Genomic DNA, 43,413 nt, shown 5'->3' with positions numbered 1-43,413 from the left:
GTTGACGTGCGGTTTATTACGCTCAAACTTTTCCTTTGCCATTCCTTAGGCGCCCTTTTGAAATGAGGGGTCAGCTTTGACCCGGTTTCCTCTGCGCGGGCGGATTATTTGGTTTGGGCGGAAAAATCAACCCGTTCCTGCTTGACAGGGGCGGAAATCGCCGCGTCAGCCTTCAGCGGCATCCTGCGCCGCGCTGCCTGCAGCATCCCCGGCCGGCCGCGGTGCAAACCAGCCTTCCGCCTTGTGCTGGGCTGCCATCCATTCTTCGACCTTATCGGCAATGTTGATGGCCAGCCCCTGAATCTGCTCTTCCTTGGTGCGGGCGTGGCCGGATCCCAGCAAAGCGCTTTCGCCGGTTGTGCTTTCGAAGATCTCCATCTGGTGCTTCTTGGCGAGGAATTGCTCTTCCGCAACGTCGTAGACAAAGACGTTCACCACGACCGCGCTCTTCGGAGAAAACAGCACCGGCACGCCGGGCGGGGCCAGCATGAATCCTTCGAGCGTTACCGCCACGTCATATTCCTGCGCGCCCTGATAGCGGCGCAGGCGGGTGTCGACTGCATTCTGGATCGGTGCCGTCCACTCGCTGTGATCCGCCTCACGCGACAGCGGCCATTGCAGCGCCTTTTCCGTGTAAACATGGGTGACCCGCACCTGGAAAGCGCCCAGATCCTCCGGGGCCTCGTTCAGGCTGGTTTCGCCGCAGGCGGCGAGCATGGCCAGCCCGGACAGCAGAGAAAGAATACGGATCATCAACGGTCCCTCGCGGAAATTCAGACCCGCTCAGATAGCCGGGCAAGGTGCAGCCGGTAAAGGCCCGCAAACAGCAACCCCCGCGCAGGTGGCGCGGGGGGCACAGGAAGGCAGCAGAAACCTGCCGCCCTACTTGAATTTATAGTTGCGCGGGAAGCCGTGCGGCGGGCGTTTGCCAACCCCGGCACGCTTGCCGAGCCATTGGGTGAGGTCAGACTCATGCCGCGTCTTGCCGCCGCCCATCTCCCATTTCAGGCCATCATCCCAGTTGAAGGTGGTGATGTCGCTGAGGCCGCCGTCCAGTTCCAGCGAGCCCTGCTTGCCGCGGGCCATGTTGTATTTCTGCAGCCGCACGCCCTTGCCGCGGGTGAGCTCGGGCATCTCTTCGACCGAGAAGACCAGGAACTTGCCGTTTTCCGACACAATGGCCACGTGGTCGCCTTCTACCGGAATACAGATCTTGGCGCGGTCTTCGTCCTTGACGTTCAAGACCTGCTTGCCGGAGCGGGTCTGGGCGACAATTTCCTTCTCGGCGCAGATGAAGCCGTTGCCTGCGTCGGATGCCACAAGCAGCTTGCCTTCGGGGTTGTGGATGATCAGATCAATGATCTCCGCCTCGTTGGGGAGGTCGACCATCAGGCGGACGGGTTCCCCCATGCCGCGGCCGCCGGGGAGATTCGCCGCCGACAGCGTGTAAAAGCGGCCGTTGGAGCCAAACACCAGCAGCCGGTCTGTGGTTTCGGCATGGAAGATGAAACGCGGGCCGTCGCCGTCCTTGAACTTCAGTTCACGGTTCAGATCGATATGGCCGGTCATGGCGCGGATCCAGCCCATCTGCGAACAGACAACCGTGATCGGCTCCTTGTCGATCATCGCTTCAAGCGGCACCTCTTCCACTTCCCCGGCCTCGGCAAAGCGGGTGCGGCGGGCGCCGCCTTCGTAGGTTTTGCCAAACTGCTTCTTGGTCTCTTTCAGCTGCTCGGTGATGCGGTTCCACTGCAGCTCTTCCGAACCCAGCAGCTCGACCAAGCCGGCGCGTTCCTCGCGCAGGGCGTCGCGCTCGCGGGTCAGCTCGATTTCCTCGAGCTTGCGCAAGCTGCGCAGACGCATGTTGAGGATGGCTTCGGCCTGAACTTCTGTCAGCTCGCCGACGCCTTGGGCTGGGGTGATATACTCGGCCTCGGTGAAGGCGCGCGGGTGGTCCTTGCTCCAGTCCTCGCGGATCAGCGCGGCCTTGGGGTCCTCGTCATAGCGGATGATGTCAATCACCCGGTCGAGGTTCAGGAAGGCGATGATAAAGCCTTCGAGCACTTCCAGACGGTGGTCGATCTTTTCCATCCGGTGGCGCGAGCGGCGCTGCAGCACGTCGCGGCGGTGGTCGAGGAAGGCGCGCAGAACCTCTTTCATCGAGCAGACCTTGGGCGTCACACCGTCGATCAGCACGTTCATGTTGAGGCTGAATCGGATTTCCAGGTCCGAGTTGCGGAACATCATGTTCATCAGAACCTCGGGGTCCACGTTCTTGGACTTGGGTTCCAGGATGATACGGATGTCGTCGGCCGATTCGTCGCGCACATCGGCGAGGATCGGCACCTTCTTGGTCTGGATCAGCTCGGCGATCTTTTCGATCAGCTTGGACTTCTGAACCTGATAGGGGATCTCGGTGACGACGATCTGCCATTGGCCGCGGCCGAGGTCCTCGACCTCATGGGTGCAGCGCAGGCGGAAGGAGCCGCGGCCGGTGCTGTAGGCCTTGGCGATGTTTTCCTTGGGTTCGACGATGATGCCGCCGGTGGGGAAATCGGGGCCCGGCACGTAGTTCAGCAGCGTGTCGTCGCGGGCATCGGGCGTGCGGATCAGATGGATACAAGCGTCGATCAGCTCGGCAATGTTGTGGGGCGGGATGTTGGTGGCCATGCCCACCGCAATGCCGGCCGCGCCGTTTGCCAGGATATTCGGGAAGGTCGCGGGCAGAACCGAGGGTTCCTGCAGGCGGCCGTCGTAGTTGTCGCGGAAATCGACCGCGTCCTCGTTCAGCCCTTCCAGCATCGCCTCGGCGATGAAGGTCATCCGTGCTTCGGTGTATCGCGAGGCCGCCGGGTTGTCGCCGTCGATGTTGCCGAAGTTACCCTGGCCGTCGACCAGCGGGTAGCGGACGTTGAAATCCTGCGCGAGACGCGCCATCGCGTCATAAATCGCCGCGTCGCCGTGGGGGTGGAAGTCGCCCATGGTGTCGCCGGAGATTTTGGCCGACTTCAGGAAGCCGCCCGAAGAGCTGAGCCGCAGCCGGTTCATCGCATAGAGGATGCGCCGGTGCACCGGCTTGAGCCCGTCACGCGCGTCGGGCAGCGCCCGGTGCATGATGGTGCTGAGCGCATAGGTCAGATAGCGCTCGCCAATGGCGCGGCGCAGCGGTTCGCGGATTTCGCCACCTTCAGGGGCGGACGGCATGTCGGGGTCTTCTACCAGGTCGGTCATGCATCGGTGATACTGCCGCCGCCGGAATTGGTAAAGCGGGGCTGCGCGAAATTCGCACGTCTCCGCCGGCTCCGCACCTAGGGGGAGAAGGCGTCGGACTCTCCCCTGTTTCCTGGCCGTTAACCCGCGCTAGATATACAGGGACCGGGCAGCTGCGCCGGTCATATTGCATTTGAGATCTATGTATTTGCGTACTGCTGCCTTTTGTTCTTGGTCTGGGGGGACCTGTTATGTCGCGTTTTGTTTTGGTGTCTTTCGCTTTTCTCGGGTGGGGGTTTTACGAGCTGAGCGGCGGGGCGGATTTTGAACCGCCCAAGCGACCCGAGCCGGTGGCGGCGGCGGAAACCGCAGCACCTCAGCCTGCGAGAATCACTGCGGCCTCGCTGACGGCGCAGCCGGTGCTGACCCGCCGGTCGCAAGTTCAGGCGTCTTCCCGCCCGGCAGCCGACCCTGCTCTGCGCCAGCGGGTGGCAGCCGAACAATTGGCCAGCGCTGCGGGCGTTCTGGCTTCATCCCAGACAGCCTTCTCCCATGCGCCCGCGCCGGGCGGGCTGCAACTGGCTTCGCTGGATGGCGGGCTGGCAGCAATAACCGCGGCCCCTGCGGCCCAGCCGCTGGCAGCGCAGCCAGAGCCGGAGCCTTTTCTGGACCTTCGCAGCATCCGCGCATCGCGGGTGAACATGCGGCAGGGGCCGGGCACCAATTACCCGGTGATCACCCGGCTTCTGGGCGGCGATGAGGTCATCGTGCTTGAGGACAGCGGCACCGGCTGGCTGCATCTGCGGGCGCCGGACAAGGGGCAGGTTGGCTGGATTGCCGCTTCCCTGGTGAGCAAGAAACGCCCATAACTGCACCGGAAGTTTCCGGCCAAAAGGGCGATCACGTGAAAAAGACTATCCTGATTACAGGCTGCTCCTCCGGGATCGGCCTGGATGCAGCGCGCGGCATGCGGGAACGCGGCTGGCGGGTGTTTGCCTCCTGCCGGCAACAACGCGATTGCGACCGGATGCGTGCCGAAGGCTTCGAGAGCCCAAGGATCGACTACACCGACCCGGCCAGCATCAGTGCGGGCCTTGCCGAAGTGCTTGAGGCCACCGGCGGCACCCTGGATGCGCTGTTCAACAACGGCGCCCACGGACTGCCCGGCGCGGTGGAGGACCTGCCGACCGAGGCTCTGCGCACGATTTTCGAAGCCAATTTCTTTGGCTGGCACGAGCTGACCCGGCAGGTGATTCCGGTGATGCGCAAGCAGGGGCACGGGCGGATCGTGCAGAACTCCTCGATCCTGGGGTTTGTCTCCTTCCCCTGGCGCGGCGCCTATGTGGCGACGAAATACGCGCTGGAAGGCCTCACCGACACGCTGCGGGTCGAGCTGCAGGGCACCGGCATCCACATGGTGCTGATCGAGCCCGGGCCGGTAACCTCGAAAATCCGCGAGAAATCGATTCCGCATTTCGAGCGCTTCATCGACTGGAAAGCCTCGCCCCTGCGCGATCTCTACGAAAAGCGCCTGCTGAAGCGGCTTTACGAAAGCAGCGGCCCGGACACGTTCGAACTGCCTGCTTCGGCTGTCACGGCCAAACTGGCGCACGCCTGCGAATCGCGCCGCCCGCGTCCGCGTTATTACGTCACCACGCCGACCCATATCGCGGGCTTTCTGCGCCGGATCCTCAGCACTAGGGCAATAGACCGCATCCTGGTGAAGCTCGGCTAGCCGATTCCCGGTCGCCAACCGCCCCGGCGCAGGGTAGAGGGAAGCAACACAACAGACGCGCGTGAGGGACGGGATGAGCGATCCGCTGTATTATCTGGGCTTGGCCGCCATGGCCGCCGTGGTTGTTGCGCTGGTCGTCGGCATCGGCGGCTTTGGCAAGGGCGGCGAATTCAATCGCAAAAATGCCAACAAGATGATGCGCCTGCGCATCCTGTTTCAATTCATTGCGGTGGTTCTGCTGCTGGCCTACATCTACTTCCAAAGCCAGGGAGGGTAATCGGCGATGGTCGTTCTGAACAAGATTTACACGCGCACCGGCGACAAGGGCGAGACCGCCTTGGGCAATGGCGACCGCGTGGCCAAGCATTCTGCCCGGGTGAACACCTATGGCACCTCGGATGAGCTGAATTCCTTTGTCGGCGTCGCCCGGCTGGAGGCAGAAGGCGAGATGGACGCGGCCCTCAGCCGTATCCAGAATGACCTGTTCGATCTGGGCGCGGATCTGTGCCGCCCTGAGATGGAAAAGGACGCAGAGGCCGAGTACCCGCCGCTGCGCATCGCGGTGGCGCAGGTTGAACGCCTGGAAGCCGAGATCGACGTGATGAACAAGGATCTGGAGGCGCTGCGCAGCTTTATCCTGCCGGGCGGCTCGAAACTGGCCGCGCATCTGCACGTCTGCCGCACCGTTGCGCGGCGTGCGGAACGGATGGCGACCGAGCTCAGCACTGCTGAGGACGTGAACCAGGCTGCGGTGAAATACCTGAACCGCCTGTCGGATTGGTTCTTTGTTGCCGCCCGCGTGGCCAACAACGGCGGCAAGGATGACGTGCTTTGGGTGCCCGGCGCCAACCGCTGACACCTAAGCCGCTTTGCCAGGCGCCTGATTCGCCCAGCCAGCCCTGAAATCCCCTGAAAACGCCTGCCCCGGTGCGCCTATGCCGCCGGGGTTTGCGGCATTCCCCGGAACATTTTTCCATCAGGAAACATTCTTGCAAAATTGATGCCTCAAATGCGCAAACGCGACGTCGGCGTGCGCTAACGTGACGATTTTGCCCTGTTGCAGCCCCGCACCAGCCGGTATCAACGGCGCGAGAGCATGGAGGGGAGTCGCCGGTGGCGGCTTGCCGTTTGTTAAGGAGAGAACGCAAAATGAAGGTACTTGTGCCTGTCAAGCGCGTGATTGACTACAACGTGAAGGTCCGCGTCAAAGCGGACGGCAGCGGTGTCGATCTCGCCAACGTGAAAATGTCGATGAACCCCTTCGACGAAATCGCTGTCGAAGAAGCCATCCGCCTGAAAGAAGCCGGCAAGGCTGACGAGGTGGTTGCGGTTTCGATCGGCGTGAAGCAGGCCCAGGAAACTCTGCGCACCGCCCTGGCGATGGGCGCGGACCGCGCGATCCTGGTGGTTGCTGCCGACGACGTGCACACCGACATCGAGCCGCTGGCGGTTGCCAAGATCCTGGCCAAAGTGGTCGAGGAAGAGCAGCCCGGCGTCGTGCTCTGCGGCAAGCAGGCGATCGACAACGACATGAACGCCACCGGCCAAATGCTGTCGGCGCTGCTGGGCTGGTCCCAGGGCACCTTTGCCTCCGAGCTGGACATCGAAGGCGAAACCGCGAAAGTCACCCGTGAGGTTGACGGCGGCCTGCAGACCATCTCCGTGAAGATGCCCGCCATCATCACCGTGGACCTGCGCCTGAACGAGCCGCGCTATGCGTCGCTGCCGAACATCATGAAGGCGAAGAAAAAGCCGCTGGACGAGAAAACCGCCGCCGACTACGGCGTCGACGTCACGCCGCGCCTGGAAATCGTCAAGACCGAAGAGCCGCCGGCACGCGCCGCAGGCATCGTGGTTGGCTCGGTTGACGAACTGGTCGAGAAACTCAAAGAAGCGGGGGCTGTGTAATGGCTGTTCTTCTCCTTGCTGAAGTGACCGACGGCGCGCTGGCGCTGGACGCAACCGCAAAAGCCGTGGCCGCAGCCTCCAAGCTGGGCGACGTGACCGTTCTGGCCGCTGGCGCCTCTGCTGCTGACGCCGGTGCCGAAGCCGCGAAAATCGCAGGCGTTGCCAAGGTTCTGGTTGCCGAGGACGCATCCCTGGGCCACCGCCTGGCGGAGCCGACCGCAGCGCTGATCGCTGGCCTGGCTTCCGACTACGAGCACATCGTTGCTCCGGCCACCACCGACGCCAAAAACGTTCTGCCGCGCGTTGCTGCGCTGCTGGACGTGATGGTGATCTCGGACGTTTCCGGCGTTGTCGACGGCTCGACCTTCGAGCGCCCGATCTATGCCGGCAACGCGATCCAGACCGTGAAGTCGAACGACGCCAAGAAAGTCGTCTCGATCCGCACCGCGTCCTTCGACGCAGCCGGCGAAGGCGGTTCCGCATCCGTGGAAACCATCTCTGCCGCTGACAACCCGGGCCTGTCCGAGTGGGTTGAAGACAAGGTTGCCGCCTCCGACCGCCCCGAGCTGACCTCGGCCGGCATCGTTGTGTCCGGCGGCCGCGGCGTTGGCTCCGAGGAAGACTTCAAACTGATCGAGACTCTGGCAGACAAGCTGGGTGCCGCTGTTGGCGCATCCCGCGCGGCCGTCGACTCGGGCTACGCCCCGAACGACTGGCAGGTTGGCCAGACCGGCAAAGTTGTTGCACCGGACCTGTATGTTGCCATCGGCATCTCGGGCGCGATCCAGCACCTGGCGGGCATGAAGGACTCCAAGGTCATCGTGGCAATCAACAAAGACGAAGAAGCACCGATCTTCCAGGTTGCAGACTTCGGCCTGGTTGCCGACCTGTTCGAAGCTGTTCCGGAACTGACCGGCAAAGTGGGCTAAGCCCCTCTTCCAGCTGACCAAAGAGAAGGCCCGCCGTATGGCGGGCCTTTTTCTGTTCCAGCGTGCCGGGGTTCTATTCCCGGATCAGCGGAGCCAGCCGGCCTGCCAGCGCTTCGGCGATCTTCAGGTGTTCCTTGGGGCCGATCATGTGGCGGGCGGCGGGCAGCTCCATCTGGCCGAAGATCATGCCTGCAATATCCCGCGCGGCGGCCGCCGATTCGGTGCGGAGTTCCAGAATGCCCTGAACCTTGGGCCGCAGGGCATCCGCCATCGCCCGGTCGATCAGAACCGGCTCTTCGGTAAAGCCGGCACCCGCGTCCAGCTCATAACGCAGCCACAGCAGCAGCACCCGGCCGTCGAGATGCTCAATCAGCAGGCTCATCCGCTCGACCCAGCTGCGCTGCAATTGCTCGCGCACTTGTTCGAACCGCTGGCCGGAAATGTCGCGCAGGGTGCACAGCAAATGCTTGTTGAAATGGAATTCGGTGAAGTCGACTTCGGGGTAAAGCGTTTTCAGCGCCGGATGCGCCTGCAGGAACCGGTCATTGCGGCGCGGATGCACCCGGTAATAGGGGTTTGAGATATTCTGCGCCCCCAGCATCTGCAGCACCGAGACTTCCGCCTCGCGGGCGATTCCGATCAGGGTCTCGTCCTGCACAAAGCTGTCCAGCCCGGCATTGACGCTGCCCAGATTGACGCAGTCCATGCCCAGCTGGGTTTGCAGGGAGTCGACAAAGGGAAATTCAACGAATCGCCCGTAGACTTCGGTTCCACCGAGAAAGGCAACATAGGGCCCGTCCAAGATCCGTTCCGGACCCCGCACCAGCAGCCTGGATTCGCCATATCTGCATGGTTCCCCCGAAAGCGCCCCCGCGCTTTTGAGTTCATAGCTCATTTCACCACCAATTTTTCACCCGAGACTCACTCTGACGGGGAACCATTGCAATTTCCCTAAAGTGACAATTTGCCTCAAATCCCCGCCGCCCGCCCTTGTGCCCTCCCTTCCGCGGCCAGTAAGGTTGCCGCAGATATTTCAGGAGCCTGAGGCATGGAAATTCAGAAGGTTGGAGTGATCGGCGCCGGGCAGATGGGTAACGGCATTGCCCATGTGCTGGCACTGGCCGGGTATGAGGTTGTGCTGAATGACGTCAGCCAGCAGGCGCTCGACGGCGCGCTGAGCGTCATTCACAAGAACATGGCCCGCCAGGTAAGCAAGGGCAAGGTCGCCGAAGAGGACATGACGGCTGCGCTGGCGCGGATCGTGCCCTCGCTGAAGCTGGCGGATGTGGGCGCAACCGATCTGGTGATCGAAGCGGCAACCGAACGGGAAACTGTGAAGCAGGCGATCTTTGAGGACCTGCAGCCGCATCTGCAGCCGCATACGATTCTGACCTCCAACACCTCGTCGATCTCGATCACCCGGCTGGCCAGCCGCACCGACCGGCCGGAGCGTTTCATGGGGTTCCATTTCATGAACCCCGTACCGGTGATGCAGCTGGTCGAACTGATCCGCGGCATTGCCACCGACGAGCCGACCTTTACTGCCTGCCAGGAGGTTGTGGCTCGGCTCGGCAAGACCTCGGCGAGCGCCGAGGATTTCCCGGCCTTTATCGTCAACCGGATCCTGATGCCGATGATCAACGAAGCGGTCTATACGCTGTATGAGGGCGTGGGGTCGGTGAAATCGATCGACGAGTCGATGAAGCTGGGCGCCAATCACCCGATGGGACCGCTGGAACTGGCGGATTTCATCGGCCTGGACACCTGCCTGGCGATCATGAACGTGCTGCATGACGGGCTGGCGGACACCAAGTACCGCCCCTGCCCGCTGCTGACCAAATACGTCGAGGCCGGCTGGCTGGGCCGCAAGACCCAGCGCGGGTTCTATGACTACCGCGGCGAAGCCCCGGTGCCGACACGGTAACCAGGCATAACGGAGAGGGGGCCAGCCCCCTCTTGGCCTGCGGCCAATTCACCCCCGGGATATTTCCAGCAAGAGGAAGGGCGGGGTCAGTCTTTTTTGCCGAGGCTGAGCGTGTGGTCGCGCAGCCAGGCCATGAAGCCGCGCGGGTCGCTTTGCAGCTGCTCCATCTGCGCATCGGTCAGCGGCTTGCCGACCACCGGCGCCTGCGGTTTGTTGCAGGAGCGGACAATCTCGTGCAGCAAGAGGCCCTGGCGCAGGATCGGCGAGATCTGGCAGGCGATCTGGTACCAGCGGGAGTTATGGCCCGGGAAGTAAATCGGCACCACGCGGGCGCCGGAGCGGCGGATCAGCTGAGCGGTGAAGACGTTCCATTCGCGCTCGACCGCGGGGCCGAACCAGCTGTCTGACGACATCACCACGCCCGAGGGGAACAGCGCCACGGCGCCGCCTTCCTTGAGGAAAGCCATGGTCTTGGCCCGCATATCGACCATCTTGCGCTGTGCTTCAGGGTCATGCGGGAAGGGCACCGGGATCATGAAAGACGTGGCCGCTTCGTCCAGGCCGGTCAGCACTGAGCGGGTCAGAATGCGGTAGTCGAGGCGGCGGCGGCCGATCAGGTCGGCAAAGATCATCCCGTCGACCATCCCATGCGGGTGGTTGGCAACAATCACAACGGGGCCGTCTTCGGGAATATTGTTGATCTGCTCTTCCGGCGTCTGCAGTTCAATGCCCATAACGTTGAGGGCACCGCGCCAGAATTTCTGGCCGCGGTACTCGGCATTGCGCCTTTCGAACCGGCTGACCATGCGCAGGATGGTCAGTTTGCCGGTGAACCATTCGATGGTCTTGATCGCCAGCGAGGTCCAGCGGTCATCAAAGGAATTGGCATAGGTCAGCGTGCGGCGGTCATAGACCTCGCCTGTCTGGTCAGCGGCCTCCGGCGCGGTGCCGGTGTTCCTGTCGTGTGCGGTATCCGCCAATGTGCCTTTTCCCGTTCCGCTGCCGGCAAGGAGCTAGTAACCCTCGCCGAACTTGTCGGCCACCAGGGCCTCAAGCGCATGCGCCAGCGCATCTGCATCGGGCCCCGAAGTTTCGACGTCAATAGTCGTTCCTTTCGAGGCTGCCAACATCAAAAGGCCCATTATGCTGTCGCCAGAGGCGGACAAACCGTCCTTCAGGACCTCTGCCGTGGCGTCAAACCCTTCGACCACCTCGACCAGCTTGGCCGAAGCGCGGGCATGCAGCCCCTTTTCATTGATGATTTTCAGCGTCTTCAGAGCCATTTAGTATGCCTGCTCCCCGTCAGGGTTTACGTTTTGCGCGTTGATGTACTTACGCCCGGCTTCCATCGCCTGCCGCACCGCATCGGCCACTGGCAAGTGGCGGGATTTCGCCAGTTTGATCAGCATTGGCAGATTGGCCCCGTAAAGGATGCGACGGTCCGCCGGAGCACAGGCCTTGAGACTGAGATTGGACGGAGAGCCGCCGAACAGGTCGGTCACCACCACCACCCCGCCACCGCTGTCGACCGTATTGGCGGCAGAGCAGATTTCATCCTGTTTGCCGTTCCGGTCATCCTCGGGGCCGATGGCAATGGCCATGAGATTGGGCTGCGGACCCACAACGTGTTCCACAGCGGCAAGATACTCTCTTGCCAGCCCGCCATGCGCTACGATCACAATCCCGATCAACCCGGCCTCTCAATTCTTCTGCTGGCCTTGCAGCTCGCGATGTCTAATTGACACTTGCTGGCCGCTTTCTGCAAGGGCCTTGGCCAGGGTTTCCGCCATTGTCACCGATCTATGCTGGCCGCCGGTGCAGCCGAAAGCGATAGAAAAATGCGATTTGCCCTCTTCCCGGTAGGCTGGCAGCAGCAGCCGGGTCAGATCCAGGATCCGGGAGAAGAAAGGTTCAAAGCGGGCATCCGCCCGTACATAGTCCTGCACCGCAGCGTCCTGGCCATTCAGCTGGCGCAGCTCCGGCTGCCAGTAGGGGTTGGCCAGAAACCGGCAGTCGAACACCATATCGATGCCATGCGGCATGCCCCGCTTGTAGGAAAAGCTTTGCACCGACAGCGCCAGCGTCCGCCCCTCAGGCGCAAACCAGCGCTCGATCTCTGCCTTCAGCTGGTGAACATTCATTGCCGACGTATCGAGCAGGATATCCGCACGGTCGCGGATTGGCGCCATCAGGTCCAATTCCCGGCGCACGCCTTCGCCCGGTGATTCTGCCGGGGCCAGCGGGTGGCGGCGGCGGGTTTCCGAATAACGCCGCAGCAGCACATCCGGCTGGGAATCAAGATACAGCACCGTGAGCTTCACTTCGCGGCGGCCCGACAGCATGTCGATCACATCCAGCAGTGCCCGAGGCGAGAAATCACGGTTGCGGCTGTCCAGACCCAAAGCCATCGGCCGCGGCGCTGCGGCCGCGTCGATCAGACCAGGCAGCAGCCGCAGCGGCAGGTTGTCGATGGCCTCAAACCCGAGATCCTCTAGCACGTTGATCGCGGTGGTCCGCCCCGCTCCGGACGGGCCGGTGACCAGCACGGCCGGAACCGCCTTCTGTTCCGCATCAGGCATCAGGATCCAAGGCTCCGCATCTGAGGTATTGCATCAGGGCCGGGGCGAAATGAGCACCGTCCACGCGTTTCAGCCGCGGCACGTCCAGCCCCAGCAGCCGGACGGTCTGCCGTTCCGGCAGGCGTTCAGTCTCAGCTTCATCCAGATCGACCAGCGCCGCCACCGGCACCGGACTGCGGATCTGCGCGTGCAGCAACCCCATGTACCGCGCCTCAACCAGCCCCCGGATCGGCTCTGGCGCGCTGGCTACGGCCTCACCGTCCAAAAGCTGCAACAGCACCCGGTCGTCGGCCACCAGCTGGGCACCATAGGCCATCAGCTGCAGCGCCAGCGCCGATTTGCCCTGGCCAGAGGTGCCGGTGATCAAAAGCCCCTGCCCCTCCAGCGCGACGCAGGAGGCATGCAGGATGAGGCTTTGGGGCTCAGGCATGGGTGGTACACCGGGTTCAGACGGGCAAGCCTACCACAAATCGTGCGCCAAGCGGCTCGGAAGTTACATCAGCCTCGGTCGGGCGGATGTTTTCGGCCCAGATTACACCGCCATGCGCCTCGACGATCTGTTTCGAGATCGCCAGGCCGAGACCGGAGTTATTGCCGAAATGCTCCACCGGGCGCTGGGAATAGAATCGCTTGAAGATCTTCGACAGCGCCTGATCCGGGATGCCGGGGCCGGTATCCTCGACCACCACCAGCACCCGGTTGGCACGGCGCCGCGCCCAGACGCGGATGGCATCGCCTTCCTCGCAAAAGGAGATCGCATTGGTGATCAGGTTGACAAAGACCTGAGCCAAGCGGGCCTCCAGCCCCTGCAACGGGATCGGCTGCGCAGGCAGGTCGGTGATGTAGTCGACCCCCTTGGCGCGGGCATCTTCGCCCAGATACTGGTTCAGATTGCCCAGCATGGTCAGCAGGTCGAACTCTTCTTCCTCCTCCTTGACCAGCTCGGCATCAAGCCGGGAGGCATTGGAGATATCGCTCACCAGACGGTCGAGGCGGCGGACGTCATGCTCGATCACATCCATCAGCTTCTCGCGCTGATCGTCGCGCTTGACCATACGCAGGGTGCCGACCGCGGATTGCAGGCTGGCCAGCGGGTTTTTGATCTCATGCGCCACGTCGGCTGCGAACTGCTCGTTGCTGTCGATGCGGGTGTACAGCGCCTTGACCATGCCGCGCAAAGCCCGGCTCAGGCGACCAATCTCATCAGGGCGGGCGGAGAGGTCGGGGATACGGATCCGGCCGGGATTGGATTTGCGGCTGCCGCGCTCCCGGCCAAGCTCTGCCGCCTCCGCCAGATCGGCCAGCGGGTTGGCAATGGTTGACGCCAGCACCAGGCTCAAACCAACCGACACCAGCAAGGCCACGATGAACATTTGCAGCACCCGCTCCTGCTCGCCGCGCACCAGCGCGTCCACTTCGCCGGTGGGCGAGGTCAGAGCAATAACGCCAACCGCTTTGCCGTTGTGCATGATCGGGGTTGCCGCCGAGATCACCCGGCTGCCGCTGGTATCCACCACGGTTTCCACCCCGGTGCCGCCATTCATCGCCCGGTCGACAAGACCTGCCAGGCGCTCTTCCAGAGCCGGGGCCGAGGCGTCGGGCCCGGCGGCAGCCGAGCCGCCGCCATCGGCAATGCCCCACAGGGCAGACAGCGCATCGCTGATAAGGGTCGGGCTGCGGCCGCTGTCGTTCAGGACATTCAAAGCATCGCTGCGGTCGGCGCCTTTGACGCTGGAAATCAGGTTGCCGGTGGTATCAAACACAAAAGCTTCGACGCCGCTGCGCAAGCTGAGCCTGGACAGGGTGACATCGGCCTGGATGCCATCGCCTGCCGCAAAACTGACGGCGCCCGCGGCCGGCATCTCCGCTTCGAAGACATTGGCCGCCAGCATCGCTTCGGACACCAGGGTGCCGGCCCGCTGCTGCACCAGGCTTTGGCGCGAGGAGTTCAGATACAGAATGCCAGCGACCAGAATGATCAGCGCAATCAGGTTGAAAGTGATGATCTTGCGGGTCAGCGGCGAGCCTTTGAGCGACAGAAGACCCCGGCGCGCCCGCTTGACCTGCATTTCCCGCGTGACGGATTGCTCGGGGGTGACCCAGTCCTCCCCCAGAACAACATCGCCGTCCTGCTGGCGTTGCGTAATGCTGGTATCGCGCATGCGCGCCTTCTCCTTCGGCCGGGGGCAAACCGCCCCGCTCAAACGTGCCGCTTATTCTTCATTATAACGGTAACCGATTCCATAAAGAGTTTCGATTGCCGCAAAATCCGAATCCGCGCTGCGCATTTTCTTGCGCAGGCGCTTGATATGGCTGTCGATGGTGCGGTCGTCGACATAGACCTGATCATCATAGGCCACGTCCATCAGCTGGTCGCGGCTTTTGACAAAGCCGGGACGCTGCGCCAGCGCCTGCAGCAGCAGGAATTCGGTCACCGTCAGCGACACGTCCTTGCCCTTCCAGCTGACCGCGTGGCGCAGCGGGTCCATCCGCAGGTTGCCGCGCTCCATCACCTTGGTCTCGGGGCTGCTGCCGCCGGACGCATCGCTGCTGATCGCTTCCTGCCGGCGTAGCAGCGCCCGGATGCGTTCAACCAGAAGGCGCTGCGAGAACGGCTTTTTCACATAGTCGTCGGCGCCCATGCGCAGGCCCAGAACCTCGTCGATCTCATCATCCTTGGAGGTGAGGAAGATCACCGGCATCTGGGTTTTCTGGCGCAGCCGCTGCAACAGATCCATGCCGTCCATCCGCGGCATCTTGATATCCAGCACCGCCATGTCCGGCAGTTTCTTGTTGAACGCGTCCAGTGCCGCCTGGCCGTCATTATAGGTCTCGACCTCAAAGCCCTCGGCCTCAAGCGTCATGGAAACGGATGTCAGGATGTTCCTGTCATCGTCCACCAAAGCAATCTTTGACATCGGAATTGGCCCTAATCTGCTCTGTTCTGTTTTGTTTTTTCTACTTTCATCGCTCTTATGATGCGCCGAATCAATCCCATTTGAAGAATCGCGGCCATCTTTAGGCCCAATTGGGGCAAAAATACCTTAGCGTCTGCTGAACAGGCAGGCAGGTGCGGGTGTTAAATCAGCTGTTAAATCAATGGTTGCGCTAAACATCGCCTTGGTGGCGCTAACTAGGGGCAGCCGGCCTGTTCACCGCCCGAAGGCCCATGTTAAGACCCCGCCACCGGCAGCGATGCCGGTTTCTATTGCCCCATTGGCGCAGCCGCGCAGCCTGCGTGCCGCCGCGCCGCCACAGGAGAAAAAACGCATGACATCTGGACGGGTTAACCCGCAATTCCGCCTCGAAGATCAGGGCATCGAGGGTCTGGGCAATGTCTACTACAACTTCATGGAGCCGGCGCTGATCGAAGCCGCGCTGAAGCGCGGCGAGGGTACGCTGGGCAATGGCGGCGCTTTCCTTGTGACCACAGGCAAATTCACCGGCCGCTCGCCCAAGGATAAACATGTCGTGAAATCCGACAGCGTCCGCGACACCATCTGGTGGGACAACAACGCGGCGATGAGCCCGGAAGGCTTTGACGCGCTCTACCAGGACATGCTGGAGCACATGAAGGGCAAGGACTACTTCGTCCAGGATCTGGTGGGCGGTGCGGACCCGGCACATGCGATCAACGTCCGCATGGTGACCGAGCTGGCCTGGCACAACCTGTTCATCCGCACCATGCTGCGCCGTCCCGACCGCGAAGACCTGGACGATTTCACCGCTGATTTCACCGTGATCAACTGCCCCAGCTTCCAGGCTGACCCGCAGAAGCACAACTGCCGGTCCGAAACCATCATCGCGATGAACTTCGACCGCAAGATGATCCTGATCGGCGGCACAGAATACGCAGGCGAGAACAAGAAATCCGTGTTCACCCTGCTGAACTACCTGCTGCCGGAAAAGGGCATCATGCCGATGCACTGCTCCGCCAACCACGCCAAGGGCAACCCGGTCGACACCGCCGTATTCTTCGGCCTGTCGGGCACCGGCAAGACCACCCTGTCGGCCGATCCGGACCGGGTGCTGATCGGCGATGACGAGCATGGCTGGGCCGACAACGGCACCTTCAACTTCGAAGGCGGCTGCTATGCCAAGACCATCAACCTGAACCCCGAGGCAGAGCCGGAAATCTACGCCACCACCTCGAAGTTCGGCACCGTGATCGAAAACATGGTGTTCGACGAGGACACCAAAGAGCTGGATTTCAACGACGACAGCCTGACCGCCAACATGCGCTGCGCCTACCCGCTGCATTACATCTCGAATGCATCGGAAAGCGCCCGCGGCGGCCATCCGAAAAACATCATCATGCTGACCTGCGATGCTTTCGGCGTGCTGCCTCCGATCGCGCGGCTGACGCCTGCGCAGGCGATGTACCACTTCCTCTCCGGCTTCACCTCCAAGGTGGCCGGCACCGAGCGCGGCGTGACCGAGCCGGAGCCGACCTTCTCCACCTGCTTTGGCGCCCCCTTCATGCCGCGCCGCCCGGAAGTCTACGGCAACCTGCTGCGCGAGAAGATCGCCCAGCACGGCGCAACGTGCTGGCTGGTGAACACCGGCTGGACCGGCGGCGCCTATGGCGTTGGCAGCCGGATGCCGATCAAGGCAACCCGTGCGCTGCTGACCGCGGCGCTGGACGGCTCGCTGGCCGAAGCCGAGTTCCGCAAGGACAGCAACTTCGGCTTTGATGTGCCGGTCACCATGCCGGGCGTGCCGGAAGTGCTGCTGGATCCGCGCCGCACCTGGGACGATCAGGAGGCCTATGACCGTCAGGCGGCCAAGCTGGTGCAGATGTTCTCGGACAACTTCGAACAGTACCTGCCGTTCATCGACGAGGACGTGAAAGCCGCCGCTATCGGCTGATTCCCTTCCTTAGCGAAGCGTTAAGAAAACCCCGGCTCCGGCCGGGGTTTTTCTTTTGCATGCCGCATGTGCGGGCACTCGATGCCGCAAATGACCAATATACGTTAATTTAACGGCAGAACCCCAACATATTCAGGAATCACTAATTCCGAGAACATTCGTATTGCGCAGCAGCCACGCTGGGAGAGGACATATGGACACCCAAGCTTTGACGGTATTCAACAGCATTTTCAGCTCTGGCAGCGCCTTCGTGTACCGCTGCGCCAATGACGAGAATTTCACCATGGAATTCATGGCCGGCCAGGTTGAGAAACTCTGCGGCTGCGCGAAATCCGATATCCTCGGCAATGCCAAAGTGTCCTATGTCGGACTGACCCATAAAGATGACATCGACCGGGTGTTTGCCGATGTGGATGCTGCCATCGAAGCCAAGGAGAACTGGGACGTCGCCTACCGGCTGAGCCGCCCGGACGGCACCGAGGCCTGGGTGCGCGAGCGGGGCAATGCGGTTTATGACGACAGCGGCGAGATGGTTTATCTCGAAGGGCTGGTAGTGGATGCCTCGGCGGAGGTGACCCTGCGCAAGGAACTGCAGACAACTCTGAACCGAACCGAAGAGGCCAATGCCGAAATCATCGACCTTGCAGAAAACATCCTGCGGTCGGTTCAAAAGCTGTCGATCCTGGCGATCAATGCAGGCATCGAGGCGGCGCGCGCAGGCAAGGCGGGCCTTGGCTTTGCCTACCTCGCCCGCGAGATCAAGGCGCTGGCGGATGAGAACAACCAATGGGCCAGCCGCATCACCGACACCATGGCCGAGCGCAAGCGCGACGAGGCGCGGGAGGCGGCCGAAAGCCGGCGCGCCGGTTAGCGCAGTACCGTCCCCGACACCATGTCCCGCACTTTGAGCGCATAACGGTCGGTCATGCCGGAGACGAAGTCTGCGAGAGAATGCATCGCAGTGTATTCGTCCCGAACTCCGCGCAGGTCCAGATCGACAGCCCGGATCAGCTTGGCCCAGTAGATGTGCCGGGCTTGCAGCTCTTCAACATCCCAGCTGCACTCGCGCAGGTCCGAATAGAGCCCATGAAAGTGATCCAGCACCGAATGCAGCACCTGGCGGCCGGTGATCTCCAGCTCGGTCTTGCGGCTGGCCACAAAGATTCGCTGCTCTGACAGCTCCTTCAGCCGGGCAAAAGCCTGCGCCTTGGAGGAGACCTCCATCAGCCCATCGTTGAATTCGCCCATCATGATGGCGTCATAGTTCTCCATAAAGGCAGTGACGGCAGCCTCAATCGACTGGCCGATGGCAAAGGCGCGCAGCAGGCCGATGCGGTCGCGCATCGGCAGGCCGCGGTCCTCATTAGGTTTGCCGATGATGGCTTCCAGCGCCTCGGCGACCTCGGCGCGGTCGAGATCGCCCATGCTGGCTGCGTCCTCGATATCCAGAATGCGGTAGCAGATGTCATCGGCGGCCTCGACCAGGAAGGCCAGCGGATGGCGCCGGAACCAGCCGCCAGGCTCAGCCACCAGGCCCAGTGCTTCTGCGGTTTCCTCAAAGAGTTTCGCATCCGACTGGAACACGCCGAATTTCTTGAGGCCGACGTAGGGCGCATTGCCTGCCCCCACAGCCTCGTCCCGCACCAGGCGGGTGCAGGGGTACTTCATGAAGGCCCCCAGCGTTGCATAGCTGAGCCGCAGCCCGCCCTCCCGCTGAGCAAACTCAAGCCGTCCGACAATGCGGAAGCCCTGTGCGTTGCCTTCGAAATGCTCGAACTCGGCCCGCAGATGCTGCGGCACCTCCGCCGCAACGCCATTGCCTGCGCGGAACTGCGCCGCAAACCAGTCGCCGATGCTGTCCTCGCCGGAATGGCCAAAGGGCGGGTTGCCGATGTCATGCACCAGGCAGGCAGCCTCAGTGTGCCCGGCCAGGCGCGAGATCTGTTCAGGCTCCAGGCTGCCCCGCGCCATCAGCACTGCGCCCACGCCCGCCCCCAGAGAGCGGCCGACGCTGGCGGTTTCCATGCTGTGGATCATTCTGTGATGCACGTGGTCATGGTCATGCAGCGGATGCACCTGAGTCTTCTGCGCCAGGCGGCGGAACGGCTCCGAGAACAGGATCCGGTCGTAATCCTGCAGATAGGCGGGGCGGCCCGGGTGCTCGGAATACTCCGGACGGCACAGTCTTCCTGCATTCAGCAGCTTGTTCCAATCCATCGCCATATGCCCGCTCCTTATGCCTGTTTGACAGCGCTTAAACGGGAGGCGCGCCGGAAATGCAAACGCTTCAGCGCGGCTTGATCCCGGCAGGCTCCAGCTTGTGCTCCGGCTCCACGTGAATCACCACCTGCGCTTCGGGCAAGGCATCCCGAAGGGCAATCTCGATCAGGTCGCAAATGCCATGCGACGCCCGCACCGTCATGGCGCCGTCCACCACCATGTGAAACTCGATGAACAGCGCCTGCCCCGCCCGGCGCGTCTTCAGATCATGCACCTGCAGCGCGCCTGAGCCCATGCGATGAATGATCTCCTCGATCTTTCTGCGTTCCGCTTCCGGCGCTGCGGTGTCCATCAGCCCGTTCACCGAGGAGGCAATCACCAGCCAGCCCTCGCGCAGGATATTGACCGCCACCAAGAGCGCCAGCAGCGGGTCAAGCACAGTCCAGCCGCTGGCCAGTGCCAGCACCAGACCTGCCAGCACCCCGGCCGAGGTCCAGACATCGCTCATCAGATGCCGCCCGCCTGCCGACAAGGCCGGCGACTTAAGCCGTCCGCCCGCCGTCAGCAGCACCCGCGCCCAGGCAAGGTTCAACACCATCGCCAGGGCGTTGACCAGCAGGCCAGCCGTGCCCCAATCCGCTGCGGCGGGGCGGCCAAGCGCATTCACAGCCTCATGCAGGATCACCACTGCGGCGATCACGATCATGATGCCTTCGGCCACGGCCGAGAAATACTCCGCCTTGTGGTGGCCGTAAGGGTGGCCGTCATCGGCCGGCCGCTGGGCATAACGCACGGCAAACCAAGCAATCACAGCGCCGCCGATGTTCACGAAGGACTCAAGCGCATCCGACAGCAGCGCAACGGAGCCGGTCAGCATCCAGGCCGCAACTTTCAGCCCGGTCACCGCCAGCGCGATCAGGATCGACCCTGTCGCCAGTTGTGTTGCACTGAAGCGTTGAAACATGCCCTCTCCCCGCTTGTGCACTGTTTACATCAGCAGCCCGCGGCGCAAGAGGTTCAAGCCGGCGATCAGCAGCACCACCAGCGTGGCCCGGCGGAACAGCACCTGGTCGATCCGGTCATGCAGCTTGCCGCCGATCCACATGCCCGCCACTGCGGGCACGATCAGAGCCAAGGAGAAAGGTGCCGTTTCCGCCCGCATCACCCCGGAGCCGACATGCGCCAGCAACAGCGCCACGGCGCCCAGGCCGTAGATCACCCCCTGCACCCGGATCTGCTCGGTCTTCTCGGTACCCAGAGCAGTCAGATAGGCCACCGTCGGCGGCCCCCAGACACCCGACACCCCGCCAATCAGCCCGGCAATGCCGCCCACCATGGCCTCGCTGCGGCGGGTCGGATTGGTGATCGAGAAGGTTTTTCCCATCAGCTGGATGAAGGCGAAGACCGTCACCGGAACCCCAATCGCCAGCAACAGCGCCTGCTGCGGCAGCACCCGCACCGACTGGGCGCTGAGCAGCAGGCACATCAGGCCTATCAGCAGAAACACCCGGAACTTGCCGATCGAGGCCAGCGCCGCCTGCGGCCCCTGCCGCAGCGCCTGCATCCCGTTGGTCACAAGCGTCGGCAGAATCAGCCCCGCCAGCGCCAGATCTGGGGCCAGGAACATGCTGAGGCCGGAAATGAAGATCATCGGCATGGCAAATCCGACCAGGCCTTTGACGGTGCCCGCCAGCAATGCGATGCTAAAAGCGGCTGCCAGCTCAGCCGGGGAAATCAGGGAAAACAATGCGCTCATAGCCCTGCTCTACCACATCCGCGCCGCGCTGCACCGGCAAAATCAACACGCAATATTTGATCCAAACGCCGCACCTGTGAGTATTTTTGTTGCGCTGCACCTGCAAAATGATTTACCACCGGGCGACCGAAGAAGGATCTGATTCATGGCTCATGACGGACAGGACTTGCAGATGAAACCGACACTCATTCCCGACCTGCTGGCACTGACCGGCGCCGCCCTGGAACCGCTGGACCAGCTGCTTGACGCTGCCCGTGCTTCCGTGAAGGAAATGGTCAGCAGCGAGGGCCGCGTTTCCGGCAAGCTGATCGAGGAAAACCAGGTGGCCGCGCACGGGCTGTCCTGGCTGGCTACTTACGTCTACTCGCTGCGCCAGATGCAGAAATGGGCCGAGAAGCTGCAGGGCGAAGGCAAGTTCGGCGAAATGGAGCAGCTGATCCATCAGATCGGCTTTGGCGAGTACCTGTGGCAGGTTTACGGCGGCATTCAGATGAACCAGGGCGAGATCATCCGCCTGCAGGATCTGGGCCTGAGCCAGGATGCCCAGCGTGCGCTGATGGTGCCCGCGGTCATGGCCCTTTGCGAGCAGGGCAACAGCCAGGCCGCCCGCTCCCGTCTGGTGGAGCTGATGGAAGAGCAGGCAGGCTCCACCATGTTCGGCACCTCCGGCCTTGAGGAAGAGCTGGAAATGATCCGCGACCAGTTCCGCCGCTATTCGGTCGAGAAGGTCGAGCCGAATGCCCATGAGTGGCACCTGAAGGACGAATTGATCCCGCTGAGCGTGATCGAAGAGCTGGCGGAGATGGGTGTCTTCGGCCTCACCATTCCCGAGGAATACGGCGGGTTCGGCCTGTCCAAAGCCTCGATGGTGGTGGTCTCCGAGGAGCTCTCGCGCGGCTATATCGGCGTCGGCTCGCTGGGCACCCGCTCGGAGATTGCAGCAGAGCTGATCCTCTGCGGCGGCACCGAGGAGCAGAAAGCCAACTGGCTGCCGAAACTGGCCAGCGCCGAGATCCTGCCGACCGCGGTCTTCACCGAGCCGAACACCGGCTCCGATCTCGGCTCCCTGCGCACCCGCGCGGTGAAGGACGAGAACGGCAACTACAAGATCACCGGCAACAAGACCTGGATCACCCATGCTGCGCGCACCCATGTGATGACCCTGCTGGCGCGCACCGATCCCAACACCACCGATCACCGCGGGCTGTCGATGTTCCTGGCCGAAAAGACCCCGGGCACCGACGAGCATCCCTTCCCCACCGAAGGCATGACCGGCGGCGAGATCGAAGTGCTCGGCTACCGCGGCATGAAGGAATACGAGCTGGGTTTCGACAACTTCCATGTGAAGGGCGAAAACCTCTTGGGCGGCGAGGAGAACAAAGGTTTCAAACAGCTGATGGAGACCTTTGAATCGGCCCGCATCCAGACCGCAGCCCGCGCCATCGGCGTGGCGCAGTCGGCGCTGGACATCGCCATGCAGTACGCGCAGGAGCGCAAGCAGTTCGGCAAATCGCTGATCAACTTCCCGCGCGTCTCCGGCAAGCTGGCGATGATGGCGGTGGAAATCATGATCGCCCGTCAGCTCACCTATTTCTCCGCCTGGGAAAAAGACCACGGCCACCGCTGCGACCTGGAAGCCGGCATGGCCAAGCTGCTGGGCGCCCGTGTTGCCTGGGCGGCGGCAGACAACGGCTTGCAGATCCATGGCGGCAACGGCTTTGCGATGGAGTACAAGATCTCGCGCGTGCTGTGCGACGCCCGGATCCTGAACATCTTTGAAGGCGCTGCTGAGATCCAGGCACAGGTCATCGCCCGCCGCCTGCTGGGCTGACGGCCGCAGCCATCAGAGACCGGGAGCACTCCCGCTTAGGCCCGGCCTGCGCGCCGGGCCTTTTCTTTGCCGCGGCACCCCCGGATGATGCGGCCTCCTTGCAATGCCTGCCAGGAATAAGACTGTTTCCAATCCTGGCTGTTCGGTCCGCAACGATTCGTGGTTAACAAGTAACCATGACCATTCTGCGCTGCTTCCTGCTTCCGTTTCTGATGCTGCTTTCGGCCTGCGGCGATGCTGTGCCGACAGAGCAGCCTTCCCGTATTCTGGCGATGGGGGATTCCCTGATGGCCTGGCATAGCCTGGCAGGCAAGTCGATTGCGGACACCGTGGCCCGGGAACTGCAGGAGCCGGTGGTGGACCGGTCGGTCTCAGCGGCACGGGTCATCTACAAGCTGCCGGTTTCTGCCGCGGCCGGAATGCAGATCCGCAACCAGTACCGGCCTGGCAAATGGGACTGGGTCATCGTGAACGGCGGCGGCAACGACCTTTGGCTCGGCTGCGGCTGCTTTGCCTGCAACCGCAAGATGGACAAGCTGATTTCCAGCGACGGCCGCAAGGGCGCCATTCCGGGCATGCTGTCGGATCTGCGCGCTACCGGTGCCAAGGTGATCTATGTCGGTTACCTGCGCAGCCCCGGCGTGGGCTCACTGATCGAGCATTGCCGCGACGAAGGCAACGAATTGGAGACCCGCATCGAACGGCTGGCGGCGCTGGACGAAGGCATTTACTTCCTGTCGCTCAAGGACATGGTGCCGTTCGGCGACCGCTCCTACCACGCGCTCGACATGATCCACCCTTCAGTCAAGGCCAGCAGCGAAATCGGCCGCAAGGTGGCCGGGATCATCCAGACCAACTGAAGGGAAGCCCTCCCGCCCCCTCCGGCGCATTCACGGAATGCGCCTCCAGCGTTGGGCGTGGCGCCGTGCTGCGCACGGCGCGGCAGCGGATCTTTGAAACGGGAACACCCGCGCCGCGCATCGCGCGGCGCCCGGCCCAACGGGAGCACGGCATTTGCAATGCCGCTGCGACGGGCGGGAGCGCTTCCAGGGCGTTTTCCGGGCACAGCCTTGCAATTGGCACAGCCCCTTTCCACAGTGCCGTGTGTTACAGCAACTAGGGCCGCCGATGCCGCGCACTGCCTGGATCCTCGCATTTCTGCTCACCGGTGCGTGCACCAGTGACGAAACCCTCTCCGCCTATGGCGCAGCCGGTAAACTGTGGCGCCTCTCCAGCATTGACGGCAAAGTCTTTCCTGCCGCCGCCAGCCTGCGCTTTCCCGCACCAGGCCTCATTGCCGGCCAGGCGCCCTGCGGCCGGTTTCAAGGCAAGCAAACTGCGCCTTACCCCTGGTTTGAAGCCAGTGCGATAGCGGCGGCTCAGGACAGCTGTCCGCAGCCGGAGGCCGAACAGGCCTTCCTGCATGCACTGCAAGAGATGACATTGGCCGAGGTCTCCGGAAATGTTTTGATCCTCAGCAATGTCCAGGGACGCGAAATGCTGTTCACGAGCGGCGGCTGAGCAGGTCCGCAAACCGCCCCCGCGCCTCCGGCAGCGGCCGGCTGCCCAGCGATGGTGCCAGATGCGTTTCCAGGAAATAGCCGGTTGTGCGCAGCGCCTGCGCAATCTCGGCGTCTTCCGCAGCACCTTCTCCCAGCATGACCGGCGGCAGCGGAAGCAGCCGGTCGGCCCAGTCTCCTGCGCCTTCACGTGAAACAGCCCGGCCCGACTTGGGGGACACAAACTCCAGGCCCCTGGTGCGGCCAGTCACCGCGCAGGCCGTGAAGTCCAGTCCGAACCCCAATTCCTCCAGCAGCGCCAGTTCCCAGCGCAGATAAGCAAGCGGCCAAAGCTCCGCGTTCTCCAGGAGATCCAGCAGGTTTTCGCTGCGGCGGTAAAGCGCGGGGTGCGGTTCGCGTTCCGGCAGGCAGAAACCCAGCAGCGCCGTCACCGCGTTGAGCCCCGCCAGCGCCAGCCGGCCGGACAAGGCCGCCGCTGCCCTGCTGCGCAGCAGTTCGGCCTCATAACTGCCCAGATGCTCTTCGAGGCGGGCCCGCCAGGTGAGATCCAGCTGTGCCCCCGGCTGCAGCACCGGCGCCATCCTGCGGCCGGCTCCGCCGCGCACCACGCCCGCGTGACGGCCATGCGTTTCGGTGAACACATCGATGATCGCCGAATTCTCGCCATGGCGGCGCGTCGAAAGCAATATGCCGTGATCACGCCACTCCAAAGGCGGGCCTCCCAGTCATCCGGACAGTGCCAGCAGAGCCGATTGCAGCGGCGCCTGCAAGTGGCGGGGCCTACTCCAGCCCAGGTTCGTCCAGCAAGTGGCGGCCCTGCCGGTCCTCGACCTCTACCACCCAGAGATCCGGGTCAAACTCCTGCTGGCGGCGGATCGAAGCGTCCACATCCGCTTCGGCACCTGCCGCTAGTTCATCCCATTTGCGCGTGCCGCTCATCAGGTCATAGGTGCGGTGAAAGGCGCAGGCCTGGCCATCCAGCGTGTTGAGTTTGACCAGCACGGCACCAGCCGTGTCGTCGCCATGAGAGGTAACAAAGGCGGGTATGTCCATCAGCCGCAGCCGGGCGAGATAGGCTTGCACCCAGAATTCCGCGGTGAAGCGGGTCATTGCGCGCTATCTCCGGCTTTAGTAACGGTTGCGAGCACAGGAGCCTCCGGCGGGGATATTTTGGGCCAGAAGAAGGGCAAAGGGCTGCGCTTCAATTGCCGTCTTTGAAGTCGAGGCCCATTTCAGAGTAGCGCTCGGCCTCTTCCAGCCAGTTTGGGCGCACCTTCACTTGCAGGAACAGGTGCACTTTGCGGCCAAGGAATTCTTCCAGTTCGGCGCGGGCGGCCTGGCTGACCGCCTTGATGGTCTCGCCGCGTTTGCCCAGAACAATGCCCTTGTGGCCGTCGCGCATCACATAGATCAGCTGATCCACACGGGCAGAGCCGTCCTTGCGCTCTTCCCATTTCTCGGTTTCGACGGTCAGTTGGTAGGGCAGTTCCTGATGCAGGCGCAGGGTCAGCTTTTCGCGGGTCATTTCAGCTGCGATCATCCGCATCGGCAGATCGGCGATCTGGTCTTCAGGGTAAAGCCAGGGGCTCTCCGGCAGTTTGCCTGCCAGCCACTGGCGCAGGTCATCTACACCGTGGCCGCGCTCGGCCGAGATCATGAAGGTTTCGGAGAAGCTATACCGGCTGTTCAGGTCCTGGGCGAGGCTCAGCAGCTTTTCAGCGGGCACCTTGTCGATCTTGTTGATCGCCAGCGCCACGGTGCGGCCCTTGCCGATTTCTTCCAGCCCTTCCAGGATCTTTTCAACGCCTTCGGTGATGCCCCGGTGCGCCTCGACCATCAGCACCACAACATCGGCATCCGCAGCACCGCCCCAGGCAGCCGCAACCATGGCGCGGTCCAAACGGCGGCGGGGTTTGAACAGGCCCGGCGTGTCCACGAACACCAGCTGCGCGTCGCCTTCCATCGCCACGCCGCGGATGCGGGCGCGGGTGGTCTGCACCTTGTGGGTCACAATCGAGACCTTGGCCCCGACCATGCGGTTCAGAAGGGTCGATTTGCCCGCGTTGGGCTCTCCGATCAGGGCAATGAATCCGGCGCGTGTGGTCATGGGTACTGGTCCTGTTTGCAGAGCAGACCCCCTACAGGATTTTACCCACAGGGGCCAGTGCTGTTTTCTAGAGCGCGTCCCGGCACCATCCCACAGGCTTGCCCTATGTCAAAGACCTGTGGCAGACCGCATGCAACAACTGCAGCGCCCAGCCAGTCCGCAAGCCAGGCCTTCCAAACCGTCACTCTTACCGGAGGCCTGTGATGAACCGCCGTGACTTTCTGCTGGGAACTGCTGCTGCCGGAGGTGCCTTGGGGGCTGCAGGCTGGGGCCTGGCCAGCGCAGGGAATGCGCAGGATCTGACACTTCAGCCCGCCAGCTTCACTTTCCGCAACAAACCTACCGAAGGGATGGTGAGTCTGTCGCCTGACGCACCGCCGCCGGTTCTGTTCGGCGAGCAGGGCAAGCCCATGCATTTGCGGGTAACCAATGGGACGCCGGATTATACCGCGATGCACTGGCACGGGCTGCGGATTGCAAATGGGATGGATGGAGTTCCCTATCTGACCCAGATGCCGATCGCGGGTGGCGAAAGTTTTGACTACACTTTCACGCCGCCCGATGCCGGCACCTACTGGTATCACCCGCATTGCATGACCATGGCGCAGATGGCGCATGGGCTGACCGGGGTAATGGTGATCAAGGAAGCCGAAGACCCCGGCTGTGACGGCGATCAGGTGGTCAACCTGCGCGATTTCCGGCTGGACGGCGACGGCGCCTTCCTGCCCTATTACACCGCGCGCGGGGCCGCGCGGGGCGGCACCCATGGCAATGTGCTGACCGCCAACTGGTTGCAGGCGCCGGTTTATGACCATCCGGCTGGCGGGCTGGTGCGGCTGCGCGTGGTCAACACCGACACCACGCGGATCTACAAGCTGCATCTCAGCACGGAACAGGCCCGCATCATTGCCTGGGACGGGCATCCTGTGGAGATCAACGTGCCCCTGCCCTCTGCCGGCGAGCCGCTGCTAGTCGGCCCCGGCCAGCGGGTGGATTTTGCGGTGCAGATGCCCGGCGGAGAGGGCCAGACCGCAAACCTGCTGGCCGAGCTTCCAGGCCAGCCCACCCGCACCATGGCGCAGCTGCGGGCAATTGGTGCGGACCTGGCAAGGGACCTGAGAGAGCTGAAGCCGCTGCCTGCCAACCCGTTTTCCCGACCGGACCTCTCCACTGCCGAAGTGCACGATTTCGTGTTCGGCTGGACGCCCGAGGGCGATGCGCCCAACGACGGCTACTGCGGCTCGATGGGCTACAGTTTCTGGTCGATCAACCGCACGCCATGGGCTGGTGATGCCGCCAAAGGCACCGGGCCGCTGGCCACGCTGGAACGCGGCAAGAGCTATGTGCTGCGGCTGAGGAACGAATCGCCGAACCTGCATCCAATCCACCTGCACGGGCTGGCTTTCGTCCCAATCCGCTCGAATCTGCGCAATCTGCCGCCTTTGGTCACGGACACCATGCTGCTGCTGAAAGACGAGGTGGCCGAGATCGCACTGGTAGCCGATAACCCGGGCGACTGGGCCTTCCACTGCCATGTGATTGAGCACCAGAAGACCGGGCTCGCGGGCTATATCCGGGTGGCTTGAACTAAAGTCAGCTCATGAGACGGAATACTGAGGTCAGGCGCTGCCCGGCGTGCCGCCAGGCGTTTCGGTCTTGCTGAATGCTTTAGCCCAGCTGCGCCAGCAGCGTCTTGGCTGCGGCCTGTTCAGCCTGCCGCTTGGAACCTGCGGTGGCCTGTGCCTCGGTGCCATCCTGCAAACGCACGGCGATGGTGAAGACCGGCGCGTGGTCCGGGCCACTGCGGGAGACCTCGGCATAGACCGGCACTTTCTGCCCGCGCGCCTGCGCCCATTCCTGCAGCGAGGTCTTGGCATCGCGCGCGTCGGTTTCCACCTGATGGATACGGCTGCCCCAGAGGCGCAGGATCATCTCGGCCGCGGCCTCAAAGCCCGCGTCCTTGTAAACCGCGGCGATCACCGCCTCCATCGCATCGCCCAAGAGCGCCTGCTTGCGCCGCCCGCCAGACATCATCTCGGAGCGGCCCAGTTTCAGCACCGCGCCCAGGTCGATCTCCTTGGCAACATCTGCGCAGGCTTCCTTGCGCACCAGCGCGTTGAAGCGCGGCGCCAGCTGGCCTTCGGTCGCGGTTTTGTCATGCTCAAGAAGCGCCGTTGCCATCACCAGCCCCAGCACCCGGTCGCCCAGGAACTCCAGCCGCTGGTTGTCCTTGCGGTTGGGCGAGGACACCGACGCATGGGTCACGGCGCGCTGCAGCAAGTCGGGGCGGTTGAACCGGTACCCGATCCGCTCTTCAAGCGCGCGCAGTTCCTTGGACAGTTTCACTGGATCCCCTTGAAGAAACGGTCGCCGCGCCAGGTCCAGAAATAGAGCATCGAGCGCCCGGCAGAAGAGAACATGATCCGGTCAGCGCGGCCAATGAGGTTTTCAAACGGCACAAAGCCAACCCCGCCCGCGGACTGCGGCAGGCGGCTGTCCGAGGAGTTGTCGCGGTTGTCGCCCATGAAGAAGAAATGCCCGTCCGGCACCTGGTAGACACCGGTGTGGTCCATGCCCTGGTTGGTGATGTTCAGCACGATGTGCTCGTTGCCGCCCGGCAGGGTTTCCTTGACGCGCGACTTTTTACAGACCGCGCCCTGGCCCACCGGCGCATTTTCACAGCGCGGGAAGGAGCCCTGCGGCCCCTGGCGTTCCATCACTTCCTCGAACTGGCCTGCGTCTTCGCGCTTGACCGCTTCGCCGTTGATGAACAGCACGCCGTTCTTCATCTGGATCTTGTCGCCCGGCAGGCCGACCAGCCGCTTGATGAAATCATTGCCGTTGACCGGATGACGGAACACCACCACATCGCCGCGCTCAGGCTCGCTGCCCAAGAGGCGGGAGTTGTCGCCGTCCAAGAAGCCGCAGATGTCCTTTGCGTCGATGTTCAGCCCCACAGCAGGGATGCGCACGCTGGGGCAGGAGGCGTAGGAATAGCCATAGGCCATCTTGTTCACGAACAGGAAATCCCCGATCAGCAGGGTCTCTTTCATCGAGCCCGAGGGGATCCAGAACGGCTGGAAGAACAGGGTGCGGAAGATACCGGCGATCAGCAGCGCATAAACGATGGTCTTGATGGTCTCGACAATCGAGCTGCTGGTCTTTGCTTTGGCCGTCATCAGGCTCTCCGGATTGAAAAGGGTCCGGGGCTACATGCGGGCCAGACGGGGGCAAGTCAAGTTCCTGCGGGCTTTTCCGCAGGGTCTTGAGCCTTGGGGAGCGCCTCGATCACCACAAAGGCCTGCGCCCAAGGGTGGTCATCGGTCAAAGTCACGTGGATCACCGCCTCATGGCCGGGCGGTGTCATCTCGCGCAGCCGCTCGGCGGCCCAGCCGGTCACATGCATCACCGGCTGGCCGCTGCGCAGGTTGCTGACCGCCATATCCTTCCAGGCGATCCCCATGCGCAAGCCAGTGCCCAGCGCCTTGGAGCAGGCCTCCTTGGCGGCCCAGCGTTTGGCATAGGTGCCGGCCACGTCGCGGCGGCGTTCCGCTTTGCGCTGTTCGGTTTCGGTGAAAACCCGGTTGCGGAAGCGGTCGCCAAAGCGGTCCAGCGTGCGCTGGATACGCTCAATACTGGCAAGATCGGTTCCAACCCCAAGGATCATTCTTCCAGCCGCTTCAGCCCCAGTTTGATGCCGTGGCCCAGGAACAGACGGTTGACCATCAGGATGACGGCCAGCAGCAGGACAAAGATGCCCGCGAGGAACACCAGCGGAATGGTCTGGCGCGCTTCCACAATCACCGGGTTGTTCCAGTAGAGCGGCAGTTGGACGATGGTCAGCACCGCCACAACCCCGGTCATCGCTGCCGCGTTTCTCCAGGCAGCCTTGCCCGCCAGGGGTTCACGGGTCGCCTGGGCGATGCGCATGCCTTCCATGACCGCCGCCACCATCGGCGGCAGCACGGTGGCCAGCCCGGCCGGCATGCCGACTCCGAACTGCGCCAGCAGCAGGCCGAGCAGCATCATCCCGACCGAGGCCGCCATCCAGATCAGCCCGTAGCGGATCAAATTGACTTGCATTGCAGACTCACCCCCGCGCTTCATCCATCAGCCGGCGCATTTCCTGCACAGCCGGCACCAGTCCGCGGAATATAGCCTCACCAATCAGGAAATGGCCAATGTTCAGCTCGCGCACCTCCGGAAAGGCAGCAACCGGCTGCACTGTATCGTAGGTCAGGCCATGGCCTGCGTGAACCTCAAGCCCCAGCGAATGGGCAAATGCGGACATCTCGCGCAGCGCTTTCAGTTCGCGGTCGCGCTCGGCAAACTTGCCCTCGGCATGGAAATCGCAATAGGCGCCGGTGTGCAGCTCGATCACCTCGGCACCGATCCGGTGCGCGGCTTCGATCTGCTTCTGGTCGGCCGCGATGAAGATCGACACCCGGCAGCCCGCATCCCGCAGCGGCGCAATGTAGTGCGCGAGGCGGTTTTCTTCGCGGGCCACTTCCAGCCCGCCCTCGGTGGTGCGCTCCTCGCGCTTCTCCGGCACGATGCACACTGCGTGCGGCTTGTGGCGCAGAGCGATCTTCTGCATTTCCTCGGTCGCCGCCATCTCGAAATTCAGCGGCACCGTCAGCGCCTCCATAAGCCCGTCGATGTCGGCATCGGTGATATGGCGGCGGTCTTCGCGCAGGTGGGCAGTGATGCCGTCGGCGCCGGCTTCCTCGGCCAGCTTTGCCGCCCGGATCGGGTCGGGATAGGCGCCGCCGCGGGCGTTGCGCACGGTGGCAACATGGTCGATGTTCACACCCAGCCGCAAGTGGTTCTGTGTCATGAGAGCTGTCTCATCCCTCTGAAGTCAAAGCCTTAGCCCAAGACTAGACAGACAGCGCACAAGAGCAAGCTTGCAGGCAATAATGGTACAATCCAGCAGGATCAGGAGCCGGAGCCAATGTCCGCACGCTGCTTGATCGCCTCGAATTTGGCCTTGATCTTGGCCCGGCGGCGCTGCTGGTAAAACCGGATCGCCGGCAGGCTCAGCACATAACACACGGTGGCCGAAATGATCCCCGGGATAATGCCGCCGATCATGTAGGGATAGAACACTTCGTTGTAGAACAGGTGAAGCCCCTGCCAGTCGGCGGGCTGGTCCATGAACAGGGCAAACAGATTGTCCTTCAGGTCCTTGCCCGCATCCATGAACTTGCCAACCAGGGATTTGTCGACTTTCTCGTCGAACTCGGTCCCCAGCAGCCAATGACCGGTTTGCAAGGACGCCACGCCAATCGGCACATAGGTCAGCGGGTTGCCGAAAAAGGTGGCGCTCAGCGAGGCGAGGATATTGCCGTTCATCACCCGCGCAATCAGTGCCGCGACAATGAAATGCAGCCCGTAGAACGGGGTGAAAGTGGTAAAGACGCCGGCCCAGATGCCGCGGGCGATGCGCTCAGGCGAATCGGGAAGGCGGCGCACCCGGTGTTTCACGTACAAGAACGCCCTGCCCCAGCCGCCGCGCGGCCAGAGGAAGTCTGCCAGCGCCCGGAGGGGCGGACGTCTGTCCCGGCGCCTGAATACCAAAGCTGTGCGTCCTTCCCAGTTCCCGGCCGAGTGAGCGGCTCAAAATTTCAGCGGCTTACCCCGGAAAATGACGCTCTTCCGGCCGTTCCCGGAACCGCGCTACCGCGGCAACGTCGCTTTCCGCTTCGAGCGTCAGCATCAGCGAGTGCAGCTGCTCCACATCCCGCAACTCCACATTGATCATAAGCCGGTAAAAGTCTGGTTTCCTGTCAACAAATTCCAGATCTGAAATATTGGCCTTTTTCTCGCCGATCAATGTGCAAATGCGACCCAGCACGCCGGCGTCATTGCCGATTGTCAGCTCCAGCGTGGTGCCATAGACTGCCGGGTGGGTGCCGCTGTGCCACTGCACGTCGACCCAGCGCTCCACCTGATCCTCAAATTCGCCCAAGCGGTCGCAATCGGCGGCATGCACCACCACACCGCGGCCGCGGTAGGTAATGCCGATGATGCGCTCGCCCGGCAGCGGCTGGCAGCAGGGCGCGCGCTCAAAGCTCTGGCCCGGCTGCAGGCCGATCACCGCCCGGCGCGGCGAGATTTCATCGCCATCGCCAGTGGTCAGTTCCGGGTAGACCGACTGCACCACGTCATGCGCGGTGATTTCGGCGGCGCCGAGACGCGCCAAAAGTTCAGCAACATCGCTGGCCCGCAGGGCGCGGGCAGCCGTTTCCAGCGCCTTGTCGGTGGCTTTCTTGCCCACATGTTCGAAGGCCGAACGGGCCAGCTCATGCCCCAGCTTCACAAACCGCGCCCGGTCTGCCTCGCGCAGGGACCGGCGGATCGCGGTGCGGGCCTTGCCGGTGGTGGCAATCTCCAGCCAGCTCACCTGCGGGGTCTGGCCCTCGGCCGTAATCACATCTACCGACTGGCCGTTCCTCAGCCGGGTCCACAGCGGCACCCGGATGCCGTCCACCTTGGCGCCGACGCAGGAGCTGCCGATGCGGGTGTGGATGGCATAGGCAAAGTCGATCGGCGTCGCGCCCTTGGGCAGCTTGATCACATCGCCCTTCGGCGTGAAGCAGAACACCTGGTCCGAATACATTTCGAGCTTCACAGCCTCGAGGAATTCGTCGTGGTCGTCCTCGGCGTCGAACTGTTCGGTCAGCGAGGCGATCCACTTGGCCGGATCAACCGCAAAGGGGTTTTCCGAACGCACACCGTCCCGGTAGGACCAATGCGCTGCCACCCCGGTTTCCGCCACATCATGCATTTGGCGGGTGCGGATCTGCACCTCCACCCGCTTGCCGTCGCGGCCCGACACCGTGGTGTGGATCGAGCGGTAGCCGTTCGATTTCGGCTGGCTGATGTAGTCTTTGAACCGCCCAGGCACCGCCCGCCAACGCTGGTGAATTGCGCCCAGCGCCCGGTAGGCGTCTTCCTCAGAGAGGGTGATCACCCGGAATCCGTAGATATCGGACAGCCGCGAAAAGCCCTGATCCTTGGCCTGCATCTTGCGCCAGATCGAATAGGGTTTCTTGGCGCGGCCGAATACCTCGGCTTCGATCCCCGCCTTTTCCAGCTCACCGCGCATATCGCCGGTGATGCGATGGATCACGTCGCCGGTCTCGCGCTGCAGGGTGACAAAGCGGCGGATGATCGACTGACGCCCCTCGGCGTTCAGCACACGGAAGGCCAGATCCTCCAGCTCCTCGCGCATCCACTGCATCCCCATGCGGCCTGCCAGCGGCGCATAGATATCCATGGTCTCGCGCGCCTTCTGCGCCTGCTTTTCCGGGCGCATCGCCTTGATCGTGCGCATGTTGTGCAGACGGTCGGCAAGCTTGACCAGGATCACCCGCAGGTCCTTGGACATCGCCATGAACAGCTTGCGGAAGTTTTCGGCCTGCTTGGTCTCGCGGCTGGACAGCTGCAGATTGGTCAGCTTGGTGACGCCATCGACCAGCATCGCCACCTCGCCGCCAAAGCGGCGCTCAACCTCCTCATAGGAAGCCTTGGTATCTTCGATTGTGTCATGCAGCAGCGCAGTAATGATGGTTGCATCATCCAGGCGCTGTTCGGTCAGGATCGCGGCAACTGCCACCGGATGCGTGAAATAGGGCTCGCCCGAGTGGCGGAATTGCCCGTCATGCATCTGCTCGCCAAAGTCATAGGCTTCGGCGATCCTGTCCGCATTGGTCTTGGGATTGTAGTTGCGGACCAGAGCAATCAGGTCGTCAGGGGAAATCATGTCCGGTCCGCAGCCTCAAAATTCTATAGGCGCGCGCCTCAGCCCTGGCCCTGGGCCTCCATCAGTGCGCGCAGCAGTTTCTCTTCCGACATATCGTCTTCAGCGGGTTTGTCGCCGTCCGCACCCATCAGCAGAGCCATGGAATCTTCTTCCGGCTCGTCGACTTCGATCTGGGTCTGGTTGCTCTCGATCAGACGCTCGCGCAGATCATCGGCGCTTTGGGTCTCATCGGCAATCTCACGCAGGGACACGACCGGGTTCTTGTCGTTGTCACGCTCAACGGTGATCGGGGCACCTGCCGAAATTTCGCGGGCGCGGTGCGCTGCCAGCATCACCAGCTCAAAGCGGTTGGGCACCTTATCTACGCAATCTTCAACCGTCACGCGGGCCATGAGCGACTCTCCAATTCATTCCGGGTCCAGAAGGCAGACATTTACGCCCAAATCTTTCTCTTGACAAGGGCGGAAAGCGCCGCATTGGACGGGTTACAGCGGCTTTACTTCCGCCATCTCTTCCGGCGGCAAATCCGCCAGCATCTCAGCTGCGGTTTTCCGCAGCACCGGATGGTGCCAGCGGGACGCGATATCGCACAGCGGCACCAGCACAAAGGCGCGGTCCTGGATGCGCGGATGCGGCAGGATCAGCTGTCCCGGCGCCTCTTTCATCTGGTCTTCCAGCGGCAGCTTTTGCCAGCGGGAGAAGCCCTCGGCATCAGGCAGCACGGCACCGCCGCAATCCAGCAGGTCCAGATCCAGTGTGCGCCCTGCCCAGCGCTGGTCGCGCACCCGGGAAAACTCCGCTTCGATCTCATGCAGCCGGGCCAGCAAAGCGCCTGCCGACAGCGAGGTTTCCACCGCCACTGCCGCGTTCACATAGTCCGGTCCGGCACCCGCCGGAAAGCAGGGCGTCTGGAAGAAACGCGACACGCTCCGCAGGACAACTTCCGCCGATTGAAGCGCAGAAATAGCCTTTGACAAGGTGACTTGAGGCGCATTAGCGTCAACTGGCAGGTTGCCGCCCAGTGCGATTAGCGACATTTTCCGGTTTGCGGCCATTTTTGACCCTATTTCAGAATGGCAGTATACTTGCGGCAGATGACAAATAACTTACATTAAGTCCACCCGTTTCGCCGATTTCAAGCATTCACTCACGGAACACCTGGCCGAGGCGGATATACCGGAAGGAACATTTGATGTTTTACAAAGACGAACGGCTTGCGCTGTTCATAGACGGGTCGAACCTGTACGCCGCGGCCAAGGCGCTTGGGTTCGACATCGACTACAAGCTGTTGCGGCAAGAATTCATGCGCCGCGGCAAGCTGTTGCGGGCCTTTTATTACACCGCCCTGCTGGAGAACGACGAGTATTCGCCGATCCGGCCGCTGGTGGACTGGCTGCATTACAACGGCTTCACCATGGTCACCAAACCGGCCAAGGAATACACAGACAGCATGGGCCGCCGCAAAGTGAAGGGCAATATGGACATCGAGCTTACTGTCGATGCCATGGAGCTGGCACCGCGGGTCGACCATATCGTGCTGTTCTCAGGCGATGGGGATTTCCGCCCGCTGATTGCCAGCCTGCAGCGCCAGGGTGTGCGGGTTTCGGTGGTTTCGACCATCCGCAGCCAGCCGCCGATGATCTCGGACGACCTGCGCCGCCAGGCCGACAATTTCATCGAGCTGGAAGAGCTGCGCGATGTGATCGGCCGCCCGCCGCGCGAGCAGAACGACCCGCGCTCGGCAACGGTTGCGCACGGCTGACCGCCGCACGCGCTTTATGACATTGGACCAGGCGCCGGGATGGGGCGGCGCCTGCCCGCAAATTACCCGTCTCCGGCCTGGGAGTTGATCTGGTTGTGGCGGGCAATGACCTCTGGTGGCCAGCTGCTCTTGATATAGGCCAGCACCGCCAGCATCTCCTGTTCGCTCAGCACGCCCTCGTAACCACCCATGCGGCTGCGGTAGCCGTTGCCGGCCAGCGGCGCCACGCCGAACCTGGTGATCGCCAGCAGCTGCGCATCCGGATGATGCCAGGTATGGCCAGTTGCATCATGCGGCGGCGCGGGCAGATAGCCCTCGGCATCCCGCTCCTGCCAATTGGCCTCGCCTTGCAGATCCGCGCCATGGCAGCTGGCGCAATAGTCCTGATAGATCACTGCACCGGCCTTTACAGCCTCAGGATCTTCATAAGGCAGAATTCCGGCCGCGCGCGCGTCCGCCCCTGCCAGCCAGTAAAACCCGCCGCCTGCCAGCACTGCAACGGCAGCGCCGCCGAATATCCATTTCATACCTGCCTCTCTTGCCGTTCCGACCCGCAGCTCTCTGCCGCCTTCCTCCGCAGGAAGCTCCAATCACAAACCCGTGAGGCCCAACTGGCCCTAGACCTTGGCGCCTGGACCGCTTACCTCTGCTGCGCAAGGAGACGCCAATGACCAAGCCAGCCCTGACCCTTTACCTCGCCGCCCCGCGCGGCTTTTGCGCCGGTGTCGACCGCGCCATCAAGATTGTCGAAATGGCGATCGGGAAATGGGGCGCGCCGGTCTATGTGCGCCATGAGATTGTGCACAACAAATACGTGGTCGACTCCTTGCGCGACAAGGGTGCGGTCTTCGTCGAGGAGCTGGACGAATGCCCCGACGACCGCCCGGTGATCTTCTCCGCCCACGGTGTGCCGAAATCGGTCCCCGCCGCCGCCGAGGCGCGGGAAATGGTCTATGTGGATGCCACCTGCCCGCTGGTCTCCAAGGTGCATATCGAGGCCCAGCGCCACGCCGAAGCCGGGCTGCAGATGATCATGATCGGCCACAAGGGCCACCCCGAAACAATCGGCACCATGGGCCAGCTGCCTGAGGGCGAGGTGCTGCTGGTGGAAACCGTCGAGGACGTGTCCACAGTCGAGGTGCGCAACCCCGACAGCCTCGCCTATGTCACCCAGACCACCCTGTCGGTGGATGACACCAAAGGCATCGTCGCGGCGCTGGAAGAGCGCTTCCCTCAGATCGTTGGCCCGCACAAGGAAGACATCTGCTACGCCACCACCAACCGCCAGGAAGCGGTGAAGTCGGTGGCCCCCAAGGCGGACGCCTTGCTAGTGGTCGGCGCGCCCAATTCCTCCAATTCCCGCCGCCTGGTTGAGGTCGGCGCCAAGAACGGCTGCGATTATGCCCAGCTGGTGCAGCGCGCTGAAAATATCGACTGGCGGGCGCTGGAGGGAATCCGCTCGGTGGCGATCACCGCCGGCGCCTCGGCCCCGGAACTGCTGGTCAACGAGGTGATCGACGCTTTCCGCGAACGGTATGACGTCACCGTCGAAGTCGTGGAAACCGCCGTCGAAACCGTGGAGTTCAAAGTGCCCCGCGTTTTGCGTGAAACTGCGTGACATAACTCGCCCTTAGTGCGAACAAGGTCACAGAAAAGCCGCCCGCCGCAGGCTAGCCATGTTATGCCGTAGCATTCGGACTTACTTTCTGGAGCCGCATTCATGATTACCCTGCATTTTCTGATTACTGCCTTTGTCGTTGTCCTCGCCCCCGGCACCGGCGTCATCTACACGCTGGCCCTGGGGCTGGGCCAAGGCCGCCGCGCCGCCGTCTGGGCCGCGCTTGGCTGCACCATCGGGATTATCCCGCACCTTGCCGCCGCCACCCTGGGGCTGGCCGCCGTGCTGCACAGCTCGGCTCTCCTGTTCCAGATCGTCAAAGCCGCAGGCGTCGCCTATCTGCTGTATCTCGCCTGGCAGGCCCTGCGTAGCGGTGGCGCCCTCGCCGTGACCTCCAAGCGCACCAGCCAGCCCGGCTGGAAAATCTCCTGGCGCGGGGCGCTTATCAACATTCTGAACCCCAAGCTGTCGGTGTTCTTCCTGGCGCTGCTGCCACCCTTCCTCAGCGGCGACCCCGCCAGCGCCACGCTGGAGATGTCGATGCTCGGCCTGGTGTTCATGGCCATGACCTTTGCCATCTTTGTGCTTTACGGGCTGTTCGCCGCCCAGGCCCGCAGCTACCTTCTGACCAGTGAGCGGGTGCTGAAGTGGCTGAATCGCGGCTTTGCCGGCGTGTTTGCAGGTCTTGCCGCCCGTCTCGCACTGGAACGCGCCTGAACAACCGGCCTGGAGGAAATCCGATGAGCGACGACAGAACCATTGACGTCTATGACGACAACGCCGCCGAATATGCCGAGCGCTTTGCTGGCAGCATGGACGACGGTGAAGCTGCGGATTTCCAAACCTTCACCGCCCGGTTGCCCGCCCAGGGCACGGTGCTGGATCTCGGCTGCGGCCCCGGACAATGGGCCGCCCGCTTCCGCGATGCGGGCTACCGGGTGGCCGCCCTTGACGCCTCGCCGGAAATGGCCGAGGCCGCCCGCACCGCCTATGGGATCGAGGTCATCACCGCGGGGTTTGACGCCTTGGATGCCGAAGGCGTCTTTGACGGCATCTGGGCCTATTTCAGCCTGCTGCATGTGCCCCGGGCCGAGCTGCCCGTCCATCTGGCCGCCGTCCACAAGGCGCTGACCGCCGGCGGCACCCTATGCCTGTCGATGAAACTGGGCGAAAGCGAAGGCCGGGACGAGCTGGGCCGGTTCTATGCCTACCACAGCGAAGAGGAGCTGCGCGGGCACCTTCAAACCGCCGGTTTCACGGTCCTCGGCAGCCGCCGTGGAAAAGGCAAAGGACTGGCTGGCACCGACCAGGAGTTCGTAGTACTGACGGCGCATGCCTGATTTATTTGCTTATACCGACGGCGCTTGCTCCGGCAATCCCGGCCCCGGCGGCTGGGGTGTGCTCTTGCGCGCCATGGATGGTGAAACCATCGTAAAAGAAAAAGAACTGCAGGGCGGCGAGGCGGAGACCACCAATAACCGGATGGAGCTTCTGGCCGCGATCAATGCGCTGGAAAGCCTGGCCCGCCCGTCAGTGATCACCGTGGTCACCGACTCGGCCTATGTGAAGAACGGCGTCACCGGCTGGATCTTCGGCTGGAAGAAAAACGGCTGGAAAACCTCGAACAAGAAGCCGGTCAAGAACGTCGAGCTGTGGCAGCGGCTGGACGAGGCGCAGGCCCGCCACAAAGTGACTTGGGAATGGGTCAAAGGCCACGCAGGCCACCCGGAAAACGAGCGCGCCGACGAGCTGGCCCGCGTCGGCATGGCGCCGTTCAAAAAGAAGAAAAGCGCCTGATGCGCAGGGCGCGCGGATGACATTCCTGGCGCTGCTGGACTACGCCTCTGTGCTGATCTTTGCCCTGACCGGCGCATTGGTGGCCAGCCGGGCGCAGCTGGACATTGTCGGCTTCGCCTTTGTCGCCTGCCTTACTGCGCTTGGCGGCGGCACTGTGCGGGACCTGCTGCTGGACCGTAACCCGGTTTTCTGGATCAGCAACCCGAACTACATCCTGCTGGCCGCCAGCGCGGCGGTGGCGGTGTTCTTTACCGCGCACCTCCTGGAAAGCCGGTTGCGCTGGGTGGTCTGGCTCGACAGTTTTGCATTATCGGTGGCTGTCCCCGCGGGGACAGGCGCTGCAATTGCGCTGGACAGCCCGCCCGTGATCACCGTGCTGATGGGTATGGCCACCGGTACCCTGGGCGGTTTGATGCGGGACGTGGTCTGCAACGAGGTGCCCTTGGTGCTGAAACAAGGAGAGCTATATATCTCCTGCGCCATGGCCGGCGCCATCAGCGCGGTCCTGGCGATCTGGCTGGGGCTGGAACTGGGGCTGGCGCTGCTGAGCTGCGCCGCGGTGTGCTGGAGCCTGCGCGCAGGCTCCATTCTGTTCGGCTGGCACTTGCCGGTTTATAAAAGCCGCCCCCCGCGCAGCTGAGCAGCCAAGCCTGGTTCAGGCGGCATCCTCGCTGACCTTCAGCAATTCGAGGAATTCCTGCCCCTCCTGACTGATCCGTGCCTTGCGCCCTTTGCGGCGGTGCCAGGTCAGCGCTGCCTCATGCTGCTCGCGCAGGGCTGCATCGCGCAGCAGCTTTTCTTTGACCGCCAGCGCTGCTTCGAAACGATCCGCCAGGCGCCGGTCTTCTTCTTCGTTCCGGTCAAACCGGTGCCAATAGCCAGGCTCGATCGAAGACGTGAAATGGTTTGCCCGTCCCCGGGCCTTTTTGTTCAGGAAACCGTCGCGAGACCGCAGCGCATAATGGTTAAGCTGCGCGCCTTCATAGCCGTAGCCGCCGCGCACGTGCAGCGCCCCTTCAAGCTCCTCTTCCGGCATCCGGGTGCCATCGGCCAGCTGCCAGTTCACCTCCTGCGGCGGCACCGCCAGGAACGGGCGGTGAACCCCCATCCGGTGAAACTTGCCATTGTTGCGGTGAACGGTCTTGAAAAAGCGGTGCTCGCCCGGGGCACCTGCTTCCGGCTCGGCACGGGTAAAGGCCTGCGGCACCGGCGGATGATCCACCTGCGAGACACCCGCATTGCCGAATATACGCCACACGAAAGACACCGCGTCCGCGTCCGCCCGTTCTGCCAGCAGCCCCGGCAGCGTGCCATCGCCTGAATTGATCTGCAGGTATTCATCGACATCAACAACCAGCACCCAATCGGCCGCAGCCACTGCCGGCTCGTATTCCGCCCACATCAGCGCGCTTTTGTGCGGCCCCCGCCGCATCACCCGGTTGAAGCGGTGCTGCACCACCCCCATCCGGTTCAGGCAGCGCAGGATATGGTCGGTCGGATCCGAGCAGTCATTGGTGAAAATGACAAAATCGGTGACGCCGATGGATTTGTAATGGCTGATCCAATCGAGGATATAGGCGCCTTCATCCTTCATGGTGGTCACAACCACCACTTTGGGCGCGCCGGGCTGGCCGCTTTCCTGGTTCATCTGCAAATGCTCTCTGCCTCGGGTCCGCCGCTTTTTGCGGCCGTTAATGATACATTAACCATTCAGCCGTGCAGCGCAGCAGAAATTACACCTGCCTTTGCAATCTGTGGCCTGCGCGCCGCAGGCAGGGTTATCTGCCCGCGTAGCGCTGCCAGAGCCAGATCAGCAAAAGCGCCCCCAGCACCGCGCCCACGAAACCCGCCATGAACCCCATGACGGTCATCAGGAACCGCAGCACCAGGCCGCCGATCAGCGCACCCGCCATGCCGATGCAAACTGTGGGGATGATACCGGTTTCCAGCCGCATCAGCCGGGTCGCGAGAAACCCTGCGGCGGCGCCAATGATGATCAGGGCGATGATGGGCATGTCAGCCTCCTACTTGCGCCAATGGGTGGGCACGATCACCAGCGCCCCGATTGAGGAAGCGATGGCGTTCCAGCCCGGCGCGCTGAAACCGATGCCGAACATCAGCCGCACAAAGTAGAACAAGAAGGCGCCTCCGGTGCAGATTATGATCGACTGCACGTAGCCGTTGCTGGTGAAACCGCTGCGCTCGGCCGCGTAGCCGACAATGCCGGCAATCACCACGGTGCCCATCAGGGTCAGGATCATCACGCGCCTCCCGCTGCAGTCCGGTTACAGGCGGCTGCCCTTGGGAAGCGGGAAGCCGCGCAGGAATACATCCGGATCCTGCGCGCTTTTACCTGCCCGTTGCAAGCGCAGCAGCTGCACGGCCCCTTCACCGCAAGCAATTGTCAACGCATCATCCAGCACTTCCCCGGGCTGTCCCTGCCCTTCTGCCAGCCTAGAGGCCAGCAGCTTAACCCGCTGGCCTTCGGTCTCGCACCAGGCGCCGGGGAAGGGCGACAGGCCGCGGATCTTGCGGTCGACTTCTGCTGCCGGCCGAGTCCAGTCGATCTGCGCTTCGGCCTTATCGATCTTTTCGGCGTAGATAACGCCTTCCTCAGGCTGCACCTCCGGCTCCAGTTCTGGCAGTCGGGTCAGAGCCTCGACAATCAGGCCCGCACCCATCTCCGACAACCGGTCATGCAGCTGGGCTGTGGTTTCCACGGGCCCAATGGGTGTGGCCTCGCGCAGGAGCACCGGACCGGTATCCAGCCCGGCCTCCATTTGCATGATGCAGATGCCGGTTTCCGCATCGCCTGCCATGATCGCCCGGTGAATCGGCGCGGCGCCGCGCCAGCGCGGCAAGAGGCTGGCGTGAATATTCAGACAGCCGTGCTCGGGTGCATCCAGCACCGGCTGCGGCAGGATCAGCCCGTAAGCCACCACTACAGCAACATCCGCATTCAACGCAGCAAAAGCTTCCTGCTCTTCCGCCCCTCTCAGCGATACCGGATGGCGCACCTCCAGCCCCAAGGCCGCGGCGCGGGCGTGGACGGGGGGGGGCCGGTCTTTCTTGCCGCGGCCTGCAGGCCGGGGCGGCTGGCAGTAAACGGCGGCAATTTCGTGCCCGGCTTCCACCAGTGCGTCCAGCACCGGCACCGAGAAGTCGGGGGTTCCCATAAAGATGATGCGCATCGGCGTTCCCGTCCCTGCCCCGCTGCCTTGCCGCACATCCGGCGGGGCCTTCCAGCGCAACAAGAGGTTCGCGCCCGGTCCCGGGGTGGGCGTTTCGCACCTGCCCTGGGGGAGGGGCCGGGCGCGAACCGGGCCGCAGACAGCCCGGGGAATGGAAATCCGGCCTTTAGCCGTTCAACTTCTTCGCCTTGCGGATCAGCATGTCGCGCTTCACCTTGCTGAGGCGGTCGAAATACATCTTGCCGTTCAGATGGTCGATCTGGTGCTGCACCGAAGTCGCCTCGATGCCGACGAAGTCGCGGCGGTCGATCATGCCCTGCTCGTTCATGTAGCGGACGGTGACCGCCCGCGGGCGTTTGATCTTGGCCGAGACTCCCGGCAGGTTGGGGCTGGCCTCGTCATGCTCGCGCAGCTCGATTGAGGAGTGCAGGATCTCGGGGTTGGCCAGTTTCACCGCCTTGCCGCGCTCGGTAGAGCCATCCACCACTGCCAGCCGCAGCATTACTCCAATCTGGTTGCCCGCCAGGCCAACCCCCGGCATGGCGTCCATGGTGTCGACCATGTCGTTCCAGATCTGGCGGATCTCGTCGGTGATCTCAGTCACGTCTTCGGCCTTGGAGCGCAGGCGCTTGTCAGGCCAGGGCAGGCAGGTGCGGACAGTCATGGCTGTGGTTCCCTCAGGCGCGGGC

Annotated in this window: 52 protein-coding genes (1 of these 52 cut by a window edge); 20 read left to right on the top strand and 32 right to left on the bottom strand. The window is 63.0% G+C overall.

What is annotated here, in order from left to right:
* Positions 1-165 precede the first annotated feature (165 nt).
* Positions 166-753: a hypothetical protein gene (locus tag RA19_RS02355; protein ID WP_039159215.1), complete on the bottom strand. Its 588-nt coding sequence runs from the start codon at positions 751-753 to the stop codon at positions 166-168.
* A gap of 129 nt (positions 754-882) precedes the next feature.
* Positions 883-3,231: a DNA topoisomerase IV subunit A gene (parC, locus tag RA19_RS02350; protein WP_039159214.1), complete on the bottom strand. Its 2,349-nt coding sequence runs from the start codon at positions 3,229-3,231 to the stop codon at positions 883-885.
* A 230-nt stretch (positions 3,232-3,461) separates the two neighbouring features.
* Here parC and RA19_RS02345 point away from each other — a divergent pair, with 230 nt between their 5' ends.
* The 6 genes from RA19_RS02345 to RA19_RS02320 all read left to right on the top strand — a co-directional run bounded on the left by RA19_RS02345 (position 3,462) and on the right by RA19_RS02320 (position 7,782).
* The gene (locus tag RA19_RS02345) at positions 3,462-4,079 is read left to right on the top strand and encodes an SH3 domain-containing protein (RefSeq protein WP_039159212.1); all 618 of its coding nucleotides are present in this window, start codon (positions 3,462-3,464) and stop codon (positions 4,077-4,079) included.
* A 35-nt stretch (positions 4,080-4,114) separates the two neighbouring features.
* Positions 4,115-4,945 carry an SDR family NAD(P)-dependent oxidoreductase gene (locus RA19_RS02340; protein ID WP_039159210.1) on the top strand — a complete coding sequence of 277 codons (831 nt, stop codon included), beginning with the start codon at positions 4,115-4,117 and terminating at the stop codon, positions 4,943-4,945.
* A 73-nt stretch (positions 4,946-5,018) separates the two neighbouring features.
* On the top strand, positions 5,019-5,222 hold the full coding sequence (locus RA19_RS02335) for a twin transmembrane helix small protein (RefSeq protein WP_039159208.1): 204 nt from the start codon (positions 5,019-5,021) through the stop codon (positions 5,220-5,222).
* A 6-nt stretch (positions 5,223-5,228) separates the two neighbouring features.
* Positions 5,229-5,801 (top strand): cob(I)yrinic acid a,c-diamide adenosyltransferase, encoded by a 573-nt coding sequence (locus RA19_RS02330; RefSeq protein WP_039159205.1) that lies wholly within the window; start codon positions 5,229-5,231, stop codon positions 5,799-5,801.
* 293 nt (positions 5,802-6,094) lie between these two features.
* A complete protein-coding gene (locus RA19_RS02325; protein WP_039159202.1) occupies positions 6,095-6,853 on the top strand; it encodes an electron transfer flavoprotein subunit beta/FixA family protein in 759 nt (252 codons plus the stop codon).
* A complete protein-coding gene (locus RA19_RS02320; RefSeq protein WP_039159200.1) occupies positions 6,853-7,782 on the top strand; it encodes an electron transfer flavoprotein subunit alpha/FixB family protein in 930 nt (309 codons plus the stop codon). Before RA19_RS02325 ends, RA19_RS02320 begins: the two co-directional genes overlap by 1 nt.
* 73 nt (positions 7,783-7,855) lie before the next feature.
* Here RA19_RS02320 and RA19_RS02315 read toward each other — a convergent pair whose 3' ends face one another.
* Positions 7,856-8,677, bottom strand: coding sequence for a DUF6473 family protein (locus tag RA19_RS02315; protein ID WP_039159198.1), 822 nt, complete (start codon positions 8,675-8,677; stop codon positions 7,856-7,858).
* A 153-nt stretch (positions 8,678-8,830) separates the two neighbouring features.
* On the opposite strand from RA19_RS02315, the gene RA19_RS02310 reads away from it, so the two are divergent.
* Positions 8,831-9,706, top strand: coding sequence for a 3-hydroxybutyryl-CoA dehydrogenase (locus RA19_RS02310; RefSeq protein ID WP_039159196.1), 876 nt, complete (start codon positions 8,831-8,833; stop codon positions 9,704-9,706).
* Between the two features lie 86 nt (positions 9,707-9,792).
* On the opposite strand, the gene RA19_RS02305 is transcribed toward RA19_RS02310, so the two are convergent.
* The 7 genes from RA19_RS02305 to RA19_RS02275 are packed head-to-tail and all read right to left on the bottom strand — an operon-like array spanning position 9,793 to position 15,203.
* Positions 9,793-10,686: a lysophospholipid acyltransferase family protein gene (locus RA19_RS02305; RefSeq protein WP_039159194.1), complete on the bottom strand. Its 894-nt coding sequence runs from the start codon at positions 10,684-10,686 to the stop codon at positions 9,793-9,795.
* Between the two features lie 33 nt (positions 10,687-10,719).
* The gene (locus RA19_RS02300; RefSeq protein ID WP_039159192.1) at positions 10,720-10,989 is read right to left on the bottom strand and encodes an HPr family phosphocarrier protein; all 270 of its coding nucleotides are present in this window, start codon (positions 10,987-10,989) and stop codon (positions 10,720-10,722) included.
* Complete coding sequence (locus RA19_RS02295; RefSeq protein WP_039159190.1) at positions 10,990-11,397, bottom strand: PTS sugar transporter subunit IIA; 408 nt, start codon at positions 11,395-11,397, stop codon at positions 10,990-10,992.
* 9 nt (positions 11,398-11,406) lie between these two features.
* Entirely contained in the window at positions 11,407-12,285 is an 879-nt protein-coding gene (gene rapZ, locus RA19_RS02290; protein WP_039159188.1) for an RNase adapter RapZ, read from the bottom strand.
* Positions 12,278-12,715 (bottom strand): HPr kinase/phosphorylase, encoded by a 438-nt coding sequence (locus tag RA19_RS02285; protein ID WP_039159187.1) that lies wholly within the window; start codon positions 12,713-12,715, stop codon positions 12,278-12,280. The genes rapZ and RA19_RS02285 overlap by 8 nt, the downstream gene beginning before the upstream one ends.
* Positions 12,716-12,731: 16 nt before the next feature.
* Positions 12,732-14,447 carry a sensor histidine kinase gene (locus RA19_RS02280; RefSeq protein ID WP_039159186.1) on the bottom strand — a complete coding sequence of 572 codons (1,716 nt, stop codon included), beginning with the start codon at positions 14,445-14,447 and terminating at the stop codon, positions 12,732-12,734.
* Between the two features lie 51 nt (positions 14,448-14,498).
* Positions 14,499-15,203, bottom strand: a complete 705-nt coding sequence (locus RA19_RS02275; protein WP_039159184.1) for a response regulator transcription factor — start codon at positions 15,201-15,203, stop codon at positions 14,499-14,501.
* Between the two features lie 352 nt (positions 15,204-15,555).
* Here RA19_RS02275 and RA19_RS02270 point away from each other — a divergent pair, with 352 nt between their 5' ends.
* Together RA19_RS02270 and RA19_RS02265 are read left to right on the top strand one after the other, a co-directional pair.
* Positions 15,556-17,154, top strand: a complete 1,599-nt coding sequence (locus RA19_RS02270) for a phosphoenolpyruvate carboxykinase (protein WP_039159182.1) — start codon at positions 15,556-15,558, stop codon at positions 17,152-17,154.
* A 193-nt stretch (positions 17,155-17,347) separates the two neighbouring features.
* A complete protein-coding gene (locus RA19_RS02265; protein WP_039159177.1) occupies positions 17,348-18,025 on the top strand; it encodes a methyl-accepting chemotaxis protein in 678 nt (225 codons plus the stop codon).
* Here the strand turns inward: RA19_RS02265 and dgt are convergent.
* From dgt to RA19_RS02250, 3 genes are all read right to left on the bottom strand, one after another.
* Positions 18,022-19,377 carry a dGTP triphosphohydrolase gene (dgt, locus tag RA19_RS02260; protein WP_241479007.1) on the bottom strand — a complete coding sequence of 452 codons (1,356 nt, stop codon included), beginning with the start codon at positions 19,375-19,377 and terminating at the stop codon, positions 18,022-18,024. The genes RA19_RS02265 and dgt overlap by 4 nt on opposite strands.
* Before the next feature lie 64 nt (positions 19,378-19,441).
* A complete protein-coding gene (locus RA19_RS02255) occupies positions 19,442-20,338 on the bottom strand; it encodes a cation diffusion facilitator family transporter (protein ID WP_039159175.1) in 897 nt (298 codons plus the stop codon).
* Positions 20,339-20,362: 24 nt separating this feature from the next.
* Positions 20,363-21,130 (bottom strand): sulfite exporter TauE/SafE family protein, encoded by a 768-nt coding sequence (locus RA19_RS02250; protein WP_039159173.1) that lies wholly within the window; start codon positions 21,128-21,130, stop codon positions 20,363-20,365.
* Here RA19_RS02250 and RA19_RS26840 point away from each other — a divergent pair.
* From RA19_RS26840 to RA19_RS02235, 4 genes are all read left to right on the top strand, one after another.
* Positions 21,015-21,272 carry a hypothetical protein gene (locus tag RA19_RS26840; protein WP_193748208.1) on the top strand — a complete coding sequence of 86 codons (258 nt, stop codon included), beginning with the start codon at positions 21,015-21,017 and terminating at the stop codon, positions 21,270-21,272. The genes RA19_RS02250 and RA19_RS26840 overlap by 116 nt on opposite strands.
* Positions 21,273-21,275: 3 nt before the next feature.
* Positions 21,276-22,961, top strand: coding sequence for an acyl-CoA dehydrogenase family protein (locus tag RA19_RS02245; RefSeq protein ID WP_039159171.1), 1,686 nt, complete (start codon positions 21,276-21,278; stop codon positions 22,959-22,961).
* 185 nt (positions 22,962-23,146) lie between these two features.
* Positions 23,147-23,821: an SGNH/GDSL hydrolase family protein gene (locus RA19_RS02240; RefSeq protein WP_241479009.1), complete on the top strand. Its 675-nt coding sequence runs from the start codon at positions 23,147-23,149 to the stop codon at positions 23,819-23,821.
* Positions 23,822-24,089: 268 nt separating this feature from the next.
* Complete coding sequence (locus RA19_RS02235; RefSeq protein ID WP_039159167.1) at positions 24,090-24,482, top strand: META domain-containing protein; 393 nt, start codon at positions 24,090-24,092, stop codon at positions 24,480-24,482.
* Here the strand turns inward: RA19_RS02235 and recO are convergent.
* From recO to era, 3 genes are all read right to left on the bottom strand, one after another.
* Positions 24,466-25,191 carry a DNA repair protein RecO gene (gene recO, locus RA19_RS02230; RefSeq protein WP_039159165.1) on the bottom strand — a complete coding sequence of 242 codons (726 nt, stop codon included), beginning with the start codon at positions 25,189-25,191 and terminating at the stop codon, positions 24,466-24,468. The genes RA19_RS02235 and recO overlap by 17 nt on opposite strands.
* A gap of 70 nt (positions 25,192-25,261) precedes the next feature.
* Positions 25,262-25,591 (bottom strand): DUF1491 family protein, encoded by a 330-nt coding sequence (locus RA19_RS02225; RefSeq protein WP_039159163.1) that lies wholly within the window; start codon positions 25,589-25,591, stop codon positions 25,262-25,264.
* A gap of 91 nt (positions 25,592-25,682) precedes the next feature.
* On the bottom strand, positions 25,683-26,588 hold the full coding sequence (era, locus tag RA19_RS02220) for a GTPase Era (protein WP_039159161.1): 906 nt from the start codon (positions 26,586-26,588) through the stop codon (positions 25,683-25,685).
* Positions 26,589-26,791: 203 nt separating this feature from the next.
* Here era and RA19_RS02215 point away from each other — a divergent pair, with 203 nt between their 5' ends.
* Positions 26,792-28,174: a multicopper oxidase family protein gene (locus RA19_RS02215; protein WP_039159159.1), complete on the top strand. Its 1,383-nt coding sequence runs from the start codon at positions 26,792-26,794 to the stop codon at positions 28,172-28,174.
* A gap of 82 nt (positions 28,175-28,256) precedes the next feature.
* Here RA19_RS02215 and rnc read toward each other — a convergent pair whose 3' ends face one another.
* The 9 genes from rnc to folK form a co-directional block, all read right to left on the bottom strand.
* Positions 28,257-28,934 carry a ribonuclease III gene (gene rnc, locus RA19_RS02210; protein ID WP_039159157.1) on the bottom strand — a complete coding sequence of 226 codons (678 nt, stop codon included), beginning with the start codon at positions 28,932-28,934 and terminating at the stop codon, positions 28,257-28,259.
* A complete protein-coding gene (lepB, locus tag RA19_RS02205) occupies positions 28,931-29,767 on the bottom strand; it encodes a signal peptidase I (protein WP_039159155.1) in 837 nt (278 codons plus the stop codon). Before lepB ends, rnc begins: the two co-directional genes overlap by 4 nt.
* Before the next feature lie 56 nt (positions 29,768-29,823).
* On the bottom strand, positions 29,824-30,255 hold the full coding sequence (gene acpS, locus RA19_RS02200; protein ID WP_039159153.1) for a holo-ACP synthase: 432 nt from the start codon (positions 30,253-30,255) through the stop codon (positions 29,824-29,826).
* On the bottom strand, positions 30,252-30,671 hold the full coding sequence (locus tag RA19_RS02195; protein WP_152615660.1) for an ABZJ_00895 family protein: 420 nt from the start codon (positions 30,669-30,671) through the stop codon (positions 30,252-30,254). Before RA19_RS02195 ends, acpS begins: the two co-directional genes overlap by 4 nt.
* A 7-nt stretch (positions 30,672-30,678) precedes the next feature.
* Positions 30,679-31,425, bottom strand: coding sequence for a pyridoxine 5'-phosphate synthase (locus RA19_RS02190; RefSeq protein ID WP_039159149.1), 747 nt, complete (start codon positions 31,423-31,425; stop codon positions 30,679-30,681).
* Positions 31,426-31,526: 101 nt separating this feature from the next.
* On the bottom strand, positions 31,527-32,168 hold the full coding sequence (locus tag RA19_RS02185) for a DUF2062 domain-containing protein (RefSeq protein ID WP_039159147.1): 642 nt from the start codon (positions 32,166-32,168) through the stop codon (positions 31,527-31,529).
* Between the two features lie 55 nt (positions 32,169-32,223).
* Positions 32,224-34,356 (bottom strand): RelA/SpoT family protein, encoded by a 2,133-nt coding sequence (locus RA19_RS02180; protein WP_039159145.1) that lies wholly within the window; start codon positions 34,354-34,356, stop codon positions 32,224-32,226.
* Positions 34,357-34,394: 38 nt separating this feature from the next.
* Positions 34,395-34,748 (bottom strand): DNA-directed RNA polymerase subunit omega, encoded by a 354-nt coding sequence (gene rpoZ, locus RA19_RS02175; protein ID WP_039125464.1) that lies wholly within the window; start codon positions 34,746-34,748, stop codon positions 34,395-34,397.
* A gap of 93 nt (positions 34,749-34,841) precedes the next feature.
* On the bottom strand, positions 34,842-35,411 hold the full coding sequence (gene folK / locus RA19_RS02170) for a 2-amino-4-hydroxy-6-hydroxymethyldihydropteridine diphosphokinase (protein ID WP_039159143.1): 570 nt from the start codon (positions 35,409-35,411) through the stop codon (positions 34,842-34,844).
* Positions 35,412-35,548: 137 nt separating this feature from the next.
* On the opposite strand from folK, the gene RA19_RS02165 reads away from it, so the two are divergent.
* The gene (locus tag RA19_RS02165; RefSeq protein WP_039159141.1) at positions 35,549-36,118 is read left to right on the top strand and encodes a LabA-like NYN domain-containing protein; all 570 of its coding nucleotides are present in this window, start codon (positions 35,549-35,551) and stop codon (positions 36,116-36,118) included.
* A 62-nt stretch (positions 36,119-36,180) separates the two neighbouring features.
* Here RA19_RS02165 and RA19_RS02160 read toward each other — a convergent pair whose 3' ends face one another.
* A complete protein-coding gene (locus RA19_RS02160; RefSeq protein WP_039159139.1) occupies positions 36,181-36,645 on the bottom strand; it encodes a c-type cytochrome in 465 nt (154 codons plus the stop codon).
* A gap of 140 nt (positions 36,646-36,785) precedes the next feature.
* Between RA19_RS02160 and ispH the strand changes: the two genes are divergently transcribed.
* From ispH to RA19_RS02135, 5 genes are all read left to right on the top strand, one after another.
* Positions 36,786-37,736, top strand: coding sequence for a 4-hydroxy-3-methylbut-2-enyl diphosphate reductase (gene ispH / locus RA19_RS02155; RefSeq protein ID WP_039159138.1), 951 nt, complete (start codon positions 36,786-36,788; stop codon positions 37,734-37,736).
* 102 nt (positions 37,737-37,838) lie between these two features.
* Positions 37,839-38,453 (top strand): LysE family translocator, encoded by a 615-nt coding sequence (locus RA19_RS02150; protein ID WP_039159137.1) that lies wholly within the window; start codon positions 37,839-37,841, stop codon positions 38,451-38,453.
* A gap of 23 nt (positions 38,454-38,476) precedes the next feature.
* Positions 38,477-39,076, top strand: coding sequence for a class I SAM-dependent DNA methyltransferase (locus tag RA19_RS02145; protein WP_039159135.1), 600 nt, complete (start codon positions 38,477-38,479; stop codon positions 39,074-39,076).
* Positions 39,069-39,533, top strand: a complete 465-nt coding sequence (rnhA, locus tag RA19_RS02140) for a ribonuclease HI (RefSeq protein WP_039159133.1) — start codon at positions 39,069-39,071, stop codon at positions 39,531-39,533. The genes RA19_RS02145 and rnhA overlap by 8 nt, the downstream gene beginning before the upstream one ends.
* A gap of 16 nt (positions 39,534-39,549) precedes the next feature.
* Positions 39,550-40,173, top strand: coding sequence for a trimeric intracellular cation channel family protein (locus RA19_RS02135; protein ID WP_039159131.1), 624 nt, complete (start codon positions 39,550-39,552; stop codon positions 40,171-40,173).
* Between the two features lie 15 nt (positions 40,174-40,188).
* Here the strand turns inward: RA19_RS02135 and RA19_RS02130 are convergent, their stop codons facing one another.
* From RA19_RS02130 to def (RA19_RS02105), 6 genes are all read right to left on the bottom strand, one after another.
* A complete protein-coding gene (locus RA19_RS02130) occupies positions 40,189-41,181 on the bottom strand; it encodes a glycosyltransferase family 2 protein (RefSeq protein ID WP_052261608.1) in 993 nt (330 codons plus the stop codon).
* A gap of 130 nt (positions 41,182-41,311) precedes the next feature.
* Positions 41,312-41,548 carry a GlsB/YeaQ/YmgE family stress response membrane protein gene (locus RA19_RS02125; RefSeq protein ID WP_039159129.1) on the bottom strand — a complete coding sequence of 79 codons (237 nt, stop codon included), beginning with the start codon at positions 41,546-41,548 and terminating at the stop codon, positions 41,312-41,314.
* A 9-nt stretch (positions 41,549-41,557) separates the two neighbouring features.
* Entirely contained in the window at positions 41,558-41,794 is a 237-nt protein-coding gene (locus RA19_RS02120) for a hypothetical protein (RefSeq protein WP_039159127.1), read from the bottom strand.
* Between the two features lie 24 nt (positions 41,795-41,818).
* On the bottom strand, positions 41,819-42,724 hold the full coding sequence (gene fmt / locus RA19_RS02115; protein WP_039159125.1) for a methionyl-tRNA formyltransferase: 906 nt from the start codon (positions 42,722-42,724) through the stop codon (positions 41,819-41,821).
* Between the two features lie 166 nt (positions 42,725-42,890).
* Entirely contained in the window at positions 42,891-43,388 is a 498-nt protein-coding gene (def, locus tag RA19_RS02110) for a peptide deformylase (protein WP_039159123.1), read from the bottom strand.
* Positions 43,389-43,401: 13 nt separating this feature from the next.
* Positions 43,402-43,413 carry the end of a peptide deformylase gene (gene def / locus RA19_RS02105; RefSeq protein ID WP_039159229.1) on the bottom strand. Its footprint extends 507 nt past the window's final position, so the window shows 12 of its 519 coding nt (coding positions 508-519); its start codon lies beyond the right edge, outside the window; its stop codon occupies positions 43,402-43,404.

The organism is Leisingera sp. ANG-M1, assembly GCF_000813745.1.
Taxonomy (GTDB): domain Bacteria; phylum Pseudomonadota; class Alphaproteobacteria; order Rhodobacterales; family Rhodobacteraceae; genus Leisingera.
Note: the sequence above shows the minus strand (reverse complement) of the source record. Positions and strands in the feature narration are given on the sequence as shown.

Coding starts and splice junctions, on each gene's coding strand:
- RA19_RS02355 (WP_039159215.1), bottom strand. CDS start 753: ATGATCCGTATTCTTTCTCTGCTGTCCGGGCTGGCCATGCTCGCCGCC.
- parC (WP_039159214.1), bottom strand. CDS start 3,231: ATGACCGACCTGGTAGAAGACCCCGACATGCCGTCCGCCCCTGAAGGT.
- RA19_RS02345 (WP_039159212.1), top strand. CDS start 3,462: ATGTCGCGTTTTGTTTTGGTGTCTTTCGCTTTTCTCGGGTGGGGGTTT.
- RA19_RS02335 (WP_039159208.1), top strand. CDS start 5,019: ATGAGCGATCCGCTGTATTATCTGGGCTTGGCCGCCATGGCCGCCGTG.
- RA19_RS02330 (WP_039159205.1), top strand. CDS start 5,229: ATGGTCGTTCTGAACAAGATTTACACGCGCACCGGCGACAAGGGCGAG.
- RA19_RS02325 (WP_039159202.1), top strand. CDS start 6,095: ATGAAGGTACTTGTGCCTGTCAAGCGCGTGATTGACTACAACGTGAAG.
- RA19_RS02320 (WP_039159200.1), top strand. CDS start 6,853: ATGGCTGTTCTTCTCCTTGCTGAAGTGACCGACGGCGCGCTGGCGCTG.
- RA19_RS02315 (WP_039159198.1), bottom strand. CDS start 8,677: ATGAGCTATGAACTCAAAAGCGCGGGGGCGCTTTCGGGGGAACCATGC.
- RA19_RS02310 (WP_039159196.1), top strand. CDS start 8,831: ATGGAAATTCAGAAGGTTGGAGTGATCGGCGCCGGGCAGATGGGTAAC.
- RA19_RS02300 (WP_039159192.1), bottom strand. CDS start 10,989: ATGGCTCTGAAGACGCTGAAAATCATCAATGAAAAGGGGCTGCATGCC.
- rapZ (WP_039159188.1), bottom strand. CDS start 12,285: ATGCCTGATGCGGAACAGAAGGCGGTTCCGGCCGTGCTGGTCACCGGC.
- RA19_RS02285 (WP_039159187.1), bottom strand. CDS start 12,715: ATGCCTGAGCCCCAAAGCCTCATCCTGCATGCCTCCTGCGTCGCGCTG.
- RA19_RS02280 (WP_039159186.1), bottom strand. CDS start 14,447: ATGCGCGATACCAGCATTACGCAACGCCAGCAGGACGGCGATGTTGTT.
- RA19_RS02275 (WP_039159184.1), bottom strand. CDS start 15,203: ATGTCAAAGATTGCTTTGGTGGACGATGACAGGAACATCCTGACATCC.
- RA19_RS02270 (WP_039159182.1), top strand. CDS start 15,556: ATGACATCTGGACGGGTTAACCCGCAATTCCGCCTCGAAGATCAGGGC.
- RA19_RS02265 (WP_039159177.1), top strand. CDS start 17,348: ATGGACACCCAAGCTTTGACGGTATTCAACAGCATTTTCAGCTCTGGC.
- dgt (WP_241479007.1), bottom strand. CDS start 19,377: ATGGCGATGGATTGGAACAAGCTGCTGAATGCAGGAAGACTGTGCCGT.
- RA19_RS02255 (WP_039159175.1), bottom strand. CDS start 20,338: ATGTTTCAACGCTTCAGTGCAACACAACTGGCGACAGGGTCGATCCTG.
- RA19_RS26840 (WP_193748208.1), top strand. CDS start 21,015: ATGAAGATCATCGGCATGGCAAATCCGACCAGGCCTTTGACGGTGCCC.
- RA19_RS02250 (WP_039159173.1), bottom strand. CDS start 21,130: ATGAGCGCATTGTTTTCCCTGATTTCCCCGGCTGAGCTGGCAGCCGCT.
- RA19_RS02245 (WP_039159171.1), top strand. CDS start 21,276: ATGGCTCATGACGGACAGGACTTGCAGATGAAACCGACACTCATTCCC.
- RA19_RS02235 (WP_039159167.1), top strand. CDS start 24,090: ATGCCGCGCACTGCCTGGATCCTCGCATTTCTGCTCACCGGTGCGTGC.
- RA19_RS02225 (WP_039159163.1), bottom strand. CDS start 25,591: ATGACCCGCTTCACCGCGGAATTCTGGGTGCAAGCCTATCTCGCCCGG.
- era (WP_039159161.1), bottom strand. CDS start 26,588: ATGACCACACGCGCCGGATTCATTGCCCTGATCGGAGAGCCCAACGCG.
- RA19_RS02215 (WP_039159159.1), top strand. CDS start 26,792: ATGAACCGCCGTGACTTTCTGCTGGGAACTGCTGCTGCCGGAGGTGCC.
- lepB (WP_039159155.1), bottom strand. CDS start 29,767: ATGACGGCCAAAGCAAAGACCAGCAGCTCGATTGTCGAGACCATCAAG.
- acpS (WP_039159153.1), bottom strand. CDS start 30,255: ATGATCCTTGGGGTTGGAACCGATCTTGCCAGTATTGAGCGTATCCAG.
- RA19_RS02195 (WP_152615660.1), bottom strand. CDS start 30,671: ATGCAAGTCAATTTGATCCGCTACGGGCTGATCTGGATGGCGGCCTCG.
- RA19_RS02190 (WP_039159149.1), bottom strand. CDS start 31,425: ATGACACAGAACCACTTGCGGCTGGGTGTGAACATCGACCATGTTGCC.
- RA19_RS02180 (WP_039159145.1), bottom strand. CDS start 34,356: ATGATTTCCCCTGACGACCTGATTGCTCTGGTCCGCAACTACAATCCC.
- rpoZ (WP_039125464.1), bottom strand. CDS start 34,748: ATGGCCCGCGTGACGGTTGAAGATTGCGTAGATAAGGTGCCCAACCGC.
- folK (WP_039159143.1), bottom strand. CDS start 35,411: ATGGCCGCAAACCGGAAAATGTCGCTAATCGCACTGGGCGGCAACCTG.
- RA19_RS02165 (WP_039159141.1), top strand. CDS start 35,549: ATGTTTTACAAAGACGAACGGCTTGCGCTGTTCATAGACGGGTCGAAC.
- RA19_RS02160 (WP_039159139.1), bottom strand. CDS start 36,645: ATGAAATGGATATTCGGCGGCGCTGCCGTTGCAGTGCTGGCAGGCGGC.
- ispH (WP_039159138.1), top strand. CDS start 36,786: ATGACCAAGCCAGCCCTGACCCTTTACCTCGCCGCCCCGCGCGGCTTT.
- RA19_RS02150 (WP_039159137.1), top strand. CDS start 37,839: ATGATTACCCTGCATTTTCTGATTACTGCCTTTGTCGTTGTCCTCGCC.
- RA19_RS02145 (WP_039159135.1), top strand. CDS start 38,477: ATGAGCGACGACAGAACCATTGACGTCTATGACGACAACGCCGCCGAA.
- rnhA (WP_039159133.1), top strand. CDS start 39,069: ATGCCTGATTTATTTGCTTATACCGACGGCGCTTGCTCCGGCAATCCC.
- RA19_RS02135 (WP_039159131.1), top strand. CDS start 39,550: ATGACATTCCTGGCGCTGCTGGACTACGCCTCTGTGCTGATCTTTGCC.
- RA19_RS02130 (WP_052261608.1), bottom strand. CDS start 41,181: ATGAACCAGGAAAGCGGCCAGCCCGGCGCGCCCAAAGTGGTGGTTGTG.
- RA19_RS02125 (WP_039159129.1), bottom strand. CDS start 41,548: ATGCCCATCATCGCCCTGATCATCATTGGCGCCGCCGCAGGGTTTCTC.
- RA19_RS02120 (WP_039159127.1), bottom strand. CDS start 41,794: ATGATCCTGACCCTGATGGGCACCGTGGTGATTGCCGGCATTGTCGGC.
- fmt (WP_039159125.1), bottom strand. CDS start 42,724: ATGCGCATCATCTTTATGGGAACCCCCGACTTCTCGGTGCCGGTGCTG.
- def (WP_039159123.1), bottom strand. CDS start 43,388: ATGACTGTCCGCACCTGCCTGCCCTGGCCTGACAAGCGCCTGCGCTCC.